Origin of the sequence: Lyngbya sp. CCAP 1446/10 (assembly GCF_026130175.1) — a bacterium.
Lineage (GTDB): Bacteria > Cyanobacteriota > Cyanobacteriia > Cyanobacteriales > Microcoleaceae > Microcoleus.
In genome coordinates, this window is record NZ_JAIGNI010000052.1 from 1 (window position 1) to 41329 (window position 41329).

A 41329-nucleotide genomic window follows, 5' to 3' on the forward strand; every position below is an offset into this window, starting at 1 on the left:
ACGCCGCTCTTTCTTTTTCCATATCTTTCTGTGGCATTTGTAAGTTATTCATTTTTTTATTGTCACAATCAATTATTGCATATAATTATATCATAATAAGTGTAGATAATGATTTAGGATTGCTATAGTTGGTAGTTGGTAGTTGACAGTTGACAGTTGGTAGTTGTCATTGGAAGCAATTACCAATTTACCAATTACCAATTACCAATTACCAATTTACCAATTACCGATTACCAATTTTTTGCGATCGATGCCAGAGCGGTTATTCACCAGCGATCGACTAAATAGTTAGTTCGTGCAGCAGCCAAAATCCTGCAAAAGATTCCGATTGTGGATTCGACTGAATTGCTAAGAAATGTACTTGTTTTGCTTGCTTTTTCGCGGCTTCAAATCCTTTCGCTTCTTTCTCAGTTGCTGCGTCTCTGAGATTAGCTATAATCCAGCGATCGTTAGCTCCCGTATCTAATACCAGCCTAGGGAGCTCGCGGGTGTCAAATTTGAGAAAAGCCAATTCCAAACCCGACATCCAACCTGCTAAAGCCGTTGCTCTCGATGAGTAGATGATTAATCCTGGAATTTGTGTTTCCGGGGCGAGGCGTGTCATCGGGAGCCCGAAAGCTTCGCCAAATCCAATATCCCACTCGGACATTTCATCAAAAGCTGCGATCGGCAAACTCACAAACGCCCATTTTTCGCCGATTAAGGCGTCCGGCAACGCTACGGGCGTTTCGGGTACAAATTGAACGCTCTGGATCACAACCGGCTGATAGCCCGGTTCGGCGGGATAAACGTCTTGCATCCGTTCTTCCAGCCACAGGCTGAGGGCGAGGGTGCGGCGACTGGAAGCGACGGGAATATCCAATTCCTCGCAGGCTTTGGTAATCATGTTCGCCATTTGGCGGCGAAAAAAGCGGATTTTTTCGGGTGGTTTCGGTGCAGAGGCGATCGCATCTTTAATTGCACCAGCCAGCCACAGGGAATTCACGGTTGTACTCGGGCAGAATTGCGAGTAGCGAAACAGAGATTCTGCCTTGTCGCCTACATTCAGCGGGCTTTCGCAAATCAACACTTCCCATTTTTTTTTCTCTCGCTCGTCTAGGATTGGACGGCTGTAAAAATCGAGTTCCCAAATAGTAGCCATGCCGCGCTGTTAAAAATTAATCCTTTCTCATATTACCGGACAGCGGGCAGGTTTCTGATGAGTGAGAATTTAAGACTGATTTTTGCTCGCGGGCGATTTCCTACCCGATAGCTCCGCCGCGCGTACTTTCCCCCAAATTGCCCTTCTCCCTTGCGGCTTCCCCTGCAATTTTCGGCAGCAGCCCACAACCGGACACATTAGCAATTCCTCGCAGAACAATGTCGCAGCAATCTCAACCTGCGATGTTTGTTAAACTTGTGCAAGCTTGGGAAAACAAACAGTATAGCTTGATTTTATGAGACAAATCATGCTCGAAAATATTGTTTCTACCCTAATTGTCACAATTTGACGCTTTTACCATTACTCGAAATGTTGGCCATGATTTACTGTCCCCACAGATCCGACTTTAAACTCAAATATTTCAGCCGAGATTTTATGGCATAAATAGTCGATCGCACCGCACCACTTTTCTGCATTACCAATCTACAAGATTTGCCAGCAAAACACCAAACAGCAGAGGCGATTTTTGCCGAAACCTTACCGCTTGCAGAAAAGCTGATTCACAACCATCCAAATCAACCCAATTAACAGCCGCCCTAAAAATCAATCCGCCTGCATCAGCGTTCATTAGCGTTCATCAGCGGTTAAAATTAAAAATCAACAAACATCCGCAACTTCCAATCTCATGACAAAACTCAGCGTCAACATCAACAGAATCGCCCTCCTGAGAAACTCTCGAAACATCGGCATCCCCAGCGTTACCGAAGCCGCAAAAACAGTAATTGCCGCCGGAGCTCACGGCGTTACAGTCCATCCCCGCCCCGACGAAAGACACATCAAAGCTGCCGATGTTTACGACTTAGCCAAAATGCTAACTGTCGAGTTCAACATCGAAGGAAATCCGTTTCAGCCGCCATTTATGGATATAGTTTGCGATGTGAAACCGGCTCAGTGTACCTTAGTGCCGGACGCTCCAGACGTGCTAACATCCGATAGCGGTTGGAATATTCCCGAAAATCGCGATCGGCTGTTACCAATTATTCAAAAATTAAAAGACAACGGCATCAGAGTCAGCCTGTTTATGAACGCAGATGCTGCTCTTATGCCCCTAGCAAAAGAAGTTGGAGCCGATCGCGTAGAACTGTACACGGAACCCTACGCAACTGCTTTTCGTGAAGGCAATGTAGAATCTGTTTTTCAACAGTATGTCTTAGCAGCTCAAGCCGCTCAATCTGTCGGTTTGGGAGTGAATGCCGGACACGATTTAAATTTAGACAATTTAGCTAAGTTTTGCTCGATTCCTGATATACTAGAAGTCTCGATCGGTCACGCTTTAATTGCCGAAGCGCTAGAAATGGGATTATCCAACACGGTACAAGCTTATCTAAAAATTCTCTCTGGTTCGTAGTAAAAATAAACCTGGCTTGGCAGGGCGGGTTTGGCATCGGTAAACTCGTTTTTATTACATATCCTTGCCTTACCCGGCCCTATAGTACAAGATTGGGACTAAGGTCAAAAAGTGGTTTGACACGCTACCCATAGGATAAGGTGCGGTGTGCATCGCCCTACAAGCCGATCGCCCTCGCACCAGTTAAAAGTAGAGGCCGTAACCCCCGCTGGGTTAAGGGTCGTTTTCTGGTAGCAAAGCCTCTCTTGGAACCCAGACACCGCGTTTTTGGGTTGTTGGCATTTTTTGAGCAAGCTTTTGGGAAAAAGCTTGAATTTTTGACCAAATTACTAGGACGATCCGATGATATTATGGGTAGGGAATATGATGGAAATGTCCGATCGACCCAGGCTACTATTTAGCTTCGGCAGGGCAATTTACTACCGCGAATTTTTGTGAAATTACGAAATATTTAGCTGTATCCTCTATGCTGATCAAGCCGATCGCGCGATCGGCAGATTTAATCCGGTGCAAACAGCACCACACAAGTAAACATATACAACTGATTACCTTTGGCAAGCGTGACATGAAAAAACTAATTTTACTGACTGGAATGCTACTCATGATGACGGCAAAATCAGTATTTGCCAGCCCTGTAGCCCCAAAAATTGCACCGGGCGATCGGATGGCTGCCTCGGAAATTACACAAACCGTTAATAAACCCGCTACTTCTGCCCTAGTTGCCAACCTAGAACCGATCGAGCCAACGTCAGCTACCTCTGCCCCAGTTGCCAAGCTAGAACCCATCGAGCGAATGTCAACCTCAGAAATTCGAGCCACCATCAACAAACCAACCACCTATATTTTTGAAGGCATCAAAGGGCGAGAACTCACTCTCTCGCTGTGGGCGGGACAACTGACAGCCGAACTGTACAGCCCCAACGGCGAGAATCTGGGAGTTATTGAAAAAAGCGACAATCAGTGGATCGGCCAATTGCCAGAGTCCGGGATTTACCGCGTGCGAGTTACCCCGAAAGGTGAGACTAGCAGCTTCGTGATCGGACGCGACTTTAACGCTAAGTGGACTTATAGGCCCGATCGCGCAATTCCCATAGCATACGGGGAAACAGAAGCCACAGTTAGGCTCAAAATGTCCGGCTACCAAATCCAACCCCTGACAGTTCCAGGAAAACAGGGACAGACAATCAGGGTGAGTGCTAGCAACAAAAATCTCGATGTGGCGATCGAATCTCCGTCGGGACAACTCCTGGATCAAGGCGCAGGTCAAACTTTTGCTCAACTCCCGGAGTCCGGTACCTACAAGGTACTAATAGTTGCCAACAGGCCGGTCAAGCCCTCCATCAGAGTTTCTGTGCAATAGCAAAGATTGCAAAAACACTGTTGAGGGCGATCGAATTTCCGTCGCCCATCCACAAAAGTTCGCCCGAAACGCGAGCTTTTTTTTGCGTACATAGCAATTATATTTGATTTGTAAATCAGATTTTTTTAACCGCAGAGGGCGCAGAGGGCGCAGAGGAACTAGAAAAGAGAGAAAGAGGGAGAGAAAGATGTTCACAATTTAACGCGATTAGATAATAGCGTTAATTGATTGTACAACTCCTGACGACGCGCTATAGCAACCACCAAGAAGGTTAGGAAGTTCCTTAATTGCTTCTTCTTCCCTCTTCCTTCTTCCTTCTTCCCTCTTCCTTCTTCCCTCTTCCTTCTTCCTTCTTCCTTCTTCCTTCTTCCTTCTTCCTTCTTCCTTCTTCCTTCTCAACCTTGAATCAGATCTGCAAAACGTTCTTGTTTCCAAATGCAGCTTAAATCAGAGTCAGCTAAAGCTAGTTCTCGGTATAAATTAGGCATAAACTCCACAGCCCGCTGCAAATTGTCAAGGGCCAAATCTGCAAACCCCAACAGTGCATAACAGCAAGCTTGATTGTAAAAAGCGTTAGCAAAATCAGGATTGATTTCTAAGGCAGTTTCGTAGCAAACGATCGCCTCTGAATAGCTACCTTGTCGCGCCAATTCCACACCCCGATTGTACCAAATCAAATAATCCTCAAAGGCACACTCAGATGTAGGAGTGAACTTGGCATTTTTCTGATTTAAACCTACTAATTTTCCCAAAGCAACTCGACGCTCTCCCACAGCTTCGGCTCTGCCCGGTTTCAGAACGATCGATCGGCTAAAACTAGCCACTGCTTGTTTGTAAAGTCCCATTGAGTTAGCAACTAGACCACGATTGTACCAAGCGTTCGCATCGTCTGGGTTAAACTCGATCGCGCGATCGAAACTGTTGAGCGCCTGATGGTAAAGTTTCAATTCCAACAGAGCATTACCTCGGTTGTACCAAGCCCAAGCAGCCTCCGGGTGCAAACTTAAAGAGCGATCGAAACTCAGAACCGCCTTATGGTAAAGCCCCATATCGATCAGCGTCAGTCCCCGGTTGTGCCAAATACTCGGCGAGCATGGGTTAAACTCCAGAGCCCTGTCAAAACTGTTGAGCGCCTCCAAAGGGCGGCCCAACTTTCCTAAAGCAATAGCCCGGTTGTGCCAGCCAAAGCTCGCATTCGGCTCCACAGCCAAGGCCTCATCAAAACTTTTCAGGGCATCTAAGTGCCGTTCTAAGTTCCCCAAAGCCATACCTCGCCCGAACCAAGCCTTATAATGATCCGATTGCAACTTCACCGCTCTGTCAAAATTCGCCAGAGCACTATCATGATCGTTAGCTTCGAGGTGGCGCGAACCGAGATGGTAATACCAAGCCGCTTCCAAGTTTTGAATTAAGTTCATAATATCTCGCATCTATCTTAGGGATGATTCTACATGAAACAATGCCCGGAGTTAAACTGTAATTTCACTAAAATTCTGAAAATTTTGATACAGGGCGATCGCCCGTACAAACTGTCAGTAACAACCTCAACAATTGGCGATCGAAACTAACTATTTTCCTCTCATGAAATGCTCTTTCAGCTAACCGCACTCATCGCACTCTTGGATCTGCTGCGAATCTCAGGCTGTGCGTGACAGACACTCCAACTTCTGCTGACTTTCTTCAAGCAACCACAACCGCTGTTTGAGCATGATCGCTCAACAGCAACCTGCCAGAAGCATCAATACTAAAATCCTTCCCCAGCACAAAACCTTTGCCCATCAACCGCTTGCAAACAACCAGCGCCGTAATCCGGCGAATTTCTTCCATCACATCAGCAGGAATCAAATAACTCACACTCCAGATCACCGACTCGCAGTCAGACCAAATCAAGCGTTCAATACTGACAATCATCAAAGCAGCTACACTGTCAACAGACAGCCGCCCTCTGAGATCGGCAATCAAATCTTTACCAATTAAGCTATTGCGAGTCATCATCGCTCTAGTCATCTTCCCAATTTCTTGTTCGAGTTCTAAATGATTCATGCTTGGCACTGGCTGTGATGTTTTTAAAGCGCTAATCGGAGTAAAAACAGTGACTGCTACCAGGCTCTGCCCGATCGCCTAGTTGACGCAGGCTCTACCCCAACTCCTTTTAATAAAGTATACCTAAAGAAAGATAAAAAATGTATCTAAAGGCAGATACTAAAATTTATTTTTTTTGCCATAAATGGATGAACCAATTGCCACAAGAGTTTTTTTATAGCCTTTCTCAGAAAAATGAGGTACGCATATGGCATAGGGCATAGGGGATATGGCATAGGGCATAGGGCATAGGGCATACCTCACCACGCTTGAGAACCGCTATAAGTAGTAAATTGAGTATTTGTACTCGATCGGGCCAGGAGCCAATTCAAAAATTGGTAAATTCGCTACATAATAAGGAAGTAGTTACTTCGGAGAAAAAACAGCAATGGCTGCAAAAGGGCCAGATATCGATATTGCCCTCTATATAGACCACGCCTTGATCGACCCCAGTGCCACCCCAGAGCAAGTAGAAAACTGCTGCCAACAAGCAGAAAGATTTGGGTTTGCCACAGTTTGCGTGTATCCCGCCTACGTGCGACAAGCGGTAAGTCTTCTGCACGGCAGAAAGCCAAAAGTCTCGACTGTTATAGGTTTTCCCACAGGAGCAACCACATCAGCAGTAAAACTGTACGAAGCCCTAGAAGCCGCAGACAATGGAGCCGTGGAGTTAGATGTCTGCGTCAATTTAGGATTGTTGAAAGCTGGAAAAAGTGACGAATTTCACCGGGAATTGGCCGAAATTTGCGAAGAAACCGGACAAACTATCAAAGCGATTATCGAATGCTCGATGCTTTCTGATGAGGAAAAACAATTAGCGGCTGAGCTTTGCATGGAGGCGGGCGCGGCTTACATCAAAACTAACACCGGCTTTTTTGGCGCGGCGACAGTTGAAGACGTGCGGTTGCTGAAGGAAATTACTAAGGGAAGGGTTGGTATTAAAGCCGCTGGAGGAATTCGCACTCACGAACAAGCTGTAGATTTGATCGTGGCTGGTGCAACTCGTTTGGGGACTTCTCGTGGCCCAGAATTAATCCGCCAGCGAGATAATTTAGATAATCGTTGACTGTTGACTGTTAACTGTTAACTGTTGACTGTTGACTGTTGACTGTTGACTGTTGACTGTTGACTGTTGACTGTTGATTTGGTGATTAATTGTTTAAAGGAGTTAATATGGAGAACTTCCAACAGTTACAAGTATATCAATTAGCCGAAAAAATATCAAATCAAATATGGTTTATTGTTAAAGAATGGGACTACTTTACGAAGGATACGATGGGCAAACAAATCGTCAGATCGGCTGATAGTGTTGGCGCTAATATTGCAGAAGGACATGGACGCCACAGCTATCAGGATAATCAGCGTTTTGTGAAAATTGCACGAGGTTCATTAAACGAAACAAGGCACTGGTTAAGACTTGCCTATGCTCGTAATCTTTTAACTCAAGAACAGATCGATCGATTGCATCCGTTATTAAATGAACTTTCACCAAAACTTAATGCCTATCTTAACTCACTAAAACAAAAAGCTAAAGGTTAACAGTTAACAGTTAACAGTTAACCGTTAACAGTCAACACCCAACAGTCAACACCCAACAGTCAACAGCCAACACCCAACAGTCAACAGCCAACAGTCAACACTCAACACTCAACACTCAACACCCAACAGTCAACAGCCAACAGTCAACAGCCAACAGTCAACAGTTAACAGCCAACACCCAACAGTCAACAGCCAACAGTCAACAGCCAACCGTCAACTAACAAATGACTCGAACTTACAAAGCAACTGGTATTAATCTGAAGAGTGCGCCGATCGGCGAATCCGATCGCCTGCTGACAGTTTTGACACGGGAATTCGGCTTAATTAAAGCCGTAGCGCCCGGTGTTCGCAAACAGCGATCGAGCATTGGCGGTAGAAGCGAGTTATTTGTCGTCAACGAATTGCTAATCGCCAAAGGCCGATCGCTCGACAAGATTACCCAAGCTAGCACTGTCGAATCCCATCCGGGTTTGAGCCGCAACCTCGGAAAACTCGCAGCCGCGCAATATCTGGCAGAATTGGCGATCGCCAGCGCCCTTTCCGACGAACCCCAAGAATCACTCTTCTTGTTGCTGGGCGAACACTTGAGCCGTTTAGAGCGTTTGTCCGATCGCACAGAAATCGCATCCGCCGCCGTGCTAGTCGCCCATCTGGCTCAGGGTATTTTTCACTTGTTAGCCCTAGCAGGCCTCGCGCCCCAAGTCCAAGTCTGCTGCGCCACCAGACAACCGATCGTCCCAAATTTCAGCGATCCAAACTGGAAAACCGGGTTTAGTATACCTTCTGGGGGAACCTTCAGCTTGTCCGAGCTAGCTAACTTAGAGGCAGAAATCTCTTCACAAACCGGTAGCTTGTACAGATCCAGCTCCCGTTCCCCGCAAACGAGCGATAGCAAACACTTGACAAATTTCCAGATTAATGCTATAGAATTAGCGGCGTTGCAACAGTTGGGTAGTGCAGAACTAGAAGAGGGGATTACCGATCGCACGGCTTGGATATCAGTAGAAAATATTTTGCGGCAATATGCCCAGTATCATTTAGGTTGCACGATTCGATCGGGAAGCTCGATCGACACCTACTTAGAGAGTTTTGAGTTTTAAATCGGGAATTTTGAGTTAAACAGTGAAACGGGCGATCGCCGATCGCACCCGCCTGGGGGATATCCGAACCTGTAGGTAATTTCATGTAAATTCTCTCTTCTTGTTGCAACACTAGATAATAAATAAAGTTACGAGTTATTAAACTTAGAGGTTAACGCCTCAATTTGAAATTCCCATCCCCCCAACCTGAACCATCCCAGGCGACAATCCCCCAAATCCTATGATGCGACTGTCCGATACTGATTTGAGAATATCTGTTTTAGCTGTGACCCACCACAAGATGGAAGAACGAGAAAATTTTCCAGATTTTCAATCTGATGCCATTTTGCCCGATCGACAATGGAGCAACGCCCAACACCCAGAAATGGATAAATATCCCACAACTCCAGAAACAGACTCGAACAACGGTAACAGCCAACAACCCCCAACCATAACCCCGGAACCAACAGCAGAGCCAGCAGCAGAACTCCCCGAAACAGTTGCCGAAACTCCCGAAAAAGCAACAGGATTTCTGCCGGTTCTCAAAAACCGCAACTTTCTAGCATTGTGGAGTGGGCAAGTTTTCTCCCAACTAGCAGATAAAGTTTATCTCGTACTGACGATCGCCCTCGTAGCCAGCCGGTTTCAAGCGCCAGATCAAAGCATCAGCAGATGGGTATCAGCAATCATGATCGCCTTTACCATACCCGCAGTGCTGTTCGGTGCCGCCGCAGGCGTGTATGTCGATCGCTGGCCGAAAAAAGCCGTGCTCGTAGCCACAAACCTGCTGCGGGGAGGCTTCGTATTAGCATTACCCCTGCTGCTGTGGCTCTCAGACGGTTTTGAAATCGGTAAACTACCCCTGGGATTCTGCTTGCTGCTGCTAGTAACATTCCTAGTTTCGACCCTAACTCAATTTTTCGCCCCAGCAGAACAGTCAGTAATTCCCCTAATAGTGGAACGCCGCCACCTGCTATCGGCAAACTCCCTCTACACCACCACCATGATGGGTTCGGTGATTATTGGCTTCGCAGTCGGAGAACCCTTACTAGCTTTAGCCGACACCCTATTTACCAACATTGGCGGCGGACTCGGCATCGGCAAAGAATTAGTAGTAGGCGGCAGTTACGCCTTCGCTGGAGTGCTATTGTTGTCGATGAAAACAGGCGAAAAAAACGAAGTCGAACACGAACCGCCGCATCCCCTAGCAGATTTAAAAGACGGCCTGCGTTACATCAACGATCAACCGAAAGTCCGCAATGCTTTAATTCAACTAATTATTCTATTTTCCATTTTTGCAGCCTTGGCAGTTCTAGCGGTGCGGCTGGCAGAAATCCTGCCCGGTATGAGAGCCTCCCAATTTGGCTTTTTGCTGGCTGCCGTAGGCGTTGGGATGGCTATTGGGGCGACGACTGTCGGCTATCTCGGTCACAAATTTTCTCATTCCCAACTTAGTTTAATCGGATCAGTTGGCATGGCAGTGGCTCTGATGGGTCTTTCTGCATTTACACACCATTTGTGGATCTCGGTACTGTTCATTACCCTGTTGGGTTTGTTTGCCTCGTTGGTGGGAGTGCCGATGCAGACGACGATTCAAGCAGAAACCCCAGAAGAAATGCGGGGAAAAGTTTTCGGGCTGCAAAACAATGCCACTAATATCGCTTTGAGTTTACCATTAGCTTTGGCTGGAGTAGCTGAAACATTTCTGGGTTTGCCGACAGTATTTTTGGCTTTGGCAGGATTGGCGATCGCAGGTGGCGTCTTAACCTGGTATATTTCCCGTAACAGCAATACTAAAGTCGATCGACTCCAATAAAATAAGTAAATCCACCTAATTAAACGTAAGATACAGATGGCAATAAAGCTTGCTATATAAGCACTCTTCCTTCTTCCTTCTTCCTTCTTCCTTCTTCCTTCTGCTTAACAAACTCTGATTTACTTGAATGCACATCGCTTGGCTAGGAAAAAAATCACCTTTTTGCGGTAATGTCACTTACTCCAGGGAAGTCACCAACGCACTTTTAGACCGGGGATACCAGGTTAGTTTCCTGCACTTTGCCCAAGAAGCGGGCCCATTGGACAGGAATAATACGGCGTGGAGCATGGCAAATGGGAAATGGGGAACTGGAATTACTCCAACTTCATATACCAATTCGCTTTCGCCCGCGAGTTGCAACGAAGTTTCTTTACCTTGTCACTACAAATCGCAAATTTATACGATTCCGACTCTCAAATCCCGCACAGTGTTGATGAAGTCTTTGCGGCGACTGAAACCGGATGTTGTTCACGCTTCCCTGACGCTTTCGCCTCTGGACTTTCTGCTGCCGGAAATTTGTCAGGAATTGAATTTGCCTTTGGTGGCGACTTTTCACCCGCCGTTCGATCGCAAATTGCGGAATTTGACATCAGGAACTCAGCACCTGATGTATCAACTGTATGCTCCGTTTTTGGCTCACTACGACTCGACGATCGTCTTTTCTTACATTCAGCGGGATATTTTGGTGAAGTTGGGAGTACCGCAAGAACGGGTAGCCGTGATTCCCAACGGAGTAGACGCGATGAAGTATTCTCCTGGGCCTTCGGGGTTGAAGTCGGAGTTAAAGGCCGATCGACTTTTTGTATATCAAGGCCGCATTGCCCCGGAGAAAAATGTCGAGGCTTTGCTGAAAGCCTGGAAACAGTGCAATTTTGGCCCTGGTAACGTATTGGCGATCGTAGGTGACGGGCCCCTAGCCGCGTCGCTGCAACTGTCCTACGGCGAAGAGGAGGGCATTGTGTGGCTCGGATTTGTCGCCGAGGAGGAACGCCGGATCGAAATTCTGCGCGGTGCAGATGTATTTATTTTGCCTTCTTTGGTGGAGGGATTGTCGCTGTCGCTGCTGGAAGCGATGGCCTGCGGTTTAGCTTGTTTGGCAACGGATGCCGGTGCTGACGGTGAGGCTTTGGAGGAAGGCGCAGGGGTAGTTTTGAACACTCAGCGGGTGCGGAGTCAGTTGCAAACTTTACTGCCGCTATTTCGCGAACATCCTGAGTTGGGAATGCTGCTTGGTCAAAAAGCGCGCCAACGGGCGATCGAGCGGTACACTCTCAGTCAGAATATTACTGAGTTGGAAAAGCTGTATTCACAGATTTTGCAGAAGCAGCGCGTGCCACTTCGGGGCTTGGCATAACGAAGGAAGAAGGAAGAAGGAAGAAGGAAGAAGGGGGAAGGAAAGAGTAAGAGTGCCGTGTCTTCTTCGATATTGGTAGGGAAGCGGCAGTGCCGTTTCCTCTGCGATATTGGTATTACTCGTTTACTCGTTATGGATTCCCAGGCTCTCTCTGCTTGGGAACCAGTTAACGAGGACTAACATTAAACGCCAATTGCGATCGATAAAAACAAACATCAAACTCCATAAAGAAATTTACCTGTCCCAAAATCAACGGTACATTTTCAGATACAAAAAAAAATGTTCCACATTACTCATCTTCTTGGGATTTCGATTGCTTTAAAACTTCCAGCATCGTCTGTGCAGCATCAAACGCATCATAGGGAGACCAAACTTCACACACCGCACCAGATCCGATCGAATCCTGTTCCTGACTCTGCATACATCCCATCAGCATTTGCAAGGTTACTTCCTCTACAGAAATACCGCGCCACTCAGCAGACTGTAAGAGGTACTGCTCCAATTCAGGTGATAGATTCAGCGTCAAATTCATAAACTGCTTCTGTTTGTTGGTAATTGCTGCGTTAAAACCTTCAATCTTCAATCTAAAATGGTCTAACTTCCTGGGCGCAAATAGTCAAAAAGTCGTAGCGTAGCGGGGCGTAAGCCATCGCCCGAATCGGCCCGAATCAAAGCAACCACAACATCCGGCAAACTTCCCAAACTCGGATAAACAAAATAACGCGGTTCCCAGCGCGGCCCAAACTTATCTTTAAAACTGTGCAATCCCTTAAAATTATAAAACTTGCTCAAGTGATCCGAAAGATAAATCAAAACCTTTTCCAACCGCCCGGATTTACCCTCTTCTCCGACTCCCGCCAAAGCCGACAAACCCAAATCAAATTCTGCATAGCCCAATTCTTGACAGTGTTGCAACATCGAAGCAAACAAACACTCCATCGTCCCATTTTCTACCTCAGTGCGACGGCGCATCAAATCAACTCCAACCACTTGATTTCCCGCAGATATTATATTAGCAAAAGCACTCATTTTACCGTCGGGAGTGTGAATCGCTACGACGCGAGTTTCCCGCAAATATGCCTCATAAAACCAACCCACAGAAAACTGTTTTTCCGCACCCTGAACCATTTGCAGCCACTCGTCACTAACAGATTTCATTTGTCGCATCAATTCCAAACTTAAAGGAGGTTCGTAAAATTCGACACGATAGCCTGCTTTTGTCAGTCGGTTGATCGCAGTTCTTAAGTTTTGATTTGCCTTGCCTTTGAGACTAAAGTTTTTGAGGTCTACAATCGCTTCTTCGCCAATTTGTACTACTCGAAAACCGAGAGTAGAATACATTTCTAAATCGTCGGGCAAAGTTTGATAAAATGCTGGATACCAATCGTTGCGATAGCAAAACTCTTGAAACCCCAGAATTGCCTCTTTGCGGTCTTCTGCTGGCCCGATGGGGTCTCCGAGGGCGATCGCGCCTCTACCTTTGGGCACGTAGGCGATCGTACTTTTTCCCGAAGGACTAAAATAATAAGATTTATCCTCAAGCAACGCCAGTCTCGCTAGCGTTGTCCGCCCGTATTCTGCTACAACTTGTTTAGCTTTATTCCGTTCCGAAATACTTGCCGAATCTCGCAGCAGCACCGGCCGCAGCAGCATGAAAAGTGCGTAACCAAGAGTTACAACACCCACAGCATAAATCGAATCTGCAAAAAAATTAGCAAACCGAGTTTTCGGAACCAAACCCGCATTGTCCGCCGTAAAAAACATGGCAAAAGTCTGGAATATAGCATCGTCCCAATCAAAATTAACTGCTCGTTCGTTAACTTCAAAACGCCCATCTAAAATGTAAAAACCAGCCGTACCGTAAGCGAGAGTAAACAGCAAAGCCCCCAGCAAAACTCGGAGTCCTTGAGCAATTGAAGGGCGATCTGATTGAGCAGTAAATGTCTGCCGCATCACCAACAATTGAAACAGTAAAACGCCAGAAAGCAAACTTTCTTCAAGATCTAATCCCTTGACTAAATGAACTACAATAGAAACAATTAATAATCCCACAGTCAGCAACCAAGCAATCCGCTTTCGTCGCAACAAATTAGTTGCCAGAGTTAGCAGCATAAATCCGATAACTGCTGCAAAGAAATGCCCGCCCGCCCTCACCGGAAAAGGAAAAAATGGTTCTAGCCAATTTCGGCGATCGGGTAAACTGGGAGTTACAGCAGACAGCAGGTTAATAACTCCTACCAATCCGGTTAAAAATGATGCAGTCCAGAGTCCAATCCTAGTTTTTTGGGGTAACACAGTTCACCTGTTTAATTTTTCTGTGCGGCCAGTGATATCTTAAACTGTTTTCCAACATAACTCAATGAATCGGCTAAATGCTTGTGCCAATAATTCCAACCGACATCGGGGCCGACAATCCCGTGACCGCCAGGAAATTTGTTAAACTCGTTGGCAATACCCAAACTGTTTAATTGTTCGTGAAACTGTTGCGTAGAAGTCAGAAATTCCTTGTCTCCTTCCCCCGCATCCAAATAAGCCCGCAGTCGCTGTCTATCTTTTGTAGAGAGTTTCGGAACTAAATATTTAGGACTGTTAGCTTTGCCACTTTGATCGGTAAAATAACCGCTGTGGCTGAACAGAATATTAAAATTATTCAAGTAGCGCAAACCGATATTAAAAGCTCCCCAACCCCCCGAAGATTGTCCTCCCATTGCCCAGAATTTGGGGTCTTCCAGCGTTCTGTAGCGCGATTTTACGATTTGAACCAACTCGGAGCCGATCGCACTTCCGACCTGACCATTGGGCCCATCAAAATACTGCGGGTCCCACAAAGGGCTCGTCCCCCGCTTGTCGTTCCCGTCAGGAGTAATGACAATTGACGGCGACAATCTTTTGCTTTTATATAAATCGTGGAGCACGGAAGTAACAGCAGCTTTGTCTTGATAAGCGCGCGCGTCTCCGTGCCCGCCGTGTAGCAAAAAAATCACTGGATAGCGCTGTTTGGGATTTTTTGCGTACCCTGGTGGTAAAATTAAGCCGTAGGTGCGCTCGGAATTCATAGCTGCACTTTTATATGTTTTGAGTTCAAATTTTATGTCGGCATCGGCGATGATTTTTGGAGGGTCTAATTGAGGTGCTCCGGCGATAAAAACGTACCAGTATCCAGTCGCACCTAATAGGAGGATTGTACCCGCACCGATACCTAAAACTTTGCTCAGCCACTTAGGCATAATGTTTGTTAGTTGACTGTTGACTGTTGACTGTTATGTGTTATGTGTTATGTGTTATTTGTTATTTGTTGTTTGTTAGTTAAATATAAAATCATTAATCCCCGATGCCCGATGCCCGATGCCCGATGCCCCATTCCCAAACAAAATGACTTATAAAAATCCCGCTCCTACAGTTGATATTATCATCGAATTGGTCGATCGCCCGCACCGACCGATCGTACTCATAGAACGTCGGCATCTTCCCTACGGCTGGGCGATTCCCGGCGGCTTTGTCGATTACGGGGAATCGGTAGAAACGGCGGCCAAACGCGAAGCTTTAGAAGAAACGAGTTTGAATGTAGAATTAATTGAGCAATTTTACGTTTATTCTGACCCAAATCGCGACGCGCGCCAACATACTATCAGTATTGTATTCTTGGCTGCGGCAACGGGCGAACCCCAAGCTGCTGATGATGCTAAAAATTTACAAGTTTTTGAATCTTGGCAGATTCCAGGTGAATTGTGTTTCGATCACGATCGCATTTTACGGGATTATTGGCGTTATCGTCATTACGGATTGCGGCCTGGTTTGTAGGAGAAGGAAGTTCGGAAACGAGCAATGTACGGGCTGTAACGGATTGATGTTATTAATAAACTAAATTTTATGGTAAATTTGACAATATTAGGCGGAGGTGCATGGGGTTTGGCACTGGCAAATCTGGGAGGCAAAAAGGGCGATCGGGTAAATTTGTGGTCGCGCCGCAGTTCTTTTAGTCTAGAATCGGTTATAACTGGCACGGATGTTGTAATTTCGGCAGTTTCGATGAAGGGAGTTGGCGAAACAGTCGATCGCCTGCTTGCCTTAAACCTAACTCCCAGTACAATTATAGTTACTGTCACCAAAGGTTTAGACCCCGCGACGACACGCACTCCATCTCAAATCTGGCAAAATGCCTTTCCTCACAATTCAATTGTCGTACTTTCCGGGCCCAATCTTTCCGAGGAAATTCAGCAAGGATTACCGGCTGCGACGGTAGCGGCGAGTTTAGATTTAGCCGCAGCCAAGCAAGTACAAACCATTTATAGTTCCGATATTTTTCGAGTTTATGTGAATCAAGATCCCCTGGGGACTGAGTTGGGTGGGACTTTGAAGAACGTTTTTGCGATCGCCGCTGGTGTTTGCGATGGTTTACAATTAGGAACTAATGCTAAATCTGCTTTGCTGACTCGCGCTTTGCCGGAAATGATTCGGGTAGGAGTTCGTTTGGGAGCTCGCGCCGAAACTTTTTATGGTTTGTCTGGTTTGGGAGATTTACTCGCGACTTGCAATAGTTCTTTGTCGCGCAATTATCGAGTTGGTTTCGGATTGGCGAAAGGCAAGTCTTTGGAGCAAATTTTGCAGGAATTACAGAGCACTGCTGAAGGAGTTAATACTACTAATGTGTTGATTGATTTGGCGAATCGGCGCGAGATTGAAGTCCCTGTTTCCCGTCAAGTTTATCGTTTGCTGAATGGTGATATTACTCCCGAACAAGCTGTTTTATCGCTGATGGAACGTGCTTTGAAACCGGAGATTTAAGAACATTGCAGGTGGCAATGAGCAAAAAGTTATCAACTGTGATATCGAGGGAAAATCGAGTACAACAAGCAAAAAAAAAACTCTTGCAAAAGTCTTTTTAATCAAATTTTGGAACGGGCAAGATGCCCATTCCTAGATATTTTTGTGGAACTGGCAAGATGCCCATTCCTAGATATTTTTGCAGATCTAAAATAATACACTTAAATTTTTGAAACAATGGTTAAAATACCCAATTGGTTAATCTATGCACTCATTTGTTCATTATTATACGGTTTTTGGGGATTTTTTGGCAAGTTAGCGACTAAATCTCTCGACTACAAAACAGCTTTTGTTTATGAAACAATCGGCGCTATTTTAACTACAGTATTCATTCTTGCTAACAGTAAAAACTTGAGTTTTGAGGGAAATATTACAGGAATCGTATTTGCTTTATTAATCGGTGTTTGCGGAACTGCGGCATCTGTGATTTTTCTGAAATCCATTGAAAGCGGGCCAGTTATCAGCGTAATCAGCATTACATCCCTGTACCCAGTCATTACCGTACTTCTATCATCTTTATTCCTGAAAGAAGCAATTACAATTCCGCAAATTATCGCTCTTGTGCTAGCCATAATTGCCGTTATACTTGCGTCTTATTGAAATATCTCTCCTTTGTGAATCTATCGTGGAGGCAGAAACCGGGTTTTTGCGAAAAATATTGCATCAAAGCGTTGAATCATGGAAAAAACCCGGTTTCTTTGATATCTTGTATCTTGCCTTTCTGCATTATCTGATTTTTACTTGGCGCCGTAATAAAAGGCAACTTCTTTGTCTTTTAGCGGTGCAAAGTCGGCAGCAATTAACATTGGATCTAGTTCTGCTTGAGGCAGATGTTTTACACCAATTCGGACAATGCGCGATCGCATGGTGTTCGATACGCCACTGCGCTGTCTCCCGGCTTCTAATCCCATTACTTGCTCGTACAGGTCTAATTTTGCTTTCGGAATCGGAGTGCCGTCAAAATCGATTCCTGAGGCGATCGCAACATCGATCGCATCTGCACCGGTTGTAGATGCAGGCGCTGAGTTTGTTTCTGAAGACATTGTGCTGTGCTGTCAAAGTTTGCTTTAGAAGCATTTTATCAGTATGGTGTCTAGTTTGCACCACTTCTTCCCCGTAGAATGCTTAAAATACCATACATAGAGTCAAAGCATTATTAATATTGCTTATATTTTATATAATATATCGTTATGCTTTCACTATTGCAACTAATTACCAAAAAAGCTCTACAATGATTGGAAAATTATTGCCATAAATTATCAAATAGTTGTGGTTAAGTAGGAGAGCGATTAATGAAGGTCAAGTCAAAAGTTATAGCAAGCGCGAGCGTGGGATTATTACTGCTAGCTGGTTTGACAGCGAATGCAGTTGGAATCGGGCAAAAGGCGATCACCCAAACAACACCAAAGGGCGATCCTCTTCGAGGGCTTCGCCAACAAGATTTAAGAGCACAAGCTGCTATAACTCGCATTAGAATCGTATTTGCCAACCGCAGAGATGCTACAGATTTGCAAAATAAAGCCAATCAAGTAGCGCAAATACTATCCAAAGAAATCGGAATGCCCGTCGATGCAGTCATCGGCGACGAAACCGCCGCTGTAGAAGCTTTGAGGGCCGACAGAGCAGATGTAGCATTTGTAGCAGGGCGCGCGGCATTAAAAGCAGAACAATTGGCGAAAGCGCGGATGTATTTAGCAGAAGTTCGCAGCGATTATTCCGGCGGAAATACCTACGATTCCGTGTTTGTAGTGCGCCAAGACAGTCCCCTGCGCCCGAAAGGTTCGGCAAAGCAAACTCTCGAACAATTGAAAGGCAAAAAAATGGCTTTCACTTCTCGAACTTCCGGTTCTGGATTCATTTTCCCAATCTCAGAATTGGTAGGTCAAGGATTAGTTTCAGGGCCGGATAGATTGGAAAGCTTCTTCGGAAATGTCACCTATGGCGACGGTTACAGCAGCGCTTTGCAATCTGTTTTAAGAGGTCAAGCAGATGTCGGAGTTGTCTCGGAATACGCTTTGCTACCGCCTTGGATTACAGCGGAAGAAGGCAAGAAATTGCGAGTTTTGCAACAAGTTCCCGGAGTTCCCGCCCACGGAATTGTGATTGACGATCGCATTCCTGCACCAATGCGCGAAAAACTGATCAATGCTTTCATGAAAATGAATGAACCTGCAAACAATCAATTGTTCCGCAGTTTGTACAATTCTCAAAAATTGGTGAAAGTCGATCATACGCGCCATTTAGCAACCTTGCGTCAAGCTTTGCAGCGCGCTAAACTGGAACCATAAAATTTATAGAGAAAAACCCGGTTTATACGATTTTTGCGTGGAGTGACGAGAAATCTACAAAGCAACCGGGTTTCTGAGGTCACGAATCCCTGGGAAGTGAACTTAGTTTTTGCTTGTGGAGTGGGCTTCGACGCCGCGCCCAATATACAATTTAATGCCTAATATTTTACTATTTTTCTCAATAAATATCCACCATGACTATCGAATGCTGCCAAGTAAAAACAGCTTATTCAAACTCCCTCAAACGCCCGATATTGAACGGAATTGATTGCAAAATTGAACAAGGCGAATTTGTAGCGCTGCTAGGTTTAAACGGTGCCGGAAAATCCACACTTTTGCGTTCAATTATCGGCTTGGTTCCGGTAAAAACCGGAGAAATTCGGATTAACGATACTGTGATAAGTCCGCGCACTTTGAGGCGAATTCGGCGAGATATTGGCTTAATTTTTCAAGGTGGCGGGTTGGTAAAACCGTCACCGGCGATCGACAATGTGCTATGTGGTTGCTTGGGAGGATTGAATACTTGGGAGACTTTGTGGGGTTTTCCGAAGCAAAAGCGCGATCGAGCATTTGACTTACTAGCAGACTTCGGACTCCAAGACCTAGCATACCAAAAAACCGGACTACTCAGCGGCGGACAACAGCAAAAAGTCGCCATCGCCCGCGCATTAATCCAATCACCGCAGATTTTACTCGCCGACGAACCCACCACCGGATTAGACGTAATCGCCGCCCAGCAAGTAATGGAAATCCTCGCCCAACTGCACCGAGAACAAGGCATGACCATAGTTGTAGTATTGCACGATTTGGGAATGGCCAGCACCTATCCCGAAAGGGCGATCGTCCTAGATGCCGGTCAAATAGTCTATGATGGCAAATGCCACAACCTCTCCGACAAATTCAGCAAATTAACCAATCCCAAAATACCAGCCTAAACCCCTCTCTTCTCAACTCTTCCTCTGTGCCCTCTGCGCCCTCTGCGGTTAAAAAAAAATCTTAAAATAAATGCCAATGACCGAAAAAAACTCAAGTAACTTATCAAAAACCTATAGTTGGATCAAAAATCTCGGTATCATCGCAGGTTTAATTCTACTTTACAGTTGGGCGCTGCGGGGACTAGAAATTGATGCCACAACTTTGATAAGTAGCTGGCCTTACATGACTGATTTTATCTCGCGCTTGTGGCCGCCGAATCTGGAAATTATTGATGTAGCAATTAAGGCTTTAATCGAAACAGTTCAGATGTCGCTATGGGGAACGACAATCGGGGCAATTCTCTCTGTACCGATCGCTATTTGCAGCTCCCATAATATAGCACCAAAGTGGTTGCAATGGTTAGCTAATTTATTGCAAAATGCCGTGCGTTCTGTGCCTTCAATTGTGCTGGGGTTGCTGTTTGTATCGGCGACTGGTTTGGGTGCGCCGGCTGGTACTTTGGCCCTGGGAATTTATACTATAGGTTATCTTGCTAAATTTTATCAGGAGGCGATCGAGTCTGTGGAAGCGCGATCGATCGAATCGTTGCAAGTTGCTGGTGCATCTTGGCTGCAAGTAGCGCAATACGGCATTTTTCCGCAGGTGTTGCCGCTAGCGTTGGGTTACACGCTGTGGATGTTTGAGTATAATATTCGGGCGGCTTCGGTGTTGGGAGTGGTGGGCGCTGGGGGAATTGGCTTTGAATTGGTGAATTACATCCGCTCTTTTGAGTACAATAAAGCTACTACAATGATGTTAGTTTTGTTAGTTGTAGTTACGGTAATAGATATTATTAGCAGCAATTGGCGGCAGCGGTTGGAAACGAAGTAAGCATGGATTGAGAAAAAAATGTAGAATCTACGCTTAATATCGCATCCGGTAGATTGCCATATCTAAAATTGGTTCGTAGTGCGGAGTTTAGTCCGTTCCCGGATTGCGGACTAAACTCCGCACTACGAACGAACCGTTTTTATTATCGTAATCGATCGCACAATCTATAAATTATTTAACATAATACAAAAATAAGGACACAGCATTGCTGTGTCCTTATTTTATTGGGACAAAGCATTGCTTTGTCCCCACACATACCCTCGATATCCAGATCGGAATTCTTGCCCTTTAGAACAAGACCAATTCAGAATTACCAGAAACTCCCAAATCGACATTGACAGTAGCAAACAAACTGTTGCCACCAACCGTAGAACCGTTGCTATCGTAGTACAGCTTAGTAGTATTAGCCACACTATCGAAGAGAGCAATAATCGACGGTGCAGTCAACGATGACTCGATCGCACTTACAGTAGCAACAGTGCTGCTGTACAGGTAGAAATTCGCAGCCAAAGGCCCCGATCCCAACCCGGCAAAAGCAATCTTGTCAATGTTCATGACATCATCAACAATGCTGTAATCGGTAATGATATCCCCGCCACCAGCAGTAGTTCCGGTGAACACAAACACATCAGCACCAAGCCCGCCGCTGAGAACATTCGTTCCCAAACCGCCGATTAAAGTATCATTCCCGTCACCGCCGTTGATAGTATCGTTACCCACGCCGCCGAAGATGCTGTCATTACCAGCGCCACCGGAAATGCTGTCATTACCAGCGCCACCGTTGAAAATATCGGAACCAGATCCACCATTCAAGATATCGGAGAACTCTGTGCCGGTAACGTTATTCGCGGTTGAATTGCCGGTAAACAAGACAGGAGTGGTAAAGTTGTAACCGCCCACACCTGAACCAAAGTCGTAAACTCCGGTTGTCGGGAAAGTACCCGGATTAGCAGTTAAATCAACAATGCTACCTGAGTTGGTAGAAGTACCAGTTGGAGAATTTGCGATCGAACCAGTAAACAAGAAGTCTGCTGTGCCCAAAGTCCCCGCAGCAGTACCCAGATTCGCAACAGTTGTAAAACCGCCCGCCACTGTACCATTCGAGTCAAACACCAACACCGTTTCGCTCGACGTATTCGTAAATACGAAGAAACCAGGACTTGTAGAACCGCCCACAGCAGACGCTTGAGCCGCTTCCACCGTCGAATAATTTCCGTCAGTGAAAATCACTAACTGTTTACCAGTAATATCAGGAGCTGAACCGCTCACACTGGCAAAATTAGTAGTAGTGAAATTGCCGAAAGCATTCGCAGTAAACTGCAATTTGTCAACCCCAAAAGCAAAGTCAGTAATCGTATCACCGCCTTCACCTGGAGCGTTGTAAGCAAAGATATCTGCACCAGAACCACCAGTCAGAATATCCGCACCGCCACCACCAGTCAGGATGTCAGCAAATTCAGTACCAGTGACGTTATTAGCAGTCGCATCTCCGGTAAATAAGACAGGAGTGCTGAAGTTGTAACCGCCAGCACCAGAACCCAAATTAATGCTTCCAGTCGGATAGGTATTTCCAGCAGCAGTTAAATCAACAATGCTACCTGAATTGGTAGAAGTACCAGTCGGAGCAGAACCAGTCGCACCAGTAAACAAGAAGTCTGCTGTGCCCAAAGTCCCCGCAGCCGTACCCAGATTCGCAACAGTTGTGAAACCGCCTGCTGCTGTACCATTCGAGTCAAACACCAACACCGTTTCGCTCGCAGTATTCGTAAATACGAAGAAACCAGGAGTTGTAGAAGCGCCCACAGCCTTAGCTTGAGCCGCTTCCACCGTCGAATAATTTCCGTCAGTGAAAATCACTAACTGTTTACCAGTAATGTCAGGAGCTGAACCGCTCACACTGGCAAAATTAGTAGTAGTGAAATTGCCGAAAGCACCGCTGACAAACTGCAACTTGTCAACCCCAAAGGTAAAGTCAGTAATCGTATCACCGCCTTCGCCGGGAGCCTTGTAAGCAAAGATATCTGCACCGGAACCGCCAGTCAGAATATCTGAACCGCTGCCGCCTGTGAGGATGTCAGCAAATTCAGTACCAGTGACGTTATTATCAGCCGCATCTCCGGTAAATAAGACAGGAGTGCTGAAGTTGTAACCGCCAGCACCAGAACCCAAATTAATGTTTCCAGTCGGATAGGTATTTCCAGCAGCAGTTAAATCAACAATGCTACCTGAATTGGTAGAAGTACCAGTCGGAGCAGAACCAGTCGCACCAGTAAACAAGAAGTCTGCTGTGCCCAAAGTCCCCGCAGCCGTACCCAGATTCGCAACAATTGTCGAACCACCTGGAAGCGTACCATTCGAGTCAAACACCAACACCGTTTCGTTCGCAGCATTGTTATATGCGAAGAAACCAGGAGTTGTTGAACTGCCCAAAGCCTTAGCTTGCGCGGCTTCGAGACTGGCATAGGTTCCGCCAGTGAAAATTACTAACTCTTTGCCGGTAATGTCAGGAGTTGAACCGCTAACACCGTCAAAGTTAGTAGTAGTCAAATTGCCGAATTCGCTCGATACAAACTGGAATTTATCTGTTCCAGATTTGAAGTCGGTAATTTTATCGTCGCCTTCTTTAGTTGTCGTGTAAACAAAGAGATTGGCGCCAGTGCCACCACTCAAAACATCAGCACCGAGACCGCCGGTGATGGTATCGCTGCCGTCACCGCCCTTGATGGTATCGTTAAAGTTGCTGCCGACAATGTTGTCATCGCCTGCTTTAGCATCAAAATTAACTCCGACGGGATAAGTACCGAAGTTAAAAGTATCCGGGCCGTCAGTACCGACAGGAACATTTAGCGATGGGCCACTGAAGACAAAGTTCTTGATTTGCAGGCTAATTTTGATCGAGAAACTAGCGATAACTTCAAAGCGCACTCCAACAGCAAATACGAGCACGGAACGGCCAGTATCAGCATCTGTAAACTGACAGAAAGTAGGCGCATCGCTGTTGCCACCCAAAGCAGCAAACCGCGCTTGTAAAGTGGCGATGCTGGTAACGGTGATATCAGCGCTGAAGTCGAGTAAGTTAGCACTGCCGATCGCCCCAACAGCAGAAGTAGCAGTAATCGCCACTTGGGTCAAGCTGGCAACGCTGAGATTACCAAAAGCTGCCGCCGACAAATCTAAAACATCGTCATCGACATTAAAGTCAGTAATTAAGTCAGCTTCTGCAACTGTTTTAATCTTTTCGCGGGAAGTGCGATAAATAAAGCGATCCTTCCCAGCACCCCCAATTAGAGTATTGGTTCCTTCGCCGCCGTCGATCTCACTATCGCCATCGCCGCCTTTAATTTTGTCATTGCCAATACCGCCGATGAGTTTGTTTTTGCCTTTACCACCTTCGATATCGTCATCGTCATCGCCGCCGTCGATATCATTCTCGCCATCACCGCCTTTAATTTTGTCCTTGCCTTTGCCTCCTTTAATTTTGTTTGTCTTGTTACCGCCTTTAATGTCATCGTCACCGTCGCCGCCTTTGATGTCGTTATCCAGCGTCACCGAACCGACAATAACTTGAGGAGCTGTACTGCCAGTAAAATCAAAGGTAGTTTGCTCGACTTTCAAGTTAAAACGCTGACCGGTGATAATCTTTGTGCCTTGGCTAAATTCAAAACCAAAACTAATGTCAGCCTTACCCGTAAAACCAGATACTGCTTGGAAAGTTAACAAACCGGCGTTAATGTCTGCTTGAGTGAAGGTAACACCGATTGCTGTTACCGCTACTCCCTTAAAGAATAGTTGCCCGGTTTTAGCATCAGGCAGTTCCGTTAGCTTGAAGACAGTGCCACTAGGGCCTGCCGGGCCATCGACAACCTTCAACAAGTCAGAAGTAATAGTAGTTTGGCTGCCACCGGAACCGACAGTCAGGGGATTAGCTACCACTGACAGAGGGGTTGGAGTTGGAGTTGTAATTGGAGCTGAAACTACAGGTAGAGCTGGAGTTGGAGTTGTAGTTGGAGCGGTAACTCCCAAAAAGTCGCCAGCTTTGATAATCGTGGCGTTGATATTCAACAATATCGTCAGCACAAAGTTATTGCTGCCTCGAATTTCGGTATTGAGGCCGACTTGTACAAAGGACAAGCTGCTAAAATTCAAGTCGCCAGACAACAGAAACTTGTCACTACCTGCTGTGTAGTCAGTGATGACTGAACTACCGGGAGCGGTCATGTTACTCATGACAAAAACGTCATTTCCAGCACCGCCGGTACAGGTATGGTTGCCAGTACCGCCAACGATCGTATCGTTGCCAGCATTACCCATCAGCGTATCGTTGCCAGATCCGCCACCGACAACGCTGTCGTCGCCCTCGCCGCCGTCTGCCATGTCATTACCGTCGCCAGTAACGAGGGTATCGTTGCCGACACCGCCCATCAAGGTGTCGTCGCCGGTGCCAGCGACAACGCTGTCGTCGCCGTCGCCACCATCACAAACGTCATTGCCGGCACCGCCCATCAAGGTGTCGTTGCCTGTGTCGCCCATCACGCTGTCGTCGCCTTCGCCGCCATCGCAAGCGTCATTGCCGGCACCGCCCATTAAGGTGTCGTTGCCGGTGTCGCCCATCACGCTGTCGTCGCCTTCGCCGCCATCGCAAGCGTCATTGCCGGCACCGCCCATCAAGGTGTCGTTGCCGGTGTCGCCCATCACGCTGTCGTCGCCGTCGTCGCCGTCGCAAACGTCGCTGCCGGCACCGCCCATCACGGTGTCGTTATCTTTGCCGCCGTTAACGGTGTCGTTGCCTTCGCCGCCGCTAACGTTGTCTTCGCCCCGATCGCCCCTGACGATATCGTTGCCTTCGCCGCCTTCGCACTTGTCGTTGCCTTTGCCGCCGTAGACGGTATCAGTGCCGCTGCCACCGTCAACGTCATCATTGCCCTCGTTGCCGTGCACCCAGTCATTGCCGTCATCGCCTTTGCAGGTATCGTTGCCACTGCCGCCAGAAATAGTGTCGTTGTCTTTGCCGCCGTAGACGGTATCACTGCCTTCGCCGCCGTCGCACTTGTCGTCGCCGCGATCGCCTTTTATTTCGTCATCGCCATCGCCGCCCGCGCAATCGTCGTCGTCTTTGCCTCCATAGAGTTTATTTTTGCCACTCTTTCCTTTGAGTTTGTCTTTGCCTTTTTTGCCGTAGAGCGACTGGTTAGCGCCGGTGGCGACAATTATGTCATCATCATCCGTGCCTTCGATCGTCTTGCCATCAGTGTCGCTGTCATCTTTTTTGTCATTTTTGCCGCCCACACCTTCTTCGGGTACGCTGCTCAATTCAGCAATTTTGCTATCATCAGTAACTTTGGGGGATGCGTCGTTAGGCGGATTCGGAACTTGGCCGTTAGTGCTGCCCCTGTTTTGGCCGATCGCATCATCAACTAACTTGGCTAACTCGCTATTGGAATCGAGCGCGCTGGAGTTGCGAAAATCTGCTAGTCGAGCGAGTTCGCTGGCAGAAAACACGAGTTTTGGCTGCTCATCATCCACGGGCGGTACAAACAAACTGGTTGCTTTTAGGTCAGAAATTTGTGTTTCATCTCGATCGGGAAAAAGTGTTCCCGATACATTGATTTCTTCTTTCATCTTTGATATTTCCAAAAAAGGGCTGAGTTTCTTAGAGTCAGTTTATCAGCAAGGATGAGGCAGTAGAAGCAGAAAATTTTAATTTCATACTTTCGCCTGCTATAGCTGATTTCCCACGTTTCTACTTGTAGATGCTATTTAAACTGCAAGGGGTTATTTCCATCAGTTGCGAGTTTTCTCTTCTGCAATGGTGCACCAAAAATAATTGATCCGCCACATACACCGTAATTGCTGCGCGGAAACGCAGATCACTTTTGATGTTCTCCGTAATTTCTACAGTAACCTGCACCGAAGTGCGCCGAATTGTAGATTTTCTACGTAATTTCTACAGTGAATTAGCAGAATTTAAACTCGCAACTCACAACTCCCACATAACTACCCAAAACCTTTATTATCAAAATTTTACCCTTGCTTTTCCTGCGATCGAGCCTGGTTGCATTAACTTTTCGTAACACTCCCAGCTCTGGCAAATCCTTCCCTGACTTAGGATTTGCATCTCTTTTGCCACTGACTAAACGCTCCTAATTTTAGTTCCCGATGATTAATAAAAAATTTAGATATTTGGCCCAGACAAATATTTGTTTTAATTTTCTGTCGTACAAGTTGATCTCGATTCGAGCCAGCCTCGCGAACCGATAAAATATTATATAGCCTTTCAAGCTCTCATATCAGGTACGCTTCCAGCATAGGGCATAGGGCATAGGGCATGGGGCATAGGGCATGGGGCATACCTCACTTTTTTGAGAACCGCTATGTTCACAATTAAAATACAAATTACGCCAAAAAATATCTATTTTAAGACAGGTTGTAAACATCCGACAACACAGTAAAAAACACGGAATTTATACCATTTTATATTTGGAATTTGAGACTTGAGATAATAAATTTGAGATTTGAGATTTGACATGAGTAATAACCGATTTTGTATAGTCTTGAAGCTTGCCTACAGTTCCATTACGTTTTAAAACTGGCATTATTTTGGGTTAAAGTTACAAGATCGATCGGCATTTTGATCGCGAATGACCCCTGGCGGGCATCACAAAGCCGGTTTATTTGTAGGTTTATAGTTGCCTTTCCCAATATTTCTACGATAAAGAGGCTGGATGAGGCTGAACCGTCTAGATGATCAAAATGCTGGTTGCTGGAGAGTCTGGGAATATTTGATAGCAGTTGTATTCTGAAAACTTCTTGGATACTTGACTTGATTTTTCCTGCTTAACTTTAACTAGATTAAGACAGTTAAATTAAAAATATCTATAACATAGAAGCGGTAAATTAGCAATAATCGATGAGGAATCCTCGATGGTCGCTCTATCGATTAGCGATCGCCACTCAGGGCTGATGGATGAGGGGAAGGGCTTATGGATGAGGACTCGCCGGCTGACCAATTAATTAATTGACACAAAATCAAGATTTTAGATGGGGGGGTTGATGGTAGAGGATAAGCGGTTAAGACACAGCGACAGATCGCCACCGCCAAAAAAATACTCAAATTTACCTCTGATATTGCCCTGAAAGTGGTGGGCGATAGCTGAAGTAATTTTAATAAGAACTAGAGATCCGCCTGGTAAAGTGCCTCCAATTTAACTTTACTGAGCAATGACAAACTCAAGTTCCCGACGAAGGTAAAGGGGTCTGCGGTAGAGGTGCAAAATGTTCAAAATAGAAAGATTGGAGAAAATTCGGCTTTCACCGAGCCATAGGGCAATCAAAACTAATAAACTGTTATTAAAGTACAACTTTTATAGCCTCAAAGTGTTTGAAGAAATATATTTGAACCCAGCGATCGCCCGATCGGGGGAAGCGCATTCAGAAACTTTGATTGAAAGAGTAAAAATCAGTTTGCCGATCGCGATTGCTAGCTGCAAAAACGCAGGCATATTCAAAATTGAGGCGGGAGGGCGCTAAATCAGTGAGCCAGGAATTTCAACTCTCAGTCACCCCAGTTGGCGACGACGAATATCTAGTGCGGACAGAAAAGGTTGCACCCGGTGTACCCTTAGCAGAACAACAAGTCCGCTGGCCGATCGACCAATGGCTGGCACTTTCTGCTCAACTGATGAATGACCCGATGGTGGGCGTATTCCAAGGAGTCGGTGCCGGTCGCGGACTTGGGCGATCCACAAAAAACTCAGCGCCGAATTTAGTAGCCCTGGGGCAACAATTATATAGCGGGCTGTTTCAAGGAAACTTGCGCGATAGCTGGACTTGCGCTCAAGGCATCGCCCAGCACCGCCGAGAAGTGCTGCAACTGCGCCTGGGACTCAAAGGCAGGCACTTGCCACGGCTGCCGTGGGAAGTTCTGCACGCGGACGATCGCCCTTTGGCAACCGGCACCGATGTCGTATTTTCCCGCTACCAACCAGGTACAAGTTTGTTCAAACAAACCCGGATGGTACCTAGCAGCGGCCCACTAAAAATTTTAGTGGCGATCGCCTCTCCGAGCGATCAAGACAGCTTGCAGCTCAAACGAGAAGTGCTCCACCTGCAACAAGAACTGCAAAACCGCAGCGCTAATCCCCTCAAAAACAGCCCCCATTCCCCGGAAATTCAACTGACTATTCTCGAACAGCCCGATCGAGAACAGCTTACCCAAGCCCTAGAACAAGGACACTACCAAGTCTTGCACTACGCAGGCCACAGCAACTTAGGTTCTAGGGGCGGCGAACTCTACCTAGTCAGCAGTCGCACCGGGTTAACCGAAACCTTGAGTGGCGACGACTTAGCCGGATTGCTCGTCAACAACGGCATTCAGATGGCCGTGTTCAATTCCTGCCGCGGGGCCTACGGCGACCCCTCAGACATCGGGGACGACAGCCCGGAACGCAATTTAACCGCAGCTTTAGTCAAGCGGGGCATTCCAGCAGTGCTAGCAATGGCAGAAAGCATTCCCGACGATGTAGCCCTAACTCTGACGCGACTGTTTTACCGCAACCTGAATCAAGGCTATCCAGTCGATCTCAGCCTGAGTCGGGCCAGGGCGGGACTAATTTCTGCCTACGGTTCTCATCAGTTATACTGGGCTTTGCCGATTCTTTACCAGCACCCGGACTTTGACGGCTATCTGACCGGCGCGCCATCCGGATCTGCGGTGCAAAATTTAATCTTACCGGGAACGCCGACGGCGGGAGCAGGTACAGAATGGAAGGCGCCATCTGCGCTCTCGACGATCGCCCCATACCCGCCAATCGCAGCCAATCAACCGCAGGAGTCAGATACTGATGATGGCGAAGTCTGGGAATATTTTCCCGACCAATTAAAAGATCGCAAGGATTGGGTTCACCAGAACGATCGATCTTCTGCTGCTAATTCACCGAACTCTATTCCTAATCCTGAGTCTGCGGCGATCAAAGCAACTCGCGCCACTGCACCGACTCAGAAATCTTTAAAACAATGGGGATTGCAAAAAGGTCTGGTAGTGATGCTTTGCTTGTTGCCCGTTGCTTTGAGTGCTGGCTTGTTTGGGTGGCGGCACTGGAATCAACGAGGCACGAAACCGGAAGAGTTACTGCCGGCGGTACGGACTCCCCTATCGCAAAATTACTTGCAAGAACGCCACTAAAACCGATCGCCATCCTGAGTTTGAACCTGCTTGCTGGGGATCGAAATTAACTGCGGTGATCTTTGGTAATTCGCGATCGGCTGCTGCTCGATCGCATCTGGGACTTACCATCATTTCGACCAAAACTCGCTGCCGGGAATGGCTGCTAATTTGTGTTGCATCAAATATTTAAGCTGTACTGCATTTAATTCGGTCTTTTTCCATTCGCCTGTGGAAATAACGTCAAATTCTCTGGCTTTGGGCCCTGGGAGGACGATTTTCCCGATCGCTCCATCGCAGTCTACTGAGAAAGTGGCGAAGGGTGAAGAGTGGCGCAGCAATTTCGCGCGATCGAAACAAATCGATCTACAGTATTTAAATTGTCTATTTTAATTCCCTATTCCTTGTTATTGTCCCCCATCCCCTTCTCCCCCTCGAACATCACAGACATTTTTTTGGTGCAGCTAATTCCTCTGGTGGTGGCTGCGCGATGTTTCTGCCGCCGCGCCGATTAAGTGTGGTTTTAGCTCAAACCGGTTCTACGAACAGGTGAAATTTCCTTGATTTTTTACCGAATTGCCTTCCCCGGACTGCGCTCTGTGCAAGTTATAGCAGATGTTGAAGGAAGAAGTCAGAAAAAGGAAGAAGGAAGAAGGAAGAAGGAAGAAGGAAGAAGGCTATAACGGCTGCGCGAGCGGGTAAAAAGAAGTCAGAAGAAGGAAGAAGGAAGAAGGAAGAAGGAAGAAGGAAGAAGGAAGAAGGCTATAACGGCTGCGCGAGCGGGTAAAAAAAAGTCAGAAGTCATAAGTCAGAAGCAATCGACTCCATCGGGAAAGGGCCATTAAGAATGTCCTAACCCTGATGGATGGATGCTATATATAGCCTTTCTCAGAAAGATCAGGTACGCGAACGGCATAGGGCTATGGGCATAGGGCTATGGGCATAGGGCTATGGCTATCCTCACTTTTTTGAGAACCGCTATATATGCCGAAACCTTAATAGAAGATTGCTCTTGGGTATTTGGCGTTTTGAGCGGATTAGCCGCCCGAAAAACAGGGTTTACAAGTAGCTGGCAGTGGCATCAAGAACAAGTGCTAGCTCGCCTTGTTGAGGTAAAATTTAATCCCGCGCCAGTAATTGCTGGCGGCAGATTTGCCTGTGCCGCGCTCTAGGTATTTTCATTCATGGCTGTCTTGCTTTTTACCTTGACCGCAGACAGGATCGGGATTGGTGAATGTTGGGAACAGACTTTACAGTAAAAAAGTAAAGCATTTAATTTGCGACAATAATTTCCCGCGCGATCGCGCTGTGAGGCTGACGCAAGCATCACCAGCGAGCAGCAAATAGATCGTCCTTCGAGCATCCTTACTTGCACCCCCGGTCTTGAGACCGCAGAAATTTATCCAGAATCTTAATATTCAGAATAATTAGTATTGACAGTGAAACAAAGTTCATCTAATGTGTTGTAATTGATATAAGTAAATTCCAATAAGCGAGGTACGGTCAATGGCAGAAACAGCTACAGCACCCTTAACAGGAAAAGGTCTGCTTCAAAAAATCAAAGGCAGCGATTTGCCGCGCAGAGAACTTGCAAAGCTTTGCGGCTACTTCACCGTCAGCAAGAGTGGAGAAACACGGATTAACCTGGCTGAGTTTTACGATGCAGTGTTAGCTGCTAAGGGCATTGAGCTAGAGAAGTCCAAAGCAGACGGACGCGGACGAGAAGCGAGTTATCGCGCTAGCGTTCACAAGAATGGCTCGATCGTGATCGGGGCAAATTATACCCAAGAAATGGGATTAAAGCCTGGTGACGAGTTTGAAATTAAACTCGGATACAAGCACATTCGCTTGATTCAGATCGATGCGGACAGACCGGATGTGGTAGTGGAAGAAGAGGAGGATACAGAAGAATAGAGGCGATCGCGATGCAGTTGGCCGATAGCAAGGCTACTGGATTTGGCATTCGCTACATGAGTATTTGCGTGCTACCCTTCGATTTAACTGATGAGCTGTCTTGACTATTTCTATTTTCTCTTGTCCCGCAAAGACTACAGTGCCTCTGAACTGCAAAAAAAGGGGCAAGAGAAAGGTTTTGGCAATGAGGAAATATTGGAGGCGATCGCGCAAATTCAAGACCGGGGCTATCAGTCTGACACTCGCTTGGTGGCAAACTCGATCGCCTCTGCTACAGGCAAATATGGGAAGTCGGCAATCAAGCGTAAGTGCCTGCAAAAAGGAATTGCCAGCGATTTGTTCGAGCAAGTCTGGGAAGAAGAAATTGCCGAAAATCTGGACTCGGAAGCCGCAAAACTCGCCGAATTAAAAGCCAAAGTGATGCGGAAATACAAGATCGATACTTGGGTTAAAGTAGATCCGAAAACCAAGGGCAAAGTCTTGAATTACCTGCAATACAGGGGCTTTAATGGCTTTGAAATGTGGCGGCAGTGGCAAACAGAAGAAAATGATGAGTAAATTTTATGACCTCACCAATTTGCGCGGTTCCTAGATAGGCAAGCACAACTGGGAGCTTCTCAGTTTTGAATTTACAGGGAGTGCGAGCGCGATGGTAGCTATACGTATATATATAGCGATCGTCCCGCTCGCACTCCTAGAAAAGATTTTTTACTCTCCGAAAGAGATCCTCCCACACAACTGTACTGCTGTCCTGGGGGCTAAATTGTGAGTTCTGAGTTTTTGGTAAGTGTAGATCTATCCTCAGACTTGCATCAAGAAGATTCGTACATCTGCCGGTGTCGAGCTAAAAGCTGGAGATATTTCTCGTTAGTTTTGGCCTGCATCCATTTCTCTTGAAAAATGGCGGCCGATTCTGCTTTCACCGGATCTGCTTCTAGCGGTAAAATATCTTTTCTAGCTGCGGTTTGCTCTGCAACAGACTCCATTTTCTGAGGGTTGTGCTTGTATTTTCTACCGCTTTTGTGGTTGGCGTAGCGGCGCGATCGAGTATACCCCATTTGCAAGAACTTGCGCGCCATGTCCGCTCCCACAAAATTTTCGCGATCGAGATACTCTAAAAATAACGAGTAAATTTTGCTGCTGGACTCCCTGGCAATTTCAGGAGTCTTAAATCTCCAGAAAGGTAGAATTTCTCCTTTGTAGGGTTCCACCAACAGCACTCCCTGTTCTCCTTTCCCTACGCAATAAAGTTCTGGATGCTGTCGAAAGTCGATGCTCTTAAAATCCGCATGGTAGTCGAACTGCTTCATGGGGCGTTTTTTGTCGTATCTGGGATTATAGAAGCCCGTGGTTTACTTTCGTCTGGTTTGGTATAAACCCAGGCCCAAGCAATCAAAACGGCTTGAAAAGGCAGCCTGAACCAATACACTAATGGGTTGTCGGGAATCCCTTCTATGGGTATGCTGTTGACGGCTTGATTGATATTAGCCGGAAACACGGCAATAAATAAGGCAATTAATCCCCACGCGGCCGCTCTGCTAACTGGCGGAACTAACAGCCCAATCCCGCCCAAAATCTCGAAAAAACCGCTGATATAGACCAATGCTTCCGGGTAAGGAAGCTGGGGCGGCATGATTCTGATAAAAGGTGCGGGCACTGCAAAGTGCAGCACGCCTACGGTACTGATAGCTACTGCGAGGATGACTCGCCAAATTTCTTTTTGAGCTTTCATGGGAAATCGGTAATTAATAATTGTTAACTTGCTGCGAAAACGCTTGCCAAAATTCGCGATATGCGATCGAAATGACAAGAAAACTGATGGACAAAAGTTCACGACTTCCGGGTTTTTCTAGTCTTCCAGTGGCTGTAAGGATATTTTGGATAACAACCAGGTTTTTGGGTAAGTCGGAGACAAGCTTTTCGGGCCCGAAACTTGAGGAAGCGGGGCTCGAATCGAAGGCCTCCAGGTGATTGCCGACAACAGATAGCGCGTGTTTTGATAGGACGATTTTAATGTCTAGTTGCCTGCTGCTGCCTCTGTCTTCGGGTAGTAAAATTGACGTTGGTTCGGGTTCGGGTTCACTGAGTGCGCCAAACCAGGAGGGGATTTTCTCGATCGACAAATCCGCAGTAGCTTAACATTACATAAATTCTTTAGTTCGCGATCGGACTCGCTTGGCCAGAAACCGGGTTTTGAACCCAAATATTTGGTTCAAATCCTGAAACTCCCGAAAAAACCCGGTTTCTTTAGTCCCCTAGCGTTATTCCTATCTTTGAGGGCATTGATGAGTGCGATTGCTGCTAAATTTGACACCAGTTTCAACACTGAAGGCAATTGTAGCCTCGCGCTCAAAACCCTTATTTGATACTTGACATCCTCCCCAGGGCTAAAGCTACGGGGATTCCTCACCACGCCACAACCTATGAATAGGAGAATGGTCGCCGAATGGGGTTGACGATTCATCGGAGATTGCTACGTTTAAAAGTAGTCTGACATCGCCTCCACGTCCGTTTTAAGTCTCGGAATGTCCTTCCGCGACTGAGTAAATGAAAATGAATTGGTTTGTTTTTGCTTCCAGGTTGGACTTTCACCATTGCCCTTGCAGCTTTCTCTACGCCTGCTCTCACGCCCTGCTGTTTCAACGTGTCTTGAGCCTAGAGGGGGTATTTTAAGCCAATATTATTTTAACATAAAGTGCCAATTTGTAGCGCACAATGCGGCTAAAGCCGTGGCATCGCTCCAAGGCGACTGAAGTCGCAGCAGGCTCGACCCCACGCATGAATGCGGGGGCTTGCGCCCCGCTCTTCGGTCATTCCCAATTCCCAAATCTCAAATCTCAAATTGTATGACTTGCAGGCGATCGCACCTTAATTTGATTTATTAATGTGAGGGATTTGTCAAGGACTTTTAGAATTATTTAATATTTAAGTTTTGAGAATTATTTGGTAGAGGCAATTGGGGAACGCTCTCTAATGAAAATTACTGTTTAAATTTTGTGTTCTGTCAACTTCCCAGAGATGTTAGAATGGGTCAAGTGAACGAAATTGCTAAAAAGTCGTAAAGCGTAGCTATCCCGTAGGGAATTGCCCGATCAACTAGCAAATCTTCCTGCTTAAATTAAAAATTGTCACTCAAGGGCAGGAACTTTTTAGCCACCACATTATTCAAAAAGATTGAGCCTCCCAGCGCTGTGTCATTTTTATTTACACGCAAGCAATCACCGACGACCATGAACACCTTAACCAACACCTCTAAATTTCGCCTAAACCGGATGCTGCGGCAATCGCTGTTCGCAGGCATTATTTCCGCAGCAGCTTTGGCTAGCGGATGGGCCCCTGACTTGTACGCAAAATCCCCAAGCCTTGTTTTCGGAGCGGCCGCCCAAGCTCAAGACATTAGCAACGAGGAAATTACTAGCTACGCTCGCTCTGTATTACTCATAGAACCCAGACGGGTGGAAGCTATGAAAGAAATTAAAGGAATGGCTGGTGGCTCGGTTCCCAGAATAGTCTGCAACGAAACTCAGGAAGTTAATAGGCTGTCTGGAAATCTTCGTGGCATCGCGGTAAATTATTGCCAACAAGCTAAAAAAGTTGTCGAAACCAATGGTTTGACAGTGAGTCGCTTCAACCAGCTCACTTTGCTCCAGCAACGCGATCCGTTAGTCAAACAGCGAATTCAAGCTGAGCTTTTGCGGCTGCAACAAGCGGGCAATCAATAAAATCGAGGGTTTGAGTCTTTCTTCCTCTCCCGTTCTATTGTTTGAGTTACTGGACGGTATGCAGTCATTTTTGAAAAAATGGCGATCGCCTGTAATAAATTGCTTGACAAAACGAGCAAAACATGGTATGTAAGGACGGGAGCGGTTCAGAGAGATCACAATTTTGTAACTCGCTGTCAGTCGCAATTAGAGTTAAAAAAGATATTCCTCAAAAACTAGATGTGAAGTGAATTCCTTTGAGGAATAGAATAGACAAATGCTAACTTTCACAAAACATTTGCCTGCAAATCCCGATGCTGCTGTCAGCTTTACTTTACCGATGACAGCGGACGATCGCACTCGCAGCCGCCACCAATTCCAGACAGAAGGTGGGGAAAAACTGCACCTGAGTTTGCCCAGAGGTACGGTGTTGCGCGATCGAGATTTATTGCAGTCGGAAGACGGTAGCTGCTTGGTATTGGTGACAGCAAAACCTGAATCGGTGCTGACGGTACGCGCTTCAAGTCCACTGCTACTGATGCGGGCTGCGTATCATTTAGGCAACCGCCACGTAGCTTTAGAAGTTACTGATAATTATTTAAGGTTTTCTCCCGATGCTGTTTTGCAGGGAATGCTGGAAAAAATGGGTTTGGAGGTAATAGCAGAAGTTGTGCCATTTCAGCCAGAAACTGGGGCTTACGGACACAACCATTAGGAATTGGGAATGGGGAATTGGGCATTGGGAATGGGGAATGGGGAATTGGGCATTGAAACCAACAAATAACAAATAACAAATAACAACAGTCAACAGTGAACAGTCAACAGTCAACAGTGAACAATCAACTTTTATGTTTGTTGCAGTTAGCTTTTGCACCTGTGGGAGCTTATAGTTATTCTGAGGGAATTGAGAGTCTGGTAGAAGCGGGTGCGATCGATAGCGAGATTAGTTTGAGGAATTGGTTAGAAAATTCGCTGGAATTTGGGGCGGTACGAGTAGAAGCTGCTGTGGCAATACGGGCGTTGAGGGCGGCGAAGATTGGGGATTTGAAAGCTTTGAGTTACTGGAATACTTGGGCGACTGCTGCTAAGGAAAGTGAAGAGTTGCGCTTGCAAAGTTGGCAGATGGGACGGACTTTGACGCGGTTGTTGCTGGATTTGCGTGAAGCGAAGCTATCCCGCAGGGAATCGCCCGTTGTTTCTGATTTAACAACTATTGTAAAAGATTTGGTGGAAGCTGGCGGCAATCCGTGCAATTTTGCGATCGGCTTTGGGATAGCGGCGGCCTGTTGGCAGATTGAAGAGGAAGCGGCCGTGGTAGGATATTTGTATAGTTGGGCTGCAAATTTGGCGGGTGCGGGCGTGAAATTGATTCCCCTCGGTCAAACTGCGGGCCAGCAGTTGTTGTTAGATTTACAGTTTCAAATTAACTCTACGGCGCGAGAAGTTTTACAATTAGAAGATGATGATCTTGCTAGTTGTAGTTGGGGATTGGGACTGGCTAGCATGGCGCACGAAACTCAGTACACTCGGTTGTTTCGGAGTTGAAAATTGGAAGGAAGAAGGAAGAAGCAAGAAGCAAGAAGCAAGAAGCAAGAAGGAAGAAAAAGAAACTATGCCCAATGCCCGATGCCCGATGCCCAATTACCAAAATAATTATGAGTGCTTTTCGTGTAGGAATTGCTGGCCCGGTTGGTTCGGGGAAAACTGCTTTGCTTGATGCTTTGTGTAAGGCGCTGCGACAGCAGTACCAGATTGCTGTGGTGACTAATGATATCTATACTCAGGAAGATGCACAGTTTTTGGTTCGGAGTCAAGCTTTGGAGAGCGATCGCATTTTGGGCGTAGAAACTGGCGGCTGTCCCCACACCGCTATCCGCGAAGATGCTTCGATCAACTTGGTAGCTATAGAAGAGTTAGAACACAAATTTACTGATTTAGATTTAGTCTTTGTCGAAAGTGGCGGCGACAATTTGGCGGCAACTTTTAGCCCGGAGTTGGTAGATTTGACAATTTACGTGATTGATGTGGCTGCGGGGGACAAAATTCCGCGCAAGGGCGGGCCAGGAATTACTAAGTCGGATTTGTTAGTGATTAATAAAATAGACCTCGCGCCGTTTGTTGGAGCAGATTTGGGTGTGATGGAACGGGATGCTAAAAAGATGCGCGGGGAGAAACCTTTTGTTTTTACTAACTTGAAGACGAAGGATGGTTTAGCGTCGGTGGTTGATTTTGTGAAGTTGAATGTCGTCTAGGGCGATCGCATCTAGTATCATCGAAATAAGCCGTTTAATGATAACCAAGTAAGTTATGCTGAGTTGTGATGATGCAGCCAAATACTTTTTGGCTCAGGTAAGTGAAGATGCTGGCGATCTGATATCTAATCTCAAACTTCAGAAATTGCTTTACTATGCTCAAGGCTTTCATTTAGCTTTGTACGATGAACCGCTATTTCCTGAAGCGATAGAAGCATGGACTCACGGGCCGGTTGTTCCTGATTTATACCGTCACTATAAAAAGTATGGTGCTGGTGCAATTCCATGTCCTGAAGATATAGACTTTTCGATTTACGACGAAAAAACTAAGAGCCTGCTTGATGAAGTTTACTCCGTGTTTGGGCAGTTTGCTGCATGGAAGTTACGCAACATGACGCAAGAAGAATATCCCTGGAAACTTGCCTCTCAAAATAGCGGTACAATTACTCATCAATCGCTTCAGGAATACTTCAAGACTCAACTCAATTGTGAAGAAGCAGTTTAAGGCAAATCAGCGCCCAGAAAAAGGGAAAAGGATTTCGTCTAGAGAAACTGTTGATTTACCGCCAGAGCAGCAGTCACCTCTATTTTCTTTGCCGAATGCATGATTTTTCACGTCAGTCCTGCTTTAGTATATATTTTATTCTCAGTCGCTGGCTTGTATCAAGGCTAATTCGTGAAGCTGTATATTAATGAAAATTAGGAACCCAGTTCGCTATCGCCCATTCCCAATGCTAAAATTCCCAAAATTTTACCCAAATTGGTAAGCAAAGTTTCCGTTGTCTCAACAAAAATCGCTTGTCCTTCGAGTTTTAAGAATTTCCATCTATCTCCCGTAGTGACAGCCCCATAAATTGTGGCAATCTCATTGCCTTCGCGCTCGTTGAAGATTTGAGCTGCTAACATTTCTGCTATGCACTGTCCCAATCCTGAATTTATATTTTCCTTTTTGGCCTCTACAATCGCAATTACTGGGGCTTTTACAATTAACAATTCTGGCGATAGACTTATCAGAAAATCACAATTCCCATTCAGTCCTCTTTCAGCATCTACAGTAAAATCAATGCCAGAGAATAAGCTCACGCGATGGTGCAAAAGTTTTCTCACTTCCATTAAAATCGGCGCGATAATCAGTTCCGAACGCGATTTTTCTGTATTGCTACCGAGAGCTACAGGCAGATTTTCTTGCAAAGTTTCTGTCAGTAATCTGCTGTACTCTAACTCTGGTGCAGGAGTGAAGATTTCGACTATTTCAGAATAAGCTAAGTCAAAGGTTTTCAATACTCTGTCTAAATTAAAGTCAATGTATGCAATTTGACTTTCTCCTGGTTACAAATTATCGTTAAGCGAAGCTATCCCGAAGGGAATCGCCTATTTACTTTAACACTCCCTACCGCACCAACAATTCCCTGACCAAATTTGCCAAACGTTCCGTACTGTCTGTCACCGCTAAGTGAGCAGCAGCTTGAGACATTTTGGCCAAATATTCAGAATCTTTTAACAAATACAGCACTTTGCTTTGCAATACTTCTGCTGTGAGTTCGCTTTGACGGAATACTGCGGCGGCTCCTGATGCGGCAAATACTTCGGCATTAAATCTTTGGTGGTCGTCTGCGGCGTAAGGAAAAGGAATTAAAATAGAAGGTACTCCGGTAACAGCTAATTCTGTCAGAGCACTAGCGCCCGATCGACTAATTGCGATATTTGCTCGCTGCAACAAACTCGCCACATTGTCGTAAAATGGCATTGACAAATATTGCTCGTGCTTCAAACTCTCAGCATCTGGGTCATTATTTCCGGTGAGGTGAACTACCCAAGCACCGGCCTCAAACCAAGCCGGAGCACACTCGCGCACTAACTGATTGACTGCGACAGCACCTTGAGAGCCTCCCATAACTACAATTACAGGTACGCTGTCAGGAATTGGTAACTTTAGAGGTTGCTGCGCGAGGAATTGCGATCGCACCGGCGTACCAGCAACCACGGTTTTCGCGCGCGGTAAATGCTTGGCTGCTGCTGCAAATCCGATCGCCACAGCACTGCAAAAAGGACCAAACCACCGCGTCACCTTCCCAGGAATTGCATTAGATTCGTGGAGAATTACCGGCAAACCCAAAGAGCGAGCCGCCAAAATTGCCGGTGCTGCGATGTAACCGCCGGTAGTAAACACTCCCTGAAAATTTCCTTCTTTGAGCAACTTTCGCACCTTAAGGATCGAGCCGATCAGTCCGCCCAAAATGCGCGCTGTACCGAGTCCAAATCGCTGCTGAAAGCCTTCGACGGCGATCGTGTGGAGGGGGTAAAGCGATGAAACTAACTGCGTTTCCATGCGGTCTGGGACTCCCAGCCATTCGATGTGACAGTCTGCCAACTCGGCGGCGGTGGCGATCGCCGGAAATAAATGTCCTCCGGTACCGCTAGCTGCAACCAACAACCGCAGGGGGGCTTTTGTCAAGGTATTTGTTTCTTTTACAAGTTCCACAGGTCGATCGATTTTAGATTAGAGGTTTTAGATTATTATGCTTATTATTCCGGCAGTTTCAGCCAATTTTCAATCAGCCATCTAAAATTAGATTGTGCCGTGTCCCTCATTCCGTTGTCAGTTTTCGTTGCAGGCGAACAATTGCCCGTGCCGCGACCCCTGACAAATAACCAAAGTATCATCTAATGCGTAATTTGTTGAATTTAGTGCCAAGTGTATCTCAGTATTTTTGCAGCCGTCGGGACGAAAAAGCCGATCGCCCGATCGTATTTGGTTTTAACGGCGGCCAGTCGATCGCTCAAATGTTGTTATGTTTAACAGTGGTAAGTGCTGGCGTGCTGCATCCGAGTGCTGTCAGGGCGATCGCAGCGACTCCCCAGGCGATCGTCGCCCAAACCCCAGCCAATGCCCCAGCCCCACTCACGAAACTGCTAACAGAAATTGACGCAGCAGCCAACCGGCGCGATATCAAAGCAGTAATGGCATTTTACAGCCAGAATTTTACTCATTCTGACGGATTAAACAGCCAAAGCATGGAAAAAGCTCTGATCCAACTCTGGCAGCGATATCCGAATTTGAATTACCGCACCGAACTCAAATCTTGGAAAACCGAAGGTAGCGCGATTATCGCTGAAACCATAACTACAATTGCCGGCACTCAGAAGCAGGATGGTAGAGAATTAAATCTCAAAGCTACCATCCGTTCTCAGCAGCGCTTTGAGGGTGAAAAAATAGTTAAACAAGAGATTTTAGCAGAACAAAATCAGATCAGTTCTGGTAAAAATCCTCCAACAATTCAATTGAATGTGCCGGAGCAAGTGAAGGTGGGCGAAGAGTACCATTTTGATGCCATTGTTCTAGAGCCGATCGGCAATGACATTTTAATCGGAACTATTTTGGAGGAACCAGTTAACGAAAAAACATTTTTCAAATCCGCAGAACTCGATCTAGATTTGCTGAATTCCGGGGGAATTTTTAAAGTAGGTAAAGCTCCGGCTACTCCTGAAAATCGCTGGATTTCAGCAGTTTTGATGCGACAAGGCGGAATTGCAATGGTTAGTGTGCGATTGCGGGTTGTCAAATAATAAAATAGGTGTTATGGGCATGGGGCATGGGGCATGGG

General features: G+C 46.3%; 43 protein-coding genes. 27 read left to right on the plus strand and 16 right to left on the minus strand.

Annotated features, from left to right (window positions below; all coding sequences use genetic code 11):
• Positions 1-156: 156 nt before the first annotated feature.
• Positions 157-288 carry a hypothetical protein gene (locus K4039_RS19905; protein WP_265237809.1) on the plus strand — a complete coding sequence of 44 codons (132 nt, stop codon included), beginning with the start codon at positions 157-159 and terminating at the stop codon, positions 286-288.
• Here the strand turns inward: K4039_RS19905 and K4039_RS19910 are convergent.
• Together K4039_RS19910 and K4039_RS19915 are read right to left on the minus strand one after the other, a co-directional pair.
• Positions 281-1141, minus strand: coding sequence for a Tab2/Atab2 family RNA-binding protein (locus K4039_RS19910; protein WP_265237811.1), 861 nt, complete (start codon positions 1139-1141; stop codon positions 281-283). The two genes, K4039_RS19905 and K4039_RS19910, sit on opposite strands and share 8 nt — an antisense overlap.
• Positions 1142-1616: 475 nt before the next feature.
• Positions 1617-1769: a hypothetical protein gene (locus K4039_RS19915; RefSeq protein ID WP_265237813.1), complete on the minus strand. Its 153-nt coding sequence runs from the start codon at positions 1767-1769 to the stop codon at positions 1617-1619.
• A gap of 57 nt (positions 1770-1826) precedes the next feature.
• Here K4039_RS19915 and K4039_RS19920 point away from each other — a divergent pair, with 57 nt between their 5' ends.
• The 3 genes from K4039_RS19920 to K4039_RS19930 all read left to right on the plus strand — a co-directional run bounded on the left by K4039_RS19920 (position 1827) and on the right by K4039_RS19930 (position 3909).
• Positions 1827-2549 carry a pyridoxine 5'-phosphate synthase gene (locus K4039_RS19920; protein ID WP_265237815.1) on the plus strand — a complete coding sequence of 241 codons (723 nt, stop codon included), beginning with the start codon at positions 1827-1829 and terminating at the stop codon, positions 2547-2549.
• A gap of 140 nt (positions 2550-2689) precedes the next feature.
• The gene (locus K4039_RS19925) at positions 2690-2950 is read left to right on the plus strand and encodes a hypothetical protein (protein WP_265237819.1); all 261 of its coding nucleotides are present in this window, start codon (positions 2690-2692) and stop codon (positions 2948-2950) included.
• A gap of 65 nt (positions 2951-3015) precedes the next feature.
• Positions 3016-3909, plus strand: coding sequence for a hypothetical protein (locus K4039_RS19930; RefSeq protein WP_265237821.1), 894 nt, complete (start codon positions 3016-3018; stop codon positions 3907-3909).
• A 207-nt stretch (positions 3910-4116) separates the two neighbouring features.
• Here the strand turns inward: K4039_RS19930 and K4039_RS19935 are convergent, their stop codons facing one another.
• The 3 genes from K4039_RS19935 to K4039_RS19945 all read right to left on the minus strand — a co-directional run bounded on the left by K4039_RS19935 (position 4117) and on the right by K4039_RS19945 (position 5952).
• Positions 4117-4308 (minus strand): hypothetical protein, encoded by a 192-nt coding sequence (locus tag K4039_RS19935; RefSeq protein WP_265237823.1) that lies wholly within the window; start codon positions 4306-4308, stop codon positions 4117-4119.
• Complete coding sequence (locus tag K4039_RS19940; protein WP_265237825.1) at positions 4305-5327, minus strand: tetratricopeptide repeat protein; 1023 nt, start codon at positions 5325-5327, stop codon at positions 4305-4307. Before K4039_RS19940 ends, K4039_RS19935 begins: the two co-directional genes overlap by 4 nt.
• A 262-nt stretch (positions 5328-5589) precedes the next feature.
• Positions 5590-5952 (minus strand): hypothetical protein, encoded by a 363-nt coding sequence (locus K4039_RS19945; protein WP_265237826.1) that lies wholly within the window; start codon positions 5950-5952, stop codon positions 5590-5592.
• A 427-nt stretch (positions 5953-6379) separates the two neighbouring features.
• Between K4039_RS19945 and deoC the strand changes: the two genes are divergently transcribed.
• The 5 genes from deoC (at position 6380) to K4039_RS19970 (ending at position 11779) form a co-directional block, all read left to right on the plus strand.
• Complete coding sequence (deoC, locus tag K4039_RS19950; RefSeq protein ID WP_265237828.1) at positions 6380-7057, plus strand: deoxyribose-phosphate aldolase; 678 nt, start codon at positions 6380-6382, stop codon at positions 7055-7057.
• 107 nt (positions 7058-7164) lie between these two features.
• Complete coding sequence (locus tag K4039_RS19955; RefSeq protein WP_265237830.1) at positions 7165-7530, plus strand: four helix bundle protein; 366 nt, start codon at positions 7165-7167, stop codon at positions 7528-7530.
• 224 nt (positions 7531-7754) lie between these two features.
• Positions 7755-8630, plus strand: a complete 876-nt coding sequence (recO, locus tag K4039_RS19960) for a DNA repair protein RecO (RefSeq protein WP_265237832.1) — start codon at positions 7755-7757, stop codon at positions 8628-8630.
• 220 nt (positions 8631-8850) lie between these two features.
• Positions 8851-10425, plus strand: a complete 1575-nt coding sequence (locus tag K4039_RS19965) for an MFS transporter (RefSeq protein WP_265237833.1) — start codon at positions 8851-8853, stop codon at positions 10423-10425.
• Positions 10426-10552: 127 nt separating this feature from the next.
• Complete coding sequence (locus K4039_RS19970; RefSeq protein ID WP_265237835.1) at positions 10553-11779, plus strand: glycosyltransferase family 4 protein; 1227 nt, start codon at positions 10553-10555, stop codon at positions 11777-11779.
• A 289-nt stretch (positions 11780-12068) separates the two neighbouring features.
• Here the strand turns inward: K4039_RS19970 and K4039_RS19975 are convergent, their stop codons facing one another.
• Genes K4039_RS19975 through K4039_RS19985 form a run of 3 tightly spaced genes read right to left on the minus strand, consistent with a single transcriptional unit; the run spans position 12069 to position 15006 of the window.
• Complete coding sequence (locus tag K4039_RS19975) at positions 12069-12362, minus strand: hypothetical protein (protein ID WP_265237837.1); 294 nt, start codon at positions 12360-12362, stop codon at positions 12069-12071.
• A gap of 11 nt (positions 12363-12373) precedes the next feature.
• A complete protein-coding gene (locus K4039_RS19980) occupies positions 12374-14074 on the minus strand; it encodes a phosphatidylglycerol lysyltransferase domain-containing protein (protein ID WP_265237839.1) in 1701 nt (566 codons plus the stop codon).
• Between the two features lie 11 nt (positions 14075-14085).
• On the minus strand, positions 14086-15006 hold the full coding sequence (locus K4039_RS19985) for an esterase family protein (RefSeq protein ID WP_265237841.1): 921 nt from the start codon (positions 15004-15006) through the stop codon (positions 14086-14088).
• Between the two features lie 145 nt (positions 15007-15151).
• On the opposite strand from K4039_RS19985, the gene K4039_RS19990 reads away from it, so the two are divergent.
• The 3 genes from K4039_RS19990 to K4039_RS20000 all read left to right on the plus strand — a co-directional run bounded on the left by K4039_RS19990 (position 15152) and on the right by K4039_RS20000 (position 17203).
• Positions 15152-15580 carry an NUDIX hydrolase gene (locus tag K4039_RS19990; RefSeq protein ID WP_265237843.1) on the plus strand — a complete coding sequence of 143 codons (429 nt, stop codon included), beginning with the start codon at positions 15152-15154 and terminating at the stop codon, positions 15578-15580.
• Between the two features lie 69 nt (positions 15581-15649).
• A complete protein-coding gene (locus K4039_RS19995; RefSeq protein ID WP_265237845.1) occupies positions 15650-16564 on the plus strand; it encodes an NAD(P)H-dependent glycerol-3-phosphate dehydrogenase in 915 nt (304 codons plus the stop codon).
• A gap of 216 nt (positions 16565-16780) precedes the next feature.
• Complete coding sequence (locus K4039_RS20000) at positions 16781-17203, plus strand: EamA family transporter (protein WP_265237847.1); 423 nt, start codon at positions 16781-16783, stop codon at positions 17201-17203.
• 137 nt (positions 17204-17340) lie between these two features.
• On the opposite strand, the gene K4039_RS20005 is transcribed toward K4039_RS20000, so the two are convergent.
• The gene (locus K4039_RS20005; protein WP_265237849.1) at positions 17341-17646 is read right to left on the minus strand and encodes a DUF4090 family protein; all 306 of its coding nucleotides are present in this window, start codon (positions 17644-17646) and stop codon (positions 17341-17343) included.
• A 249-nt stretch (positions 17647-17895) separates the two neighbouring features.
• Between K4039_RS20005 and K4039_RS20010 the strand changes: the two genes are divergently transcribed.
• From K4039_RS20010 to phnE, 3 genes are all read left to right on the plus strand, one after another.
• Positions 17896-18891, plus strand: coding sequence for a phosphate/phosphite/phosphonate ABC transporter substrate-binding protein (locus K4039_RS20010; RefSeq protein WP_265237851.1), 996 nt, complete (start codon positions 17896-17898; stop codon positions 18889-18891).
• A gap of 194 nt (positions 18892-19085) precedes the next feature.
• Positions 19086-19826 carry a phosphonate ABC transporter ATP-binding protein gene (locus tag K4039_RS20015; RefSeq protein WP_265237853.1) on the plus strand — a complete coding sequence of 247 codons (741 nt, stop codon included), beginning with the start codon at positions 19086-19088 and terminating at the stop codon, positions 19824-19826.
• A 76-nt stretch (positions 19827-19902) separates the two neighbouring features.
• Positions 19903-20697, plus strand: a complete 795-nt coding sequence (gene phnE, locus K4039_RS20020; protein WP_265237855.1) for a phosphonate ABC transporter, permease protein PhnE — start codon at positions 19903-19905, stop codon at positions 20695-20697.
• Positions 20698-20985: 288 nt separating this feature from the next.
• Here the strand turns inward: phnE and K4039_RS29840 are convergent, their stop codons facing one another.
• Positions 20986-26316 (minus strand): cadherin-like domain-containing protein, encoded by a 5331-nt coding sequence (locus tag K4039_RS29840; RefSeq protein WP_321161634.1) that lies wholly within the window; start codon positions 26314-26316, stop codon positions 20986-20988.
• A gap of 1653 nt (positions 26317-27969) precedes the next feature.
• Here K4039_RS29840 and K4039_RS20040 point away from each other — a divergent pair.
• Both K4039_RS20040 and K4039_RS20045 read left to right on the plus strand, forming a co-directional pair.
• Positions 27970-28224: a hypothetical protein gene (locus K4039_RS20040; protein ID WP_265237856.1), complete on the plus strand. Its 255-nt coding sequence runs from the start codon at positions 27970-27972 to the stop codon at positions 28222-28224.
• A gap of 4 nt (positions 28225-28228) precedes the next feature.
• Positions 28229-29878 carry a CHAT domain-containing protein gene (locus K4039_RS20045; protein ID WP_265237858.1) on the plus strand — a complete coding sequence of 550 codons (1650 nt, stop codon included), beginning with the start codon at positions 28229-28231 and terminating at the stop codon, positions 29876-29878.
• On the opposite strand, the gene K4039_RS20050 is transcribed toward K4039_RS20045, so the two are convergent.
• Both K4039_RS20050 and K4039_RS20055 read right to left on the minus strand, forming a co-directional pair.
• Positions 29846-29992, minus strand: coding sequence for a hypothetical protein (locus K4039_RS20050; protein WP_265237859.1), 147 nt, complete (start codon positions 29990-29992; stop codon positions 29846-29848). The genes K4039_RS20045 and K4039_RS20050 overlap by 33 nt on opposite strands.
• Complete coding sequence (locus tag K4039_RS20055; protein WP_265237861.1) at positions 29989-30198, minus strand: hypothetical protein; 210 nt, start codon at positions 30196-30198, stop codon at positions 29989-29991. Before K4039_RS20055 ends, K4039_RS20050 begins: the two co-directional genes overlap by 4 nt.
• Before the next feature lie 219 nt (positions 30199-30417).
• Here K4039_RS20055 and K4039_RS20060 point away from each other — a divergent pair, with 219 nt between their 5' ends.
• From K4039_RS20060 to K4039_RS20075, 4 genes are all read left to right on the plus strand, one after another.
• Complete coding sequence (locus K4039_RS20060) at positions 30418-30540, plus strand: hypothetical protein (protein WP_265237863.1); 123 nt, start codon at positions 30418-30420, stop codon at positions 30538-30540.
• A 267-nt stretch (positions 30541-30807) separates the two neighbouring features.
• Positions 30808-31029, plus strand: a complete 222-nt coding sequence (locus K4039_RS20065) for a hypothetical protein (protein WP_265237865.1) — start codon at positions 30808-30810, stop codon at positions 31027-31029.
• A gap of 334 nt (positions 31030-31363) precedes the next feature.
• Positions 31364-31771, plus strand: coding sequence for an AbrB family transcriptional regulator (locus K4039_RS20070; protein WP_106149805.1), 408 nt, complete (start codon positions 31364-31366; stop codon positions 31769-31771).
• Positions 31772-31861: 90 nt separating this feature from the next.
• On the plus strand, positions 31862-32329 hold the full coding sequence (locus K4039_RS20075; RefSeq protein WP_265237870.1) for a regulatory protein RecX: 468 nt from the start codon (positions 31862-31864) through the stop codon (positions 32327-32329).
• A gap of 254 nt (positions 32330-32583) precedes the next feature.
• Here the strand turns inward: K4039_RS20075 and K4039_RS20080 are convergent, their stop codons facing one another.
• Together K4039_RS20080 and K4039_RS20085 are read right to left on the minus strand one after the other, a co-directional pair.
• Entirely contained in the window at positions 32584-33081 is a 498-nt protein-coding gene (locus K4039_RS20080) for a DUF4385 domain-containing protein (RefSeq protein WP_265237872.1), read from the minus strand.
• Positions 33078-33503, minus strand: a complete 426-nt coding sequence (locus tag K4039_RS20085; protein ID WP_265237874.1) for a DoxX family protein — start codon at positions 33501-33503, stop codon at positions 33078-33080. Before K4039_RS20085 ends, K4039_RS20080 begins: the two co-directional genes overlap by 4 nt.
• A 1498-nt stretch (positions 33504-35001) precedes the next feature.
• On the opposite strand from K4039_RS20085, the gene K4039_RS20090 reads away from it, so the two are divergent.
• The 5 genes from K4039_RS20090 to K4039_RS20110 all read left to right on the plus strand — a co-directional run bounded on the left by K4039_RS20090 (position 35002) and on the right by K4039_RS20110 (position 38229).
• Positions 35002-35493: a DUF4168 domain-containing protein gene (locus K4039_RS20090; RefSeq protein ID WP_265237876.1), complete on the plus strand. Its 492-nt coding sequence runs from the start codon at positions 35002-35004 to the stop codon at positions 35491-35493.
• Between the two features lie 256 nt (positions 35494-35749).
• Positions 35750-36187 (plus strand): urease accessory protein UreE, encoded by a 438-nt coding sequence (gene ureE, locus K4039_RS20095; RefSeq protein ID WP_265237878.1) that lies wholly within the window; start codon positions 35750-35752, stop codon positions 36185-36187.
• 116 nt (positions 36188-36303) lie between these two features.
• Positions 36304-37017 (plus strand): urease accessory protein UreF, encoded by a 714-nt coding sequence (locus K4039_RS20100; protein ID WP_265237879.1) that lies wholly within the window; start codon positions 36304-36306, stop codon positions 37015-37017.
• Between the two features lie 110 nt (positions 37018-37127).
• Positions 37128-37724 (plus strand): urease accessory protein UreG, encoded by a 597-nt coding sequence (ureG, locus tag K4039_RS20105; RefSeq protein ID WP_265237885.1) that lies wholly within the window; start codon positions 37128-37130, stop codon positions 37722-37724.
• A gap of 55 nt (positions 37725-37779) precedes the next feature.
• A complete protein-coding gene (locus K4039_RS20110; RefSeq protein ID WP_265237881.1) occupies positions 37780-38229 on the plus strand; it encodes a Panacea domain-containing protein in 450 nt (149 codons plus the stop codon).
• Positions 38230-38423: 194 nt separating this feature from the next.
• On the opposite strand, the gene K4039_RS20115 is transcribed toward K4039_RS20110, so the two are convergent.
• Positions 38424-39005, minus strand: a complete 582-nt coding sequence (locus K4039_RS20115) for a hypothetical protein (RefSeq protein WP_321161635.1) — start codon at positions 39003-39005, stop codon at positions 38424-38426.
• 109 nt (positions 39006-39114) lie between these two features.
• The gene (gene murG, locus K4039_RS20120; RefSeq protein ID WP_265237887.1) at positions 39115-40179 is read right to left on the minus strand and encodes an undecaprenyldiphospho-muramoylpentapeptide beta-N-acetylglucosaminyltransferase; all 1065 of its coding nucleotides are present in this window, start codon (positions 40177-40179) and stop codon (positions 39115-39117) included.
• 212 nt (positions 40180-40391) lie between these two features.
• On the opposite strand from murG, the gene K4039_RS20125 reads away from it, so the two are divergent.
• Positions 40392-41291 carry a nuclear transport factor 2 family protein gene (locus K4039_RS20125; protein WP_265237883.1) on the plus strand — a complete coding sequence of 300 codons (900 nt, stop codon included), beginning with the start codon at positions 40392-40394 and terminating at the stop codon, positions 41289-41291.
• Positions 41292-41329: the final 38 nt, after the last annotated feature.

What these genes read in the sequence shown, in the direction of transcription:
- K4039_RS20040 (WP_265237856.1), top strand. Translation starts at nt 27,970, where the DNA reads ATGTTCAAAATAGAAAGATTGGAGAAAATTCGGCTTTCACCGAGCCAT.
- K4039_RS19940 (WP_265237825.1), bottom strand. Translation starts at nt 5,327, where the DNA reads ATGAACTTAATTCAAAACTTGGAAGCGGCTTGGTATTACCATCTCGGT.
- K4039_RS19990 (WP_265237843.1), top strand. Translation starts at nt 15,152, where the DNA reads ATGACTTATAAAAATCCCGCTCCTACAGTTGATATTATCATCGAATTG.
- K4039_RS19970 (WP_265237835.1), top strand. Translation starts at nt 10,553, where the DNA reads ATGCACATCGCTTGGCTAGGAAAAAAATCACCTTTTTGCGGTAATGTC.
- K4039_RS20015 (WP_265237853.1), top strand. Translation starts at nt 19,086, where the DNA reads ATGACTATCGAATGCTGCCAAGTAAAAACAGCTTATTCAAACTCCCTC.
- K4039_RS19910 (WP_265237811.1), bottom strand. Translation starts at nt 1,141, where the DNA reads ATGGCTACTATTTGGGAACTCGATTTTTACAGCCGTCCAATCCTAGAC.
- K4039_RS20005 (WP_265237849.1), bottom strand. Translation starts at nt 17,646, where the DNA reads ATGTCTTCAGAAACAAACTCAGCGCCTGCATCTACAACCGGTGCAGAT.
- K4039_RS20090 (WP_265237876.1), top strand. Translation starts at nt 35,002, where the DNA reads ATGAACACCTTAACCAACACCTCTAAATTTCGCCTAAACCGGATGCTG.
- K4039_RS20065 (WP_265237865.1), top strand. Translation starts at nt 30,808, where the DNA reads ATGGCTATCCTCACTTTTTTGAGAACCGCTATATATGCCGAAACCTTA.
- K4039_RS20080 (WP_265237872.1), bottom strand. Translation starts at nt 33,081, where the DNA reads ATGAAGCAGTTCGACTACCATGCGGATTTTAAGAGCATCGACTTTCGA.
- K4039_RS19915 (WP_265237813.1), bottom strand. Translation starts at nt 1,769, where the DNA reads ATGAACGCTGATGCAGGCGGATTGATTTTTAGGGCGGCTGTTAATTGG.
- K4039_RS19920 (WP_265237815.1), top strand. Translation starts at nt 1,827, where the DNA reads ATGACAAAACTCAGCGTCAACATCAACAGAATCGCCCTCCTGAGAAAC.
- K4039_RS20125 (WP_265237883.1), top strand. Translation starts at nt 40,392, where the DNA reads ATGCGTAATTTGTTGAATTTAGTGCCAAGTGTATCTCAGTATTTTTGC.
- phnE (WP_265237855.1), top strand. Translation starts at nt 19,903, where the DNA reads ATGACCGAAAAAAACTCAAGTAACTTATCAAAAACCTATAGTTGGATC.
- K4039_RS20070 (WP_106149805.1), top strand. Translation starts at nt 31,364, where the DNA reads ATGGCAGAAACAGCTACAGCACCCTTAACAGGAAAAGGTCTGCTTCAA.
- K4039_RS20075 (WP_265237870.1), top strand. Translation starts at nt 31,862, where the DNA reads ATGAGCTGTCTTGACTATTTCTATTTTCTCTTGTCCCGCAAAGACTAC.
- K4039_RS29840 (WP_321161634.1), bottom strand. Translation starts at nt 26,316, where the DNA reads ATGAAAGAAGAAATCAATGTATCGGGAACACTTTTTCCCGATCGAGAT.
- K4039_RS20085 (WP_265237874.1), bottom strand. Translation starts at nt 33,503, where the DNA reads ATGAAAGCTCAAAAAGAAATTTGGCGAGTCATCCTCGCAGTAGCTATC.
- K4039_RS20010 (WP_265237851.1), top strand. Translation starts at nt 17,896, where the DNA reads ATGAAGGTCAAGTCAAAAGTTATAGCAAGCGCGAGCGTGGGATTATTA.
- K4039_RS19965 (WP_265237833.1), top strand. Translation starts at nt 8,851, where the DNA reads ATGATGCGACTGTCCGATACTGATTTGAGAATATCTGTTTTAGCTGTG.
- recO (WP_265237832.1), top strand. Translation starts at nt 7,755, where the DNA reads ATGACTCGAACTTACAAAGCAACTGGTATTAATCTGAAGAGTGCGCCG.
- K4039_RS19945 (WP_265237826.1), bottom strand. Translation starts at nt 5,952, where the DNA reads ATGAATCATTTAGAACTCGAACAAGAAATTGGGAAGATGACTAGAGCG.
- deoC (WP_265237828.1), top strand. Translation starts at nt 6,380, where the DNA reads ATGGCTGCAAAAGGGCCAGATATCGATATTGCCCTCTATATAGACCAC.
- ureE (WP_265237878.1), top strand. Translation starts at nt 35,750, where the DNA reads ATGCTAACTTTCACAAAACATTTGCCTGCAAATCCCGATGCTGCTGTC.
- K4039_RS19930 (WP_265237821.1), top strand. Translation starts at nt 3,016, where the DNA reads ATGCTGATCAAGCCGATCGCGCGATCGGCAGATTTAATCCGGTGCAAA.
- ureG (WP_265237885.1), top strand. Translation starts at nt 37,128, where the DNA reads ATGAGTGCTTTTCGTGTAGGAATTGCTGGCCCGGTTGGTTCGGGGAAA.
- K4039_RS20000 (WP_265237847.1), top strand. Translation starts at nt 16,781, where the DNA reads ATGGTTAAAATACCCAATTGGTTAATCTATGCACTCATTTGTTCATTA.
- K4039_RS19985 (WP_265237841.1), bottom strand. Translation starts at nt 15,006, where the DNA reads ATGCCTAAGTGGCTGAGCAAAGTTTTAGGTATCGGTGCGGGTACAATC.
- K4039_RS20110 (WP_265237881.1), top strand. Translation starts at nt 37,780, where the DNA reads ATGCTGAGTTGTGATGATGCAGCCAAATACTTTTTGGCTCAGGTAAGT.
- K4039_RS20050 (WP_265237859.1), bottom strand. Translation starts at nt 29,992, where the DNA reads ATGATGGTAAGTCCCAGATGCGATCGAGCAGCAGCCGATCGCGAATTA.
- K4039_RS19955 (WP_265237830.1), top strand. Translation starts at nt 7,165, where the DNA reads ATGGAGAACTTCCAACAGTTACAAGTATATCAATTAGCCGAAAAAATA.
- K4039_RS19995 (WP_265237845.1), top strand. Translation starts at nt 15,650, where the DNA reads ATGGTAAATTTGACAATATTAGGCGGAGGTGCATGGGGTTTGGCACTG.